Consider the following 57,121-nt stretch of genomic DNA (forward strand, 5'->3'; position numbering starts at 1 on the left):
CATATCCCTTCCAATTCCATATTCAATTTTCAAAGACCATCTTCCCCGCCGCTCCAGAACCCCTCGAAGTGGGCCCCGCCGCGTCGGTGAACGGGCTTATACGGGGACCTCGGAGGGGGGTCAACAGGAAAATTGCATTTTTGTGAAAAAATCAGATCCCGTGGAACTTTCTGAACCACAGACAGAATTCCTTCATCCCGTCTTCAAAAGACACGGCCGGCTTCCAACCGCAGAATTCCCTGACATTTTCCAAAGAAGCCCAGGTCGATTCCATATCCGCCACCGGTCTGGGGCGCCGCTCCACGAAAGCTTTCTTCCCCAGATTCTGCTCAAGCAGCTCAATCATGCGGGTCACTCTTTCCGGCTTATCCCCTCCCAGATTAAGCACCCGCGACATCCCGGCTTCCGGCGGCCTGCCCAGAACCTGCTGCACGCCCCTGACGATGTCATCGATATAGGTGAAATCGCGGGAAAGATGCTTTCCTTCATAAAGGGTCACCGGGCGCCCTTCCGAAATTGCTTTCGCAAACCCGTAATACGCCATGTCGGGCCTTCCCCAGGGACCATACACGGTAAAAAACCGGAGCCCCGTCTGCGGAATACTGTGCAGATACGCGTAGGACTCAGACATCAGTTCGGCAGCACGCTTGGTTACGGCATATACGGAACTGGGCAGCTCAACCCGGTCCGTCTCCCTGAAAGGAACGCTCTGATTGCGGCCATAAACGGAAGAGGAGGACGCATACACAACATGCGTCAGCTTTTTCAGATGACGGCACGCTTCCAGAAGAGCGACCTGCCCCATGACGTTGGATGTTACATAGGAATAGGGATCGACCATCGAGTACCGAACCCCGGCCTGGGCCGCAAGATGGATTACACCTTCCAGATCGGGGTGCCGCGCGACCAGGTCCTGCATGGCTGCAGGACTGGCCACATCCACTTTCAGAAAGCTGAACCCCGGATAAGGCTCAAGCTGCTCCAGTCGGGCGGCTTTGAGAGCAGGATCATAATAGGCATTGAGAGTATCGACGCCTACGACCTCCATGCCCTGCTTCAGAAGGGCCTGTGCAACATGAAACCCTATAAACCCGGCAACCCCGGTAACCAGAACCTTCACAGGACCATCAGTGCTTCAGCGCGGAACTGGTAACAGCATCGCCCACCCGGATCCCCAGCTTCGCCGTAACGCCCCCTGCCAGTTCAAGTGTATTGGCAACCACACCATCACTCCGCAGGATCGCCTCGCTCAGAGGGACGGCGTTTTCCGCAATGGCATGGATATGGTTCGTGGAATCAATGAACACGATGTCCAGCGGCACAAGCGTATTACGCATCCACATGTCCGAGACCTGAGGCGTTGCCCACATGAACAGCATCCCCTCGTTCTCAGGCAGATGCTTGCGGAACATCTCGCCCACTTCCTGCTGGCGATAGGTCTTGGCCAGTTCCACCGTAAACTCATGCTTCTGACCATCGCGCGTCGTAATGGTCAGAGGCGCGGTTGGCAGACGGGCCTGCGCCTGCGTAATCGGCTCCTCCGCCTTCGCAACGCCAGCACTCATTCCAAGCGCCGCCACCAGCGCACAGCATAAAACTCGCATGATATGACTTTCAGGTTCAGGAAATCAGGAACGGATTGGTCCGGCGCTCTTCTCCGATGGTCGTCGGCATCCCGTGCCCGCACAGAACCACCATATCATCAGGCAGCGTCAGAAGATGTCTGCGAATACCGTCGACAAGCGCCTGTGAATCGCCATACGCAAAATCCGTCCGGCCAACCGTCCCACGGAACAGCGTATCGCCAGCCAGAACGCGGCGGTTGTCATGATCCACAAAAACGACATGCCCCGGCGTATGGCCAGGAACATGCGCGACATGAAGATCCTGCCCCAGCAGATGCAGGACTTCTCCGCCTTCCACAAAGCGATCCGGCGCAACATTCTCCATGCCCGGAATTCCGAAAGCAGCCGCCTGCCTGGTGATGCTCTGCAGCAGGAACTCATCCCGCCGGTCCGGCCCTATAACGGGAACAGGCTGCCCCTGCTGCTTTTCAAGAGCTCTTTTCAGGGCAGCAGCGCCGCCGGCATGATCCAGATGACCATGCGTCAGAAGAATGGCCTCAACGGTCATCCCGTCCAGATGCTGAAGAATGTCTCCGACATCTCCGCCGGGATCCACCACAACGGCACGACCCTCATCATTCGAGAGAATGGTGCAGTTCTGCCGCAAAGGCGTTACCGGCACCCGCTTCGCATACAAAGGAGTCACAGCTCCCCCTTCCAGACGGTCCGTTCTGATGTGGCGATACAGCGTCAGCCCCTGCGCGACAAGTGAGACACAGCATCCGCCCAACACCAGCCACCACGGATCATTGACCCCTTTTCACAGGAAGGTCACTCTCCACCTTTCCCCATCATACGAGGTGTCATCATGAGCCGCATCATCCGCACAGAACCCAACGCCATTCTTTCCAAGGCCGTCGAATATCACGGCTTCATTTTCACGCAGGGTGTCGTTGCGGCAGATCTGTCCAAGGGAATCGAAGAGCAGACCAAGAGCGTTCTCGACCAGCTCGACGAAATTCTTGAAGTGCACGGCACCGACAAGACCCGCATCCTTCAGGCCCAGATCTGGGTGAAGGACATCGCAGACCGTACCGCCCTCAACACGGTCTGGTCCGCTTGGCTTCCGGAAAACATGGCCCCTGCCCGCGCCTGCGTTCAGGCCGTCATGGCGGACCCGAAGATCCTCGTGGAAATCATGCTCACGACAACGAAATGATCTGAATCAGACGATTATGGCGAGAATGCAGCAGAGTGTGGTGTCAAAAAGATTTTCTTTGGAAATGAAAATTTAACCCATAGGTCTGCATTCTGCTCTTGTCAGGGTTGCAGGAAGGTTGTTACCTGCCTGTAACCCGAACAACACACAACCAATCAGGATCCTAAAGATCGTGAAGCATAAAAGTTGCCGGAAAACCTTTTTCTCTGCTCTGGCGCTCTCCGCGATCGCATTCTTTTCGGGACAGGCTCAGGCCCGTCACAGTTCGGGTCACCACGGACGGACCGTCTTTCATAGCCACCGTTCCAGCAGCCATCGCCATTCTTATGCTCACGTCATTCAGTGCGTCGCCTACGCCAAGACGGCTTCAGAAGTCGTTCTGCACGGCAATGCGCGTGACTGGTGGTACAATGCCGCCGGCGTTTATGCCCGCGGGTCCGCACCGCAGGCCGGTTCGGTCCTGAATTTCCGGGCCATCCGCCGCATGCCACTCGGCCATGTCGCTGTGGTCCGGTCGGTGGAAGACAGCCGCACAATCTATATCGACCAGTCCCACTGGGCGTCCAACGGCATCGCACATAACGTGCGCGTCGTTGACGTTTCGCCCAACAATGACTGGAGCGCGGTCCGCGTCGCTCTCAATGATCGCAGCGGCCGCCTTGGCAGCATCTACCCGACCTATGGCTTCATCTATCCGCATTCCGACAGCGGCGATCGTAGCCCGGCCCCGCAGGTTGTGCTGGCCCGCGCTTCGAACACGACTGGCTTCCGTCACCGCGCAGTCCTGAACGGCTCTGACGCCCTGAGCCATCCGATGAGCAGCACCGAAGTCGCCGAAGCTCCGGACGATGCCTTCACTTCGGACGCTCCCGACCGTTCGATTCGCTGATATAGCCTAACAACCGGGCTTCAGCCTGGTCGCGATTCCCGATGATAGGGATGACCGGTATTGATGGCCTGAGCCCGGAACACCTGCTCGGCGATCAGAACCCGGACCAGCATGTGCGGCCAGGTCAGTTTCCCCAGAGAAATCACGGAATCGGCCCGCTGGATCACGCTTGAATCCAGCCCTTCCGCACCACCGATCAGAAAATGAATGGGGCGCCCCGATTCCTGCCAGCGGGACAACATCTCCGCCAGCCGCAGGCTGTCCGGTGTCTTGCCACCCTCATCCAGCGCCACGATCAGGGCATTGTCAGGACAGGCCCCCAGAAGAGCCGCAGCATCCTTGCGCTTCTGCTCCTGGACGCTGCCTTTTGACGGCGCGAGTTCCGTCACCGTCAAAGCGGGCCTGATCCGGCCCGCATAACGCTCGAACAGTTCGCGCTCCGGCCCGGCTTTGAGCCGGCCGATTGCGACCAGTTTCATTCAGTCCTGCTCTTCGTCCTGCCCGACAGCAACTTCGTCTTCGCTGCCATCCAGATCAGTGCCCCACATGCGCTCAAGCCCGTAAAGCTCACGGCTTTCCGGCTTGAAGAGATGCACGACAACATCGCCAGCATCGATCAGGACCCAGTCGCTGCCATTCGCGCCTTCGATCAGGATACGCTTGATGCCAATCTCATTGAGCTTCTTCTCGATGTGATGCGCCATCGCGGAAATCTGGCGGTCGGCAAGACCGGTCGCAATGACCATACGATCAGCAAAATTCGCGCGGCCGACCAGGTCCAGCACAACGATGTCTTCACCCTTGTCTTCGTCCAGACTCGTGGTGATGACCGTCAGCATGCTGGTCAGGAGATCCGGCTGCACGGCTTCGCGCTTGACGGCCGTTTTCTTCGGTCCGGCAACTGCGGCCTTCTTGCGAGCCGTTCCCGGCACCTTGGCAGCCTCGGCCAGTGCCGCATCGGGGGAGCTGGTTTTCCGGCGCACAGGCTTTTTGGCCTGCGATTCGGGAGAGGTCGTCTTGGTGATGGTTTTTACTCCTGATCGGAATCCGGACGAAACTGGCCGGACTCACGCAACGCTGTAGCCGATATATCGTTCTGCGGCGCAGAAAGGAACGTCCATGCGTTGCCTTTTCGCTCCGCAAGCGTGGGAGATTCACGGGAAGGCCGTCTCTGATGCCGCAAAACAGAAGCCGCGGCCCCCCGCAGGGCTGGCGAAACACTGCCCGGACGCGGGAGAACGGCGATGGGAACCATCGCAGCCAACCGCCGCCAGCGCTTCCAGTGCGAAAGCTGCGCCAGCCCGTCCGCACCCATCAGCCACACGAAACTCACATGCGGGAAACGCTGCTTCAGCAATCCGACCGTTTTTACGGTGAAGCGCTGCCCAAGCCGCGATTCGATATCCGTTGCAACGATTCGCCGTCCGTCTGCAATCCGCTCCGCAGAAGCAAGACGCACCCTGAACGGCGCCATGCCTTTACTCGGCTTGAGCGGATTCCCTGGTGAGACCATGAGCCACACCTGATCCAGACGCAAAGCCCGCAAGGCCCGCCGCGCCAGCATGAGATGACCCGCATGCGCCGGATTGAAAGACCCGCCCAGCAGGCCGATCCGCATATTCCGGCCGTCACCAGACGTCGGGATACTGATCAGCCCCGCACCTGCCCGGTGCCGATCACTTCGTACCGGTAGCATGTCAGCTGCTCGAGCCCCACCGGCCCCCGGGCATGCATCCGCCCCGTCGCAATGCCGATTTCCGCACCGAATCCGAACTCCCCACCGTCACAGAACTGCGTGGACGCATTCCACATCACAACCGCACTGTCGGTCCCGTTGAGGAACTCCGCCGCGGCCTCAGGATCTTCGGCGATAATGGCCTCGGTATGCGAACTTCCATGCCGCGCGATGTGATCGAGAGCATCTTCAACCCCGTCCACCACGGCAACCGAAAGCACGGCGTCCAGCCATTCCGTGCTGAAATCATCAGCCGAGGCTGCTTCAAGCGTCGGCACAATCGCACGCGCCCGGTCATCTGCCCGGAACGTACATCCCTTCGCGGCCAGATCCTGAACCAGCAGCGGCAACAGCGTCGGCGCAATCGCCGCATCGATCAGCAGCGTCTCCGTCGCACCACAGATCCCCGTCCGCCGCATCTTCGCATCCAGCAGAACTTTCCGGGCCATGGCCGGATCAGCACTCGCATGAATGTAGGTGTGATTCAGACCGTCCGCATGCGCCAGAACCGGCACGCGGGCCTCGCGCTGCACGCGCTCCACAAGGGACTTGCCGCCACGCGGAATGATGAGGTCAATCTTTCCCGAAGCCTGCAGCATCGCCCCGACCAAAGCCCGATCCGCGGATGGCAGGATCTGCACACAGGCCTCGTCCAGCCCGGCTACCCGCAGACCGTCTTCCATCGCCGCCTGAATGGCGCGCGCGGAATGCAGGCTTTCCCCGCCACCGCGCAAAATCACCGCATTGCCGGACTTGATGCACAGTGCGGCGGCATCGGCCCCAACATTGGGACGGCTTTCATAGATCATGCCGATCACGCCAAGCGGTGTCGCGACCCGGCGGAAATGCAGCCCGTTCGGCCGGTCCCATTCCGCCAGAACGCGCCCGACCGGATCCGGCAGACCCGCCACGTCTTCCAGACCGCGCGCCATCGCCTCAACCCGCTCCGGCGTCAGCGTCAGACGGTCCCGGAACGCTGCATTCCGGTCTTCGGAAAGCGCTGCCAGATCCTGCCCATTGGCGGCCACGATCTTGTCAGAGCGGACCCGCAGTGCTTTCGCAGCCTCGAACAGGGCCTGATTGCGGGTTCCCGCACTCGCCCGCGCCAGACTCCGGCTGGCCCGGCGAGCACGCTCCGCCAGACCGTCCAGAATGTGCCCTGCCTCAGACATTGAACCGGAACAGCAGGACGTCACCATCCTGCACCACATATTCCTTGCCTTCGATCCGCAGCTTTCCGGCTTCCTTGGCCCCGGCCTCGCCGTTGCAGGCCACATAATCATCAAAGGCCACGGTTTCGCAGGCAATGAACCCGCGCTCGAAATCGTTATGAATGACGGCAGCGGCCTGCGGTGCCTTCGTCCCGGCCGTAATCGTCCAGGCGCGGGATTCCTTCGGTCCGACCGTGAAATACGTCCGCAGGCCCAGCAGCTTGTAGCCAGCCGCAATCACACGATCCAGTCCGCTATCCGTCAGACCCAGCCCTTCAAGAAACTCCGTCCGGTCTTCCTGCGGCAACTGACTGACTTCAGCCTCAATGGCAGCCGACACCACGACCACACCCGCACCCTCGGCTTCGGCGCGCTTGCGCACAGCTTCCGAAAACGCATTTCCGGTCGCGGCCGAGGCTTCCTCAACATTACAGACATACAGAACGGGCTTCGTCGTCAGAAGCTGAAGGCGCGAGGCTTCCGCTTCCTGCCCCTTCGGAACAGCCGTCCGCGCCGGCTTGCCGTCACGCAGCGCTGCCAGCAGCGGCTCCAGAAGTTCAAGCTGCGCCTGTGCTTCGCGGTCGTTGCCCCGGGCACGCTTCTGAAGGCCGATCTGGCGCTTCTCAAGGCTTTCCAGATCCGCCAACATCAGTTCCGTCTCGATGATGTCCGCATCCCGGACCGGATCGACCCCACCTTCGACATGAGTGATGTCGTCATCTTCGAAGCAGCGCAGGACGTGCACGATGGCATCGACTTCACGGATATTGGCCAGGAACTGGTTGCCCAGGCCTTCGCCCTTGGACGCGCCACGGACCAGACCGGCGATGTCCACGAACTCAAGGCTGGTCGGCACCTTGCGGATGGACTTGCCGATCCGCGCCAGTTCATCCAGTCGTGGATCCGGCACAGCCACACGGCCCGTATTCGGCTCGATGGTGCAGAACGGGTAATTCGCAGCCTGTGCAGCAGCCGTTTCCGTCAGGGCATTGAACAGCGTGGACTTGCCGACATTGGGCAGACCAACGATGCCGCAATTGAAACCCATTCGTGCTCTCCATCATCATTGAAGACCGTCCAGACGCGAACGATCCGTTCCAGAAAATTCCGTTGCCCTGTGTTCGCAGAAACCGAAGAGGCTCACAACCACTTCCCGCCGCGAAATAGGCTTTTCAGCCCACGATTCCCGCCAGATCCTGCAAAGCCCGGACATGCGCCTTCAAAGCCGCACGCCCCTGTGCCGTCAGAACCAGCCAGGTCCGCTGCCGCCCTCCCAGAGGCGCCTTGCGCAACCGCACATAACCCGCCTCCTGCATCTGGGCGAGATGCTTGGACAGGACCGAGTCACTCACCCCCAGCAGATCCCGCGCCCGACCGAACTCCATGTCATTCACTTCCGACAGGGCCGCAGCAAGCTGCAGACGCGCGGGGGGATGAATGACAGGATCGAATTGGGGAACCGCAGTCACAACGCAGCTGTCATATCAGCCCGCCAGGCCCTCTGCCAGAGCAGCCCTGCCCCATAGCCGATCGCAAAACTGCCCAGCGTCGCAAGCCAGGGCAGCCACGCCAGATGCCACACCCGCACACCAGCCCCCGACAGCGCCATCATCGCATAGACCGCCAGCATCATGCCGATCGCGATCTTCCGCGTCCGGCCCCGACGATAACCATTGACGAAATATCCCATCCGCCGCCGCGCAAGCACATAGAAAATGCCCATCAGAACAATGCACAGCCCCTCCAGCAGGAAGATGAATGGCGGATCCAGGCTCATGGCGAAGGTCAGCAGCGCCAGAAGCCCGCCCATGACGGGCGCATTCCACCAGGGGCAGACAAGCTCGTCCCCCAGCTTTTCCCTGAACGCCCCCAGAGCCTCCAGTTGCACACGCGCATCGTCCCGGCTGGTCACGTCCACAGTCCTGACTCCATCCTGCTGCACGGCATTGACTTTCCAATGTGGAAAATGATGATCTGACTTTCCATTATGGAAAGACAACAAGATCATGACAATCCTGCACGGCACTCCGAGGTCCGAAATTCTGGCCATCCTCTGGCTCACGGCCCTGCTGGGCGCCTGCATTCACCACAGCTACGCAGGAACACGGGACTGGCAGCACTTCCGGACGGCCACCCGGACCGGTGAACGACGTCGCCTTTATCTGAAATGGCTCATCCAGAGCATCCTGCTCTTCGATCTGGGCGGGGTCATCACCCTCTGGCTTCTGCCCCGGCCTCTGGGCTGGACCAGCCTGACGCAACTGCGCCTGTCGCATCCCACTCCGACTGCCAGCACGGCCTCCCCTGAAACGTCGCCGGCCTTTTTCATCGGATTTGGCTGTGGGCTTCTGATCCTCGCGGGAGTCTTCCTCCTGCTCCGAAAGCTCAAACGGCCCTTATCCCTCAAACCTTTAGGCGACTTTGCGGCCATGATCCCCCGGACATGGCCCGAAGCCGGACTGGCGTTTCTGCTGTGCCTGAATGCCGGTCTGGGCGAGGAACTGTTCTTCCGGCTGGCCCTTCCCCTGCTTACAGGCCAACTCACCGGCAGTCTGATCGCCGGCGCCGCGCTCTCAACGCTGCTATTCGGGGGAATGCACTGGTATCAGGGGCTCAAAGGCGTTCTGGCCACGACAGCTCTCGGCCTGATCTTTATGATCCGTGCCCTCAATGGAACACCGCTGATCTGGCTGATGGGATTTCACGCCCTGATGGATGTCGTCGCCCTGTTCATCCGCCCCGCCCTGAGCGGCCATTTCAGCCGCAAGACCGTCAGGCAGCCAGCAGTGCGACCTTCGTCATGAAGGCTTCGTGTTCTTTCTTCGCCAGCAGAGGCGCCGCGTCGGCGATGGCCTCAAGCCAACGCTCCAGCTCCGGCTCTTCCGCCTTGGCGAAATTGCCCAGAACATGCCCGGTCACACGGTCCTTGTGTCCCGGATGACCGATCCCCATCCGCACACGCCAGTAATCCGGCCCCGGCAGACATTTATCCATGGAGCGCAGACCGTTATGCCCGGCGGCACCACCGCCACGCTTGATACGCAGCTTGCCGAAAGCAAGATCGAGTTCGTCGTGGAATACGGTGATATCGTCCTGCGCAATCTTGAAGAACTGCGCGGCCTGCTGAACGCTGTCGCCTGACCGGTTCATATACGTCATCGGCTTGAGGAGCAGGATCTTCTGCCCCCCGATGACGCCTTCAGAGGTCTCCCCCCGGAAACGCTTGCGCCACGGCGAGAAACCGTGGCGCCTGGCGATCTCGTCGACCGCCATGAAGCCGATATTGTGTCGATGACGGCTCATCCCCGGCTCGGGGTTGCCGAGACCGGTCCAGAGCCTCATCGATTACTTCTTCTTTGCGCCGGGCTTTGCAGCGGCTTCAGCTTCGGCAGCAGCCTTGGCAGCAGCTTCGGCTTCCATTTCGGCATCGATCGTCGGTGCAGCGATGGAGGCGATGACCATGTCCGTCGCCTGACCACTGGCCAGAACGGCGCCTTCGGTGCCCTTGAGGTCCGTCCAGCGCACGTTTTCGTGGATGTCCAGGCCGCTCAGGTCTGCCGTGAAGTGCTCCGGAATGTTGGCCGGATCAGCCTGCACGTCCACATAATGACGAACGACGTTCAGAACGCCACCGCGCTTGATGCCCGGGGACTTCTCTTCGCCGACGAACACGATGGAGATTTCGACATGGACCTTGGTGCCAGCGGCAACGCGCTGGAAGTCCACGTGGATCGGGGCATCGGTGACCGGGTGCAGCTGCACGTCACGGATCAGGGCTGCAACCGGCTCTGCGCCTTCGGCAGCCAGGTTGTACACGCGAGAGGACCAGCCACCGCGATGCAGTTCCTTCATGATCACGCGCGGATCAAGTGCGATGATGGAGGGTTCCTGCTTGCCACCGTAGATCACGGCCGGCACCAGGCCCTCACGTCTCGTTGCGCGCGCTGCCCCCTTACCAGCCTTCGCACGCGTCGAGACAGCAAGTGTCGTCAAATTAGCCACTGTTACGCTCCTGCGTATTGAATTTCATTCAACACAGACCTCCAGGGGTGCCTGTGCGAGGCGCGGAGTAGCGGAAAACCGCCACCGGCACAACCATTTTCGGACTCCGCCCCTCTGGACCAGCCCGTCTGCAGGCCGCTACGCTTGCGTTTCATTTCCACAGTTTCCAGCAGATCCCCCACCCGATGAGCATTGCCGCCCGCATCGAACGCCTGCCCTTTACCCGCTTTCACTGGAAACTCCTGTTCCTCGGCGGCCTCGGCTACACATTCGACGGCCTCGATTCCGCAATCGTGGCCTTCGCGCTCCCGATGCTGAAAAGCCAGTGGCACCTGAGCGGCCCGGAACTCGGCCTGCTCGGCAGCGCCACCTATCTCGGCTACGGGCTCGGCGCCCTGCTCTCCGGCTGGTGGGGAGACCGCTCCGGCCGCCGCCGCGTCATGATGAGCGCACTGGCCATCTACGCCATCGGCTCCCTGCTCTCTGCCGGATCCTCCTCGTTTGCGGGCTTTTTCCTGTGCCGCCTCCTTTCCGGAATCGGCGCCGGTGCGGAAGCCACCATCATCGCACCCTATCTCAGCGAATTCGTGGCCGCCCGCTATCGCGGCGCATTCACGGCTGCCCTCACGGGATTCTATTCCTTCGGCTATGTCACCGCCGCCATCATGGGGTTCATGCTCGTGCCCGCCATGGCGGATGGCTGGCGCTGGGCGCTGGCCATGACGGGTTTTCCGGTCCTGATGCTTCTGTGGTGGCGCCGTGCGCTGCCCGAATCCCCCCGCTGGCTCGACGAGCGCGGCCAGACGGCCGAAGCCTGCCGCATCGTCGGCGACATCGAGGAAAGCGCAGGCCTTGCCGTCGGCCTCACCACCACGACCGACCGTGGCGCCCCAAGCATCCGTCCGGTCCGGGATCTCTTCGCCCCCAACCTGCGCCGCTCCACCTTCATGAGCTGGGCCATGTGGCTGGCCATCACGTTCAGCTTCTACGCGTTCTTCACTTGGATCCCGACCCTGATGATCGAACGCGGCATGACCGTCACCCGCAGTTTCGGCTACGCCATTTCGATCTATTTCGCCCAGCTTCCCGGTTATGCCTCCGCCGCCTTCCTCACCGATCGTCTGGGACGGCGCGGAACGGTGGCGCTGTTCATGGTCGCCGGAGCCATCAGCGCCATCGGCATGGCGACGAGCCAGACACCGACCGAAGTTCTGATCTTCGGCATCCTGCTGTCCTTCTTCATGAACGGCACCTTCGGCGGCATCTACGCCTACACGCCGGAACTTTTCCCCACATCCCTGCGCGCCCGCGGCATGGGTCTGGCCTCTGCCATCGCGCGTCTGGGCGCCATCGCATCGCCCGTCCTGATCGGCTGGCTGTATCCGCTTGCCGGTTTCCCCGGCGTCTTCGGCCTCACGACCCTGATCCTGCTGTCAGGCGCCACCGTCACGCTCGTCTTCGGACCCAGAACGGAAAAACGCCCGCTCGATGACGAGCAGGCGTTCGCACGGCCCTGAACCCTCAGGGGCGAGTCTTCAGATCATCGGTACCCCACCATTGACCGCCAGAAGCGCGCCCGTGGTGTAGCTGTTCAGCGGATCGGCGAAATAGACATAAGCGCCTGCCAGTTCGGCCGGCTGCCCCGGACGGCCCAGCGGCACATCCGAGCCCAGATGTTCCTGCTCTTCCTCGGGCATGCCGGTGGCGATGAACGGCGTCCAGATCGGGCCGGGCATCACGGCATTAACGCGAATTCCCCGCCCGGCGAGCTGCTGGGCCATGCTGGACGTGAAGTTCGCAATCGCCGCCTTCGTCATGGAATACGGCACCAGCAGTTCCGGCGCCGTCTTCAGATTGACCGAAGACGTGTTGATGATGGACGCCCCGGCCTGAAGATGCGGCAGGGCCGCTTTTGTCAGATGGAACAGCGCATCCGTATTCGTGGAGAAATGGCGCTTCCATTCCTCGTCAGAAATCTCTTCCAGCTTGGCCCGCGCCTTCTGGAAGGCCGCATTGTTCACCAGAATATCAAGGCGACCGAACGTCTCGACGGTCCTGCTGATCATCTCAAGACAATGCGCCCCATCACGGATGTCTCCGGGCAACAGCAGACAGTTCCGCCCTTCGGCCTTGATCTGTTCCCCGATATCGCGCGCATCATCCGCCTCCGTTTCCAGATACGAAATCGCGACATCCGCGCCTTCACGTGCAAATGCCAGCGCGACCGCCCGCCCGATCCCCGAATCACCCCCCGTGATGAGGGCTGCAAGCCCCGCGAGCTTGCCGGAACCCTTGTAGGTTTCTTCGCCGTAATCGGGCCGGGGAATCATCTTTTCTGAAAGACCCGGAAATTTCTGCGTCTGGCCCCGGAACGGCGGACGCGGATAGCGGGTGCGAGGATCAGCAGGCATGGAAACACTCCTGTGTCGTCATGGACAGAGTTCCTGCGCTTAACGGCCCGTCTTCCGGACAGGTTCAGAAAATTTCCCGGATTTATTTCAGGAACACTTGCCCCCGGCAGCGCCTTCTAAGGGGCACGGCCTTTCCGATGGGAAAGGCAGCTTCCTCATCCAGACTTCCCGAAGCCCCGTATTTTTCCGGGCCTACAGGCAGAGGTGCATTCATGAGCACGGACAAACGCAAAACCGTCACCATCGGCGACCAGACCTTCGAACGCGGCCCGCAGGGGGCCACCCATCAGGTGGCGTCAGGCGAGACCCCAACCCTCACGACCCAGCAGGGCGTCCCCGTCTCCGACGATCAGAACACCGAGAAAGCCGGTGCCCGCGGGCCTGCCCTTCTGGAAGACTTCCATTTCCGCGAGAAGATCTTCCACTTCGATCACGAGCGCATCCCCGAGCGCGTCGTCCACGCCCGCGGCTACGGTGCGCATGGCTTTTTCGAACTGACAGACTCCCTGGCCGATTACACGACGGCCAGTGTGCTGGGCAAAATCGGCAAGCGCGTTCCCGCCTTCGTCCGCTTCTCGACCGTCGCCGGTGGCCGCGGCTCTTTCGACGTGGCCCGCGACGTGCGCGGTTTTGCGGTGAAGCTCTATACCGAAGAAGGCAACTGGGACCTCGTGGGCAACAACATGCCTGTCTTCTTCATCCAGGACGCCATCAAGTTCCCGGACATGGTCCACGCCGTAAAGGAAGAGCCCGACAGCGGCTTCCCGCAGGCCCAGTCCGCCCATGACAATTTCTGGGACTTCGCATCCCTGTCGCCCGAGACCGTCCACATGCTCATGTGGATCATGTCCGACCGCGCCATTCCGCGCTCCTTCCGCTTCATGGAAGGCTTCGGCGTTCACACGTTCCGCCTCGTCAACGCCGAGGGTAAATCCACCTATGTGAAGTTCCACTGGAAGCCGAAACAGGGTTTGCAGTCCGTCGTGTGGAACGAAGCCGTCAAGATCAACGGCGCCGATCCGGACTTCCACCGTCGCGACCTGTGGGAATCCATCAATTCCGGCGACTTCCCGGAATGGGAACTCGGCGTGCAGCTCTTCGATGACGACTTCGCCGATAAATTCGACTTCGACATTCTGGACGCCACCAAGCTGATCCCCGAAGAACTCATCCCGGTCCGTCGCATCGGCCGTCTGGTGCTGAACCGCACGGTGGACAACTTCTTCGCCGAAACCGAGCAGGTCGCCTTCTGCACCCAGAATGTCGTCCCCGGCATCGCCTTCACCAACGATCCGCTTCTGCAGGGCCGGAACTTCTCGTATCTGGACACCCAGACCAAGCGCCTCGGCGGCCCGAACTTCACGCATATCCCCATAAACGCGCCGAAATGCCCGTTTCACAACTTCCAGCAGGACGGCCACATGGCCATGCACAACCCGAAAGGGCGTGCAAACTATGAGCCTAATTCCTGGGGTATGGGACCGCGTGAAAACCCGCAGACCGGCTACAAGCCCTATGCAGAGGAAGTGAACGGCCGAAAGACCCGTGAGCGCGGCGAGCTGTTTGCCGATCACTACAGTCAGGCCCGCCAGTTCTACACAAGCCAGACCCCGACCGAGCAGACGCATATCAAGAATGCCTTCGTCTTCGAACTCAGCAAGTGCCTCACACCGGCTATCCGTGCCCGCGTTGTTGCCCATCTGCTGAACGTCGATGAAAAGCTCGCCAAGGGCGTGGCTGAAGGTCTGCGTCTGGAAAAAATGCCGGCTCCTGCTCCGGCTGCCCGCACGCCGCTGACGGATCTGCCGGCTTCGGACCCGCTCAGCATCTTCAAGAACGGCCCCAAGACGTTCAAGGGACGCAAGCTGGGCGTGCTCGTCACTGATGGCACGGATGCGGACCTGCTCACCGCCCTGATGAAAGCTGCAGAAGCAGAAGGCACGATCGTCGAACTGGTCGCCCCGGCGGTTGGTGGCGTGAAAACGACAGACGGCAAGCTCATCCCGGCCGGCCAGAAGATCGTTGGCGCTCCCTCGGTCCTGTATGACGCGGTTGTGCTGCTCCCGTCCGCAGCAGGGGCAAAGCTCCTGACCGGCGAAGCCACCGCACGGGACTTCGTGGCCGACGCCTTCGCCCATGCGAAGTTCATCGGTTACGGCCCGGACGCCAAACCGCTTCTCGCCAAGGGTGGCATCACGCCGGAAGACATGGATGACGGCATCATCCCGCTTGAGGCCCCCAGCGACCTCAAGACCTTCATCACCCTGTGCCGCAAACTGCGCTTCTGGGACCGGGAAGCCAGAACCCACGCTGTCTGAGACAGAACAGGGGCCGGAGACATTCTCCGGCCCTTTTTTTATACCTGCCCCTCCCCATGCCATATTCCGAACGGAATCATGCCTGACTTCCATTACAGAAGCGTTCCGCTTTTGCAGGATGGGATTTCAGGGTGCAGACAACATCAGGCGCACAGCGCAATCCGGGGATCGACCTGCTTAGAGGGCTGTCGATCATCCTCGTCGTCATCCATCACCTCGCCCTGCGCATCCCCCTGATGCAGACCGGCCTTTCCGCCGTTTTGCCCGCCATGCTGCTGAAAGCCCTGAACTGGGATGGCGGCAAGGGCGTAAAGATCTTCTTCGTCATTTCAGGCTTCCTGATCACCGACCACACACTACGCCGATGGGGCAGTCTGGGCGGCATCAACGCCATTGCCTTTTCAGCGCGCCGGGCCTGCCGCATCCTGCCATGCCTGCTGGTCCTGCTCGGGATTTTGGCCGCTCTCAACCTCGCAGGCGTTCCCGATTTCCTTTTCCATCACGAAAACCAGACCCTGCCCGGCGCCATCTTCGCAGCGCTGTTCATGCATCTGAACCTCTACGAAGCCCGGACGAGTTATCTTCCCCCCAACTGGGATGTGCTGTGGTCCCTCTCGGTCGAGGAACTGTTTTATGCGGCCTTCCCGATCCTCTGCCTGCTGGGTGGACGCGTTCCCAAACTGCCCGGCCTCGTTTTCGCGCTGCTCACCCTGTCCAGCCCTTTCGCGGAATGGCAGATCCGGAACGCATTGGACATCTGGCAGGATGAAGCCTACGGACCAGGCATTTCCGCAATTGCCATGGGCGTCTGCGCAGCCCTTCTGGCGCACCGGATGACCCCGTCCCTTTTTGAAAGACTCACGCCCTGGCTCGGCTGGACCGGAAGTCTCGGCGTCGGTCTCTATCTGATCGACGGCCATGTCGTATGGCTGACCCTCGGCTACGCCACATCACTGTTCTTCACAGCCTCATGCGCTGTCCTGCTTCTCGCTTTCTACAACGGATGGGGCAAGGCCGCCGGAAGCCGGTTTCTGGCATGGCCCCGCCAGTGGGGCCGGCTGAGTTATGAAATCTATCTCAGCCACATGTTCGTCGTCATGCCGATGGTCCATCTGTTCAGAGCCACCGGAGAAAACTGGACGCTCGGCTGGATCTGGTTCATCCCGACCCTCGGCCTGTCCTTCTGCCTCGGTGCCCTCGTGGACCGCTTTCTCTCACGCCCCGCCGATCGCTGGCTGCTCGAAAAATCCGGCCTGCGCCGTCCTCAGCCCAGCGGGGAGGCCAGCGGGCGGATCGCCGAGATCTGATGCCCGATATGCCCACCACCCGCGAGTGTCCGCCGACGATGGCTGAAAAACCGCTGGTCCGTCAGCGTATCCACACCAAGGATCTGCACGGTCCGGACGCCGGCCTGTTCCAGACGGAAGCCGCAATAGCCCGGCAGATCGAAGAGGAAATGCCCCTCGCGCGGCGCTGAACGAAAGAAATTCTCACCCGCTGCATCCTTGGCGAGAACCGCATCCCGCATATCCGGACCGACTTCATAGCTCTCCGGCGCAATGCACGGCCCGACAACGGCGCTGATCCCCGTCGCACCCAGCGCCACCATCTGCGCGACCACGGATTCCAGAATCCCGCCCACAGCCCCGCGCCAGCCCGCATGCGCCGCGCCAACAATCCGCCCGTCATCGGAAGACAGCAGCACAGGCCCGCAATCCGCCGTAATGACCCCCACGCCGATCTCCGGACGGTCCGTTACCAGCGCATCCCCTGCCTGCCCGGTCCCGGCCACCCAGAGCGGCGTTTCAGCCGTCACAGGCACGGTAATGTCACTATGCGTCTGTTTCAGACCCAGCAGATGATCCGGCGCCACCCCGATCGCCCGCGCCACCCGCGCCCGGTTCTCCACCACATTCGCCGGATCATCCTGCGAGGACAGCGAGCAGTTCAGGCTGTCATACGGTGCTGGCGAGACGCCCCCAAGCCGCGTGAAAAACCCGTGCGGAACCTTGAGAACCGATCCCGTCAGCACGGCCTCAAACATGCGCCGATACCTGAGCCGGACGCCGCATCGCGTAAACCATGAGCCCCATCCCCGCGAGCGCCATCGGGATACACAGCAACTGCCCCATCGTCGTCCCCCCGGACAGGAACCCGATATTCGCATCCGGCTGCCGGAAGAACTCGCAGAAACTCCGGGCACAGGCATAACCGAACAGGAACAGACCCGACAGGAACCCGAACCGCTCGCGAACCTGCGGACGACTGGCGGCAAACAGCATCACGCACAGAAGCAGGACACCCTCGGTCAGGGCCTCGTAAAGCTCGGACGGATGCCGCGGAATCGGCCCACCCGTCGGAAAAATCATCGCCCAGGGCAGATCCGGAGACGCCGGACGCCCCCAGAGTTCGCCGTTCACGAAATTCGCACAGCGGCCCAAACCAAGCCCGATCGGCACAACCGGCACGATCCGGTCCGCGAACGCCAGGAAGCTGAGCCGGGTCTTCCAGCTGAAATAGGCCAGCGCCAGAATGACGCCCAGCGCCCCGCCATGGAACGACATCCCGCCGTCCCAGGTCTTGAAGATCTCGAGCGGGTGCGACAGGTAATCCATCGGCCGGTAGAACAGCACATAGCCCAGCCGTCCCCCCAGAAGCACGCCAAGGATGGCGTAGAACAGGAAGTCATCCACCTGCTCGTTCGTCGCCACTTCCGGCGCCAGACGGTTCAGCCGCCGCGCAATCGGCAGCGCGATGATGAACGACACCATATAGGCAAGCGCATACCAGCGCACTGCCAGCGGACCGATATGGAAGGCAACCGGATCGAAATTCGGAAAGATCAGGGGATGGCTCAAGGAATCGGTTCTCAGAGATTGGGGTGAGGCTGGGAGAGATACTCGCGCACATACTGCCCGATACCGTCTTCAAGAGAGGTAAACGGCGCATCATATCCCGCAGCGCGCAGGCGGCTCATATCCGCACAGGTGAAGGACTGGTACTGCCCGCGCAGTTTGTCGGGCATGTCCACGAACTCCACATCCCGCGCCCGCTTTGCCGCATCGCAGACCGCATGTGCCAGATCGAGATAGCTCCGCGCCACGCCGGTTCCGCAGTTGAACAGCCCGCTGACACCCGGATGATCGAACAGCCACAGCATGACGTTCACCACATCCCCGACCCAGATGAAGTCCCGCTTCTGCTGCCCATCGGCAAGCCCCGGCACATCCGAGCGGAACAGCTTTGCCGCATGCCCCTGCACGACCTCGTCATACTTGACCTTCACCACAGAGATCATCGATCCCTTGTGATACTCGTTCGGCCCGTAGACATTGAAGAACTTGAGCCCGGCCCATTGCGGCGGCACCGGCGCACCGGCTTCGATTTCCCGCTTCACCCACAGGTCGAATGCCTGCTTGGACCAGCCATACAGGTTCAGCGGTCGCAGCCCGTCGATATTCTCCAGCCCGTCACGGAACATCTCCGGCCGGTCCGCAGCGCCATAGGTCGCGGCCGAGGAGGCGTAAATCATCCGCACACCCCGCGCCGCACACCAGCGCCATAGCGTCTGCGACAGGTCCACATTGCTCGACCAGACCAGATCGCCATCCCGCGCCGTGGTGGCGCTGATCGCCCCCATGTGGAACACAGCTTCGACATCCGGCTCCGACGCGAGGAAACCCTCAAGCGCGTCAGGCGTGATGATGCGATCCGGCGCATGGGACGCCAGATTCCGCCACTTCACCCCGTCCCTGAGCCGGTCAACCACAACCGTCCGCAAGCCCCGGCGACGCAGGGCTGCATGAAGGCACGAACCAATGAATCCGGCCCCGCCGGTGACGATAATCATCCTTCCTGTATAGTCTGTCCCCGATAACGATCCAAGCGACGCGCCCGACATGACACGCCGCAGAACAGCAGGAACTTCATCATGGCTGACAGACCCCGCTTTTTCGACGACCTCGCAGGCCTTGCCGGCAACGCCTTTTCCGCCGTGACCGGCGCCCGCGAAGAACTTCACGCCATCGTCCGCACCCGCGTGGACGAAATCCTCAACAGCCTCGACCTCGTGCGCCGTGACGAATTCGACGCAGTTCAGGAAATGGCAACCCGTGCCCGCATGGCACAGGACGCTACCGAGCAGCGTCTGGCCGAAATCGAATCGCGCCTCTCCGCTGTCGAGGAACTCGCAACCGAAGAGAAGGGCGGTCCGCAGGGCTGATCTGCAACAGTCATCAGGGCCGGTGTGACTTTTGCAACGCGTAATGCTTGCACACCGCGCAAAGGGTCCATAACGTGATTGATGTCGGGAGGGGATTTTCCTCTTCCGGCCGCAGACATCTGGAGCGCCGCACCGGCGCCAGGCCGGTGCCAGGCTCCACGGCCTTGGGAGACCCGCCATGCCTGCCCTGAGCACCTCACTCACCACGGAAACAGAATCCCATCCGCTCGACCTGATGGAACAGGTCATGGGCCTCTATGAATGGGAGTTCGAACGCCTCGGCCCGTCCGAAATGGCCGCCCAGGCCCCCGGACAGTGGTGCGACTATTCGCTGTATTTCACATGGTCCGACGAACTCTCGGCCCTGCATCTGAACTGCATCCTGGACCTGCGCTCGCCCGCCAAGCGCCGTCCGGCCGTCCATGAACTCGTTTCCCTGGCCAATAACCGCCTCTGGATCGGCCATTTCGCCGTCGATCCCGATACCGGAACCCCCTCTTACCGACATACGCTGCTGCTGCGTGGCGTGCAGACCCTTCCCGGTGAAAGCATGGAAGACCTGGTGGACATCGCCATGTCCGAATGCGAGCGGTTCTACCCCGCCTTCCAGTTCGCACTCTGGGGCGGAAAATCACCGCAGGACGCCATAGACGCCGCAATGCTCGACTGCGCAGGAGACGCCTGACCGTGCCATCCGTCCCTTCGGTTCTTCTCGCAGGGTGCGGAAAGATGGGAGGCGCGCTGCTCGACGGCTGGCTCGCCTCCCCCACACCGCCCCGGCTCGTCATTCTTGACCGGCACCGAACCGGCTCGGACGACGCCATCACCGTCGTCCGTACCGCCGCCGAAATCCCCGCCGGTTTCAAGCCCGACATCATCGTTCTCGCCGTCAAGCCAGCCGCTGCCGAAATCATGATCGATGCGATCGGCAAGGCGCTTGGCCCCCGCATGAGCAACGCCGCCATTCTCTCCGTCATGGCCGGCCGCACCTGCGCCGCCCTTTCGGACGCGGCCCGGCTGGCTGGTGCGGACATTCCCGTCCTGCGCGCCATGCCCAATACACCGTCCGCCGTGGGCGCCGGGATCAGCGGTCTCTACGCCGCACCCTCCGCCACGCCGGAGCAGAAATCCATCTGTCACGATCTGCTGTTTGCCGTCGGAGACGTCGTTCCGGTGGAGAAGGAAGCCGATCTGTCCGTCGTCACGGCCATCTCCGGCTCCGGCCCCGCCTATGTTTTCCTGCTGGCGGAGCTTCTGGAAAAAGCGGGTCAGCAGCATGGCCTGTCCCCGACCATCGCCCGCCGTCTGGCGCGTGGAACGATCTACGGCGCCGGGCGCATGCTCGATGATCTGCCCGACAGCGCCGAGGACCTGCGCAAGGCCGTCACCAGCCCCAATGGCACCACAGCAGCAGCCCTGGCCGTCCTCATGAAATCCGACGCCTGGCCAGAGACTGTTCCAAAAGCTATTGACGCTGCTACAAAACGGGCCGACGAACTCGCAGGCTGACGGTTTCTTTATGGGAGAGAGCTTGTCGGCAGACCGCAATGCTCCCACCATGAAACCAGAAGCTTTCGACAGGAGACCCGTATGGACGGACGGCAGGACCCCTTTGAATCCGACGACATGGCGCTGAGCGGTCCGCCGGACATGGCGCAGGAAGCCTTCGACGCCGCCCTTCTTCAGTCCGCCCTGTCGCTCGCCGGAAACGAGGGATGGCACCGCTTTTCCCTCGTGGAAGCCGCCCGCGAAGCCGGTCTTCCCGTCGAAACCGTCCGCAGACGCTATCCCGTCAAGGTCCTTCTGCTGCTCCAGCTCGGGCGCCTTGCCGATGCCAGCGCCCTGCGTGACGACGGTGACGGCGGAACGCTGCGCGAATATCTCTTCGACCTGATCATGCGCCGCTTCGATATCTTCCAGGAATATCGCGAAGGCGTGCGCGCCGTCCTGCAGGCCGTGCCCTACGACCCGGCTCTGGCGGCTTTTCTGGCCGGCACAACCCTTGATTCCATGAAATGGCTGGCCGAAGCCGCAGGGATCGACTGCACTGGCTTCGGCGGCGTGATGCGCATCAATGCCCTGGCTGCAGTCTGGGCGCACGCCATGCGGGCCTGGGAAAAGGACGAAAGCCCCGACCTCGCAGCCACTATGGCAGCCCTCGATACCGCCCTGGACCGCGCCGAGCGCTACGGAATTCTCAAGCCGTCCGCCCGACGCAAAATGGACGAGGCCCTGAACAATACCGGCCTGCCCGACCACGATCTTGAACTGGAATCCTGACTTCGCACTTTACGAAGGCAGCCGGTTCAGATTAGAAGGCCGGGAGCATGCGCTCTGAAGGGCGCATCATTTGGGGTGTAGCCAAGCGGTAAGGCAGCGGATTTTGATTCCGCCATGCGGAGGTTCGAATCCTCCCACCCCAGCCAGCCTCCAAAAACCGGAAAATGCTTCCCGCAACGGGTATGCCGCGCTTCAGGACAACGCCTGTCAACTGATTTGGCTAATCTCGATCAAGGATGTAATCTGGAAGGACATACTTCCGACATCAATCAGGGTCTTCGTCGTGAAAAAAGAAAAATCTGCAATAGTGCTTTTCGTTAAAGACGAAGCCCATGACATCATGGCATGGCTATCATGGCATATTTCCCTCGGGTTCAATAAGATATTTGTATATGACGACCACTCGACCGACGGGACCTATGAAATAGCCAAATCCTGCGAAGGCATTTACAACGTGGAGGTTTGCAGGACTTCCATGCTCGAAGGCAATTTTTACTACAGACAACGCGACAGCTATTTTGACGCCATCAAGAAATCCATCGATCACTATGAGTGGATCGCCATGCTGGATGGCGACGAATATGTCAGCATCGACGGCACCCAGGACATAAACGGATTTCTGGACAAGTTCAGTAAAGACGACACGGGGATTGCCCTAAGCTGGTGCATATACGGAAGTTCCAGCAGGGTCCTGAAAGACAAGGTTCCGACTTACCAGGTCTTCAACCACAGATCGACGCCCGATCTTAATGACAATACACTCGTAAAAAGCTTTGTAAGACCAGAAGCGGTAAGCTTCGCATACGAAAACCCCCATAAGTTCAACCTGTCCTATGGGACTTACGCAGATGCTGCTGGCCAACCCGTAGAATGGCGTCCCGGGGCCACGAAAAATATCCTGTGGGAAGGCGCCAGGATCAATCATTATATCTGCCGCTCCATGGAGCATTTCATCGACCGCATCAAAAGACGCCTGGGATCCGATCTGTCAAACAGTACGGTCTACTGGTCTCATTTTGATCGTAATGATGTCTATGATCCCCAGGATCAGGCTCGCATCAATGCGGCAAATACCATCTACAACAATATCAAAAAATCCGTTTTCCAGTACTCACTGAAGAATTTCCTCAAGAAAGGAAATGCTCTGGAAAACACGGAAAACAGCTTGGCGCCCAACAGAAAAGTGGATGTCTTCCACCTCAAGAGCGCTCACGGCGAATATCTTTCCCTGAATAACATCGATGGACATCTCTTTCAGGGGGAAGGATTTGAGAGAATTCTGGCCGCCATTCCTTACGACAGCAATAAAATCTGGGTCTTCCGGAATCCTTTTGTATATTCCTCAAACGTCCGGTTTCACATCAGTCACTCGGCCCAAAGCAATTATTGCTACGAATTTGAATTCGAGCCGCATGAATCGGATGGTTCCATCTCCATAAAATCCCCAAAAACCCAAAAATACCTGACCTGCATTCCGGTAAATCATGGCGGAAACGTAGAATTTTCACGGGAACAGGCGTCGAACTGGGAAAAATTTCACTTCGGAGACAAGGTAACTGAGCTGACATTCTTTGGCGAAAACGAAGGACCAGCCTCGGACCTGATATATTATATGCTCAATTCTTCAGGATCTTTTTCATACGAAGAGTTCTTACTGAAATCATCCACGCTCGATAGTAACGACAGGATGAGTCTGAAGTCTCTTCTCGGCCCACAGATCATGTCCATTATCTGACGGCCACGCTGAGGCAGCCATACGATCTCTCAGACGAGCTGCTTCAGTCCCGGACTGGCCTTGAACCTGACGGTCCGCCCCGCTGAAACCTCGACAGGCTCTCCGGTCCGCGGATTGACGGCCTGCCTTGCCTTGGTCTCACAGACCGTGAATGTCCCGAAAGACGGCAGCGTAAAGCCACCTTCTTCGCGCAGCTCCTCAATAATGGCGTCAATCATGTCATTGACGGCCCGCTGGGCAACAACCCCTGTGCAGTTCATGGAATCCTGCAGAACTGCGGCAAGAAAAGCTTTGCTCATGAATAAAACTCCGGATTTACTCAGTGCAGATCGCATCTTGCCGGTACAGAAATGCCGCTAATGCGAACTGAAGGGCGGATTGTCTATCGCCTCAGAATGCCATAGTGTTTCCTATAGAACCGTCCCAGAAACAACCATATATCATGAATTTAACGTTTCTTTCTTCAACAGGACGGTCCATGTCAGCCCCTGTCTGCCTGTTCGCATATTACAGCACAGACGCGGGGCTTCCCCCTCACACACGCCATCTGCTCAGCCAGATCGCGTCCTGCGGCTTTACGATCCACCTCGCCGCCTCCGGCCTGTCAGAGACAGAAGCCCGATCGCTGCAAGATGACCTCGCGGGCGGCACACCTCGGGTCTCAGCAACCGTCCATGCCCGCCCCAATATCGGGCTGGACTTCGGAGCCTGGCAATTCCTGCTCTCCCGTGACTGCGACGGGGACGCAGACGAAATCCTGTTCGCCAATGACAGCGTCTTCGGCCCGCTCCTCCCGCTCAATCCCATCGTGGAGCGCATGCGGGCACAGAACCTTCAGATCTGGGGCATGGTCCGCTCGGAGGCCGTGGTACCCCATCTACAATCCTGGTTCCTGTGCATGACCCGCGAAGCCCTGGATCATCCCGCAATCCAGCGGATCTTCAACCAACCCTTCAGCGACATGAGCAAAGACGAGATCGTCCTGCACGGAGAGCTTGGCCTTGGCCTCGCCATCAAGGCGGCCGGACTGTCTTGCGGAGCCGCCTGGAGCAACCCCCGCGGCCTCGCCCGTCTTCTGGCACTCAACCCCATGCACACGGACTGGCGCGCCGTCCTGCGATCGGGCCACGCCCCCTTCATCAAGACCGAACTCCTGCGCGACAACCCGAGCGGAATCGCATCCACCCATCTGTGGCGGCAGGAAATCCCCGATCCCGCCTTCTTCAGCCCCGACTGGATCGCCCGTTATCTTGCGGCAACACCGCCCCGCAACCGTTCCAAACGCGCAGGCTTCCGGGCCAGACTGATCCAGGCCCTGGCCAGCGAAGACCGGCGACACGCCCTTATAGCCCTGCTCCTCGGCCGCTAGACTGCCCTGCGGCCTGCTTCAGGAAGCCGTAAAGTTCTTCCGCCTGCATGTCGTATGTCGCAAGCCGTTCCTTGCACGGGTTAACGTACCCCTCAAAGCGTTCCGGTGCGTCCAGCAGCGCGGAGACGGCCTGGACAAGTGTCTGTGGTTTACCGTCCAGCGGCAGCCACGTCCCGTTTACCCCGTCCACCACGTCTTCTGATTGTCCCCCCGGAGACGTCGTGATGACCCAGACATCCCGCGCCAGTGCTTCCCGCACCGTCAGGCCGTAGCTTTCTTTCCATTGCGACGGAAACAGCAGAACATCAATCTGGTCATAGAAATCATCAAGGCCAGCCTGGGTATAGGCCGGCACAACCCGTAGCGTCCCACGAACGGTCCAGTCTTCCGGAAAGATCGACTGAAACCCGAGGTTGAGCTTGTTATCGACAACGACAAGTTCCCAGTCATTCCGCGACAGGGACTGCATGGCTTCTTTCAGCAGGCCATATCCCTTGACGGCTTCCGTCCCGCCGACAAAACCGAATCGCAGCGGCATCCCCGGGATCCGCGGCCTGCGCGCACGCTTCGGCCAGCAGAAACCGTTGCGATTGACCACGATCCGTTCAGGCGCAATCCCGTTCGCAAGATAGAGTTCGCGATGCGCCTGCGACGGACTGATCAGAAGGGCCGCACCCGCCAGGGCCTGCCGCATCACGACAGCCCGATCCGCAAGATACCGCACACCCGGGACACAGGCCTGACAGACCGCAGGATCGATGGTCGTCTGGAAACAGTACCGTCCGTCCGCCTTGACCATGAACTGCCGCTCGCAAAGCCACCAGGCATCGTGCAGCGTGAGAACGTAAGGAATTCCCCTTTCCTGACAGATCCGCAGGATCCCCGTTCCCAGTCCCTGCGCAGCATGAACATGCACGACATCCGGCTGACAGGCTTCAAGCACATCCGCAAACCGGGAAGCCATTGCCGGATTATCCAAGTGCCCCACCCCGTCCAGACCGTCAGGCAACACGGCGGCAAAGACCATCATGCCATCCACGTCGTAACGAACATCCCCATCAGGGATATCCACGGCAGGCGGTCTGGACGTCATGACACTGACCTGAGCCCCTTTCCGGACCAGCCGACGCCCCATCTCCTCGGCCACAATCGTGGCACCGCCAAAAGAGCGTGGCGCGAAATAGACATTCGCCATCAGGACCCTGAGGCCCTCCGATTCCTGTCGAGGCGGAAGACCAAACAACGTCCGGGCCTGTGTCTGCGCCATCGCCTCAGGGGCATACCGCGCCATCACATCTTCATAAGCCGCTTCCGCCAGACGTTTCCGGTAATCCCCATCCCGCGCCAGGGCCAGAAACCCGTTTCGCCATGCGACGGTATCTGCGGCAAGGAGGCCGTTCTTTCCATCGCGCAGAACTGTCAGGAATGCTGCACATGGAGAACAGATGGCCGCGACACGGACAATGGCTGCCTCAAGAAACTTGATGTTGCTTTTACAGTCGTTGAACAGCGTCTTTTCCAGCGGAGCAATCGCGATATCCGTCTGTGACAGGGCCTTCAGATACTCCGGATAGGTCAGCTCCGTCAGGCGCTCAACCCGATCCCCGAACCGACTGAACGCCGAAGACAGCTGCAACTGCCCGATGACCCTCAGGCAGAGCCGGGGCTCCTCATCCATCGCTGCCAGCAGTCCCGCCTCGGCCTGCCTGAAATCGGCATCATGAGTATTAGTGCCCGACCCATACGAAACCCAGATCCGGTCTGATGGCACAGGAGCAGGAAGGGCCTCTGCAATTCCAAGCGTCTGTGCGTCCAGGGCATTTTCCAGAACAGCGACATCCGTCAGCCCCGCCTCTCGCATGGCGCCCGCAAGAGCCGCCGTCGAGGCAATGCCTCGACCACAGGCCAGCATACACCGGCGGAACAATGCCACCCCCGAGAGCAGAAGGTCACGCTCCGCCGCAGGAAGCGTGTCGATATTCCCGTTCTGCCTATACTCCCCTTCATCGAAGATGAGATCATCCACTTCCCAGCGTGGAGCCAGTCCCAGCCGATGCGCTTCCTGCACCAGTGTCATGACGTCGTCGAACCCAGGAACCCGATAGAAAATAACATGCGTACAAAGCTGAAGGGCAGACTGGGCTTCGGCAATATCCCGCCAGTCCACGACCTGAACCGACCAGCCCAGCGTCTTCAGGAAATCCCGCTTCTGCCAGACGCGATACTTGGCACACTGCCTCAGGCTGAGTTCCGCAATGATGAGAACCTGCGGCTTCAGTCTCGCAGTTCCGCATTCGGGAGTAGCTCTGTAAGGATGAAGCGCCCCTGTATCACCGGAGGCTTGAGGCAAAACCTTCCGCCGGTCACCATGGAGCCGCTTCAGGCGACGAACACGGTGGGTAACGGTTTTCCTGATCCCCGAAAGCCCTTCCCGCCCCCAAAGACGCCGAAACCGCTCCGGAAGTTCACTGACGGGGCGACCGGAAAGCAGCCTGCCGAATGTCAGAGCCCGGACAGCACGCAGGGGAAGCGTCACACGCCAGGATAGGGACGTCTGAATCAGGAACAACTGACGCAGCAGCTTCTGGTTCTCTTTCTGCAGTTGCTCGGCTCTCAAACCGTTCAGGTGCGCCGCACTGCGATAACTTTCAGTCAGGGTTTCACGCGGGTCGTCCCGCATTCTGTCAGGCTTTCACAAAATAGGTAAAACGAACTTCAGAAACACGAAAGGCCGGACCCTTCCGGATCCGGCCTTCCTGAACAATACCAGCCCGTCAGAGGACAGACGCGGTCATTAGCTCAGGGTGAAGTCAGAGGCGTTCAGATCGGTAACGCCAACGAACGTGATCTTGGAGTTGTCGGACAGCTCGATCGTGGTGTTACCACCAGCAATCGTAGCGTTCGCCAGAACACTTGCCAGACCATCGTTATTCTGAAGGCCATACCCATACAGAGCCATCAGGTTACCGGCCGCACTGCCGAAGTCGGTGATGGTGTAGTCACCGCCGGCAGAACCCTCGGTCAGAGCGAACAGGTTTGCTGCGCCCGAACCACCTGTAAGGGTAGCCGCGCCCGAACCGCCAACCAGCGTATCGGCAGCGGAACCACCGATGATGGTCTCGTCGCCCGTGCCTGCGAAAGCATGCAGCGTACCGTTGGAAGACGCAGCCGAAACGGTTTCGCTGCCATCGCCACCAACGAACAGATTGGTGGAGCTTGCGGAACCACCGACCAGTATCAGATCAAGACCCGAAGCACCGAACAGCGTGGACGTGCCAGCGGAAACGGTGGTTTCCCCCGTGCCGTTCAGGAACGTCAGGGCTCCCGAAGCAGTGATCGAATTGGCCGTACCACGGATCTGCCAGATATCGGCAGAAGCCGAAATGGTGTCGTTCAGACCGCCCGAAACCGTGCTGACAGCACCTGTCGAGAAGTAGGTGCTGGAGCTACCGCCCGTGATGAAGCTGTTATTGCCACCCGAAACGGTGTTGTGCGACGTCGTGTCGTAAACCGTTGCGTTGGCACCCAGCGTAACCACGGAGCTGCCGCCGAGCAGCGTGACCGTATCGGTACCAGTCGTGCCGTCGATGGTGTCCTGACCCTCGGAACGAACAACGTTCGTGCCACTACCCAGGGTAATCAGGTTCTGGCCCAGGCCACCGCTGATGGTATCGTTACCATTGGTACCCGTGATGGTGTCGTCGCCATCACCCGTGGCAATGGTCCAGTTCCCCGTGGAATTGGCGCCATTGAAGGTGTTGTTGCCAACGCCACCAATGAACAGACCATCCTGATCGCCCACCGTCAGGGTTACGCCAGCCCAATCACCGGTAAGGATGCTGATGCTCTGGGCCGTACTGCCGGACACATCCAGGCTGACAGCCGAATTCAGGGTGTCTTCGCCCGTGGTAGAATAGCTGCCAACAGCGATATACTGCGTGGTACCGCCAGAAATGGTATAATCACCACCCTGGCTGATCAGGCCCTGACCCGTGGTGCTACCCGTAGCGCCATTACTGCCCGGAACCAGATCATAAGAATCAAGCCCGCCACTGGCGTGGAGGGTGGAAACAGCAGTCTGATACTGCTGCGCCAGTAGTTGGGTCTGCCCACCACTGACCGTGACCACAAAGGTCTGGCCGGAGGCGCCAACTACTGTAGTAATGTCAGCCATTACCATGCACTCCTAAAAAAAGGTTGCCTCGCACCGGCGGCCCTCGGACCACCCAAATGATCGAGCGACGAGTCTTGCATATATCAGAGCCAGATTGTCAAAAGCAATCCACTTCGAACACGATACAAAGAATCAAGATCCATCATTTTGGGGATTCGAACAGCCATGCCGACAAAGAATTTTCCGTTTTCATTATGCGGAAACGGAAAAGAGCGGGTAATCCAGCCCTTCAGTCAAATCCTTTTATATCAAAAAAGTTCCGTTAATGTTAATTTCACAAGAAATAAATATTGCCACTACTGCGTCAAGCCAGACCTGACCGAGCTGCGCCTTTTCTGAAACAAGCCGCCCTTCACAGACACTTAGATCCCGACACTTAGATCCCAACAGGCCCATTCGTGAATTTTCCCATCCCCCCTTCACCGTCTCTTCCAAGAGCGGACCACAATCTGGCGTGTCTGGCGCTCCTGCTGGCATCAGGAAAGTCGGCGACAGACGGCTCTCCAAATCTCCAGGATCACATTTTCTTGATTGTCTGGCTGACGACAGTCCTGACCGAGGAAAAAGACCTTTCCACTGCCCGGATCAAATGTTCACCCCGCGTGCATGCCCAGATTCGCCATGCTCTTCGTGCAATGCTGGAAACGCACCTTCCGGACAGGGATATCCGGGTCGTCTCCCAGGTGTCCCGGAACGACGGGAACAGTCTTCCCCTGCTATGCCACATCACGGAAGACGCACCCCAGAGCCCTTCTTCATTGCCCGTTCTCCTGCTCGGGGCAGATCACCCTGCCGGGTCGGTTGTCTTGACCCCCGGAAGCGCCCTGACGAACGCAGGCGATTCACCCTTTCTGGGTATCCTGATGTCTGAAACGCCGGAAAGCCTCGGACTCCGACGCAACATCCGACTGCTTCTCGATGACAGTCGGAAAACCCGTCTTCTGATGTCCCGGACTCAGGCGATACAGCAGGCATCGCTTGAAAAAACACAGACCATCCAGGAGCTCCGGATCTCTCTCCGGATGCTCTCGACCAGAATCATGCGGTTGCCGCCCGAGACACCAGCACCCGAACAGACCGAGCAGCCAACCCCAGCACCGCCGCCGGTCGTGTCTCTTCCGCCTGAAGAACCAATTCCTGAGCCGATTCCGACACCCCCGTTCTGGCTCCGGGCCGGTCAACGCCTCAAGCGCATTCTGCGCCCTCACCCCCCCCAACCCGTCATCCCGGTTCAAGAGGAACCCGACACGGATGAGAGCAGCCCCGCACCCGTTTCGGCCCCGGCTCCGGAACCAGGACCAGAGTCAGATCCCGCACCTTTCTCCGTACGTCGCGTGCTGTTCGTTGCAGGAGAACCCGACACGCCTGGCGTTCTGTACCGCTGTTACCGAAATGCTGCCGCCACCCGGGATGCCGGCTTTGAAGCCCGGGTCCAGCCCTGCGCCTCGATCGGCTACGACGATATTCTCTGGGCAGATGTCATGGTGTTCTGGCGTGTCGAGTACAGTGGCCATGTCAGTACGATCTTCGATCTCGCCGCAGCGGAAAACGTCATTACCGTCTTCGATGCGGACGATATTGTCTTCGTGCCCCATTATGCCCGCGTGGACATGATCGACGGTATCCGCTCGATCGGCGCCACGGAAGAACGGATCGAACGCTGCTTTTCGGAAATGCGCCGCACCTTCCTGCGCTGTGATCAGGGATCAACGACCACCGCCGAGCTGGTCTTTGCCATGCACAGCCTGCGCCCCGTCGTTCACCTGCTTCCAAACGTTTATGACATGCTTTCCCTGCGACGTGCCCGCATGGCGCTGCGCATGCGCGGCGAACCCGGCCGCGTCAACGCCGGCGACGGCCTGGTCCGCATCGGTTACGCCACGGGCTCCCGGACCCACCAGCAGGACTTTGGCCCCATCTGCCCCACCATCGCAGAAGTCCTGCGTCAGCGCCCTGAAGCACGCCTTGTCCTGTTCCGTGAACCCGTCACGCATCGTCCCATCCTGCTGATGGAAGAATTTCCCAGCCTGATCCCAGTGCAGGACCAGATCGAATGGCGCGATATGGTCCCTCTTGAGGAACTTCAGGACGAGTTCGCACGGTTCGACATCTCCATCGCGCCTCTGGTGACGGGAAACGTCTTCTGTGAAGCCAAAAGCGAGATCAAGTTTTTCGAAGCCGCCCTCTCCGGCGCAGCGACCGTCGCCTCACCGACCGGCCCGTTCCAGCGCGTCATCCGCCACGGCGAAACCGGCTTTCTGGCCGGCAGCCCAACGGACTGGTACGACGCCCTGATCGCACTGATCGACAATCCGGAACGCCGCGTCCGTATGGCACGGGACGCCTATCATTCCGTCCTGTGGCCCTTCGGTCCGCAGGCGCAGACCCGGCGCATGAAACTCGTCCTGACGTCCATGTCCGGAGACGAGGCCGCTGCCCTTGCCGGGGAAACGCGTCTTGCCAGAGACCGTCTCGCTCCGGCCCCCGTGCCCGTCATCCCGCCCAGCCGCACCCTTTTCCATCACGATGCGCTGGGAGAAGCCCCCGTCACTGTCGTCATCACGTCCTATAATTACGAAGCACATCTTCTGGACGCGCTGGAATCCGTTGCGGCGCAGACTCTTCCCGTACTGGATCTGATCGTCGTGGATGACGGCTCGTCCGACGGATCGGTCGCCCTGGCCCGCATCTGGATGGAGCGACACTGCGACCGCTTCAACCGCCTGATCCTGCGCCAGTCCATCGCAAATGCGGGACTGGGAGGCGCACGGAACATCGGAATGGACGCGGCCGAGACCGTTCACGTTATGCAGCTGGATGCCGACAATACCCTGCGCCCTGAAGCCTGCGAAACGCTTCTGAATTCCATGGGTGACAGCACGGCCTATGCCTATCCTCTCATCGCCTGTTTCAATGAACACGGGCCTGTGCTGGCGGACATAAGCACAGACACCCATCAACAGCCGGGCGCACCAGAGCTTCTGGGAGACCTTCCCTTCAATCCACTCTCACTCGTCTCGGGGAACCGTATCGATGCCATGGCCATGGTCACCAAATGGGCGTGGGCTGCGGTCGGAGGTTACTATGTTTCACGTGAAGCAATGGGCTGGGAGGACTTCGACCTGTGGTGTTCGCTGGCGGAACGCGGCCTGCCCGGCCATCACGTCCCGCAGATCCTGGCCGATTACCGCCAGCATGAGACATCCATGACGAACACCTCGACCGAAAAGGAGGCCCACAAGGCCCGTGTCGTGGCGTTCGTTCAGGCCAGACACCCCTGGATCCGCCTCAGCGCCGAACGCGCAAAGCCCCGGAAAAACTGAAACCCTTTTCCAGACCGGCCAAGAAAAAAAACCCGCTCCCGGACAGATCCGGAAGCGGGTTTTTCATAACCTGACAGATCGAACCGGGCTCCGCGCGGAAGCCCGATACGGCTCAATCAGAACGGCGCATCAATATCAACAACGTCGATCAGCTTGTGATTGACGAATTCCTTGATGCCCAGACCGATCAGTTCACGGCCATAACCCGAACGGGCTACACCACCGAACGGCAGGTCAGCCTTCACCATCGTCGGATGGTTGATATAGACCATGCCCGTATAGATCTGCTCGGCAACTTTCACGCCGCGCTGGGTATCCTTCGTGAAGACCGAACCACCCAGACCGAACGGCGAGTCATTGGCGATACGGATGGCATGCGCATCGTCCTTGGCCCGATAGAGCTGCGTCACCGGACCGAAGAACTCCCACAGACGGGCTTCATTGTTCTCGTGCAGGTTGGTCATCAGCAGCGGCTGGAAGAACGCACCCTTCTCCGGCACCGACGGACCGATGGCCTCGACAACGGCACCATGCTTCTTGGCTTCCTCGACCTGCGCCTTCAGATCATCCGCAGCCTTTTGCGAGGACAGCGGTGCCAGCGTGGTCTTCGGGTCCATCGGATCACCCGGGATCAGCTTGGCGACTTCGGCCTTGTACAGCTCCAGGAAGCGGTCATAGACAGCATCCGCCACGATCAGACGCTTAGCGGACACACAGACCTGACCGGCATTCCAGTGACGGCCGAAAGCAGCCCACTTTGCGGTCTTTTCCAGATCCGCATCGTCCAGAACGAGGAACGCATCGGAACCGCCCAGCTCCATCGTGGACTTCTTCAGCGCCTGTGCCGCAATCCCGGCCACAACAGCGCCAGCACCTTCCGAACCCGTCAGGGCCACGCCACAGACGCGCGGGTCCTTGAGGATCGTCTCGGTGTGATGACGGGCAGCATACAGGTTGCGGAATCCACCCTTCGGCAGACCGGCTTCCTTCATCAGGTCATCGAACGCGGCAGCACACTGCGGCACGTTGGAGGCGTGCTTGAGAATGACCGTGTTACCGGCGGAAAGCTGCGGCGCGATGATGCGAGCGATCTGGTAGAACGGGAAGTTCCACGGCTCGATCGCGAACACGATGCCCTGCGGCTGATGGATCAGGACGGCCTCGCCTTCCTTCGGATCCGCAACCGGCAGCTTCTCGGCTTTCAGCAGCTCTTCGGCGTTCTTGGCATAATATTCGAAGATCTCGGCGGACAGGATCGTCTCTGCCTTGGCTTCGGCATAGATCTTGCCCATCTCGAGTGTCAGAAGCTTGGAATACTTGTCGATATCACGGCGAAGGATGTTCGCCGCTGCCGTCATGATCTTTGCGCGCTCGGCGAACGGCGTGTGGCGCCAGCTCTTGAACGCATCATAGGCTTCGGTCAGCGCGGTCTGGACTTCCTGGTCGGTTGCTTCCGGGAAGGTCTTGAGCGTCTCACCGGTATAAGGGTTGATCGTAGCGTAAGCCATGACGAGTCATGTTCCTATGTGGTGACGGGTTTCCAACATATTGGCACGGATGCGGGCAGACAAAACCCCCCACACTCCTGCACACCAAAACTTCACGGATGTGTGTTCGTTTCAGGCACATTATCACAAAGTTCCGCAAGCCATGCCGTTGCCGTGCCATCAGACGGTGCCCGCCAGTCTCCCCGCGGCGAGAGAGAGCCACCGGAAACCAGCTTCGGACCATTGGGCATGGCGGAGCGTTTGAACTGGCTCGTCCCGAAAAACCGCCGCAAAAACACTTCCAGCCAGTGCCGGATCTCACCCAGATCGTAGGCAATCTTCCGGTCCTGCGGATAATGCTCAGACCATGTTCCGCGGGACGCGTCGCTCCAGGCCACCTCCGCCAGGAACGCGATCCGCGACGGTCTGAAGCCGTGACGCAGAATGTGATAAAGTGTGAAATCCTGAAGCGGGTAGGGTCCGATCGTCTGTTCCGTGCTCTGAACGCCCTGCCCGGTATCGGGCACCAGCTCCGGCGTGATCTCCGCACTGACGATCCGCTCCAGAACCGGCCCCACGCCCTCGCCCAGTTTTCCATCCCGCGCCAGCCAGCGGATGACATGTTGGATCAGCGTCTTCGGCATCCCGGCATTGACGTTGTAATGGGACATCTGGTCCCCCACACCATAGGTGCACCAGCCCAGTGCCAGTTCAGACAGATCCCCCGTCCCGATCACGATTCCATTGCGGTAATTGGCGATCCGGAACAGGAAATCCGTCCTTAGCCCCGCCTGCACGTTCTCGAACGTAATGTCATGCACGGGCTGCCCCTCGGCGAAAGGATGGCCAATCCCTGCCAGCATCGTCTGAGCCGTGGGCCGGATATCCAGTTCGTTCACCTCAACACCCAGCGCCTCCATGAGCGCATGGGCCAGCGAGCGGCTCTCCGTTCCCGTCGCAAAACCGGGCATCGTGTAGGCCAGAACATGCGTTCGGGGCCAGCCGAGCTCATCGGCCGCCCGCACCGCCACCAGCAGCGCAAGCGTGCTGTCCAGCCCGCCTGAAACCCCGATCACGGCCCGCTGCGCGCCGCTCGCCTGCAAACGGCGGCGCAGGGCGCTGACCTGAATGGTCCAGCCTTCATAGCAGTCCCGCGCCAGCGTCCGCGCATCGGACGGTACGAACGGAAACCGCGCGACATCCCGTTTCAGCCCCAGATCCGTCATCGGCGGCGCAAGCGTGAATCCGACGGTCCGGAACGTCTGCCCCGCATGCCCGAACTGCCCCGTCCGCATCCGCTCCTGCCGCAGCAGATCCAGATCCACATCCGCCACAACCAGCCGCTCGCCCTGCGGAAACCGATCCGACTGCGCCAGAAGCCGCCCGGCTTCATGGATCGACACCTGCCCGTCCCAGGCCAGATCGGTCGTGGACTCCCCTTCGCCCGCCGCCGCATAGGCATAGGCCGTCAGCGTCCGCATGGACTGCGCCTGACACAGAAGCGACCGGTCATCCGTCCGCCCGATCGTCACCGGGGACGCCGACGGATTGAGAATGACCGTCGCCCCCGCTTCCGCCAGCTTCCCGCTCGGCGGAGACGCCACCCACAGATCCTCGCAGATCTCCACGCCCAGCGTCAGCCCGCGCATATCCTCGGCCTGGAACAGCAGATCCGCTCCGAACGGCACCTCTTCACCAAACAGCCGGATCGTCCCGGACGTCTGAAGCCCGGACGTGAAATACCGTGGCTCGTAGAACTCCCGGTAACGCGGGAGATGCGATTTCGGCACCACACCCAGCACCCGCCCGCGATGCACAATCGCAGCGCAGTTATAGAGCAGATCGCCCCGCATCAGCGGCAACCCCACGACCGCGACGGACAGAAGATCCCGCGTCCCTGCGACAACCTGCCGGAGCGCCTCGAGCGCCCCATCAAGCACCACGTCCTGAAACCGCAGATCATCCAGCGTGTAGCCTGTCAGCCCCAGCTCCGGAAACACCACCGCCGCCACGCCCTGCCGGTCACAGTCGCGCAGAACCCCCAGAACCCGCTCACCATTCTTCAGCGGATCGGCAAGCGTCACCGGCAGCGTGCAGGCAGCGATCCGGGCGAATTCCTGATGATACAGGGAGCGGAACAGGGTCATGGCAGTCCTCCGGCAGGCACGGCTCCCGAATTCAGGGACCCGACCCATGGAAATATCGGAAACCGGGACTGTGCAAACAGCCCGAAAATAAAACGGATGTTGCGAAAATGAACCTGTTCACTCCGCCGCCGTTCAGCCTTCTCACACCCCGCCTCTCCCTCAGAGGGCGCTACTGACAAAGGAGACAGTCCCATGGACCTGCTACGCTGGACCATTGCCTTCCTTATCCTCGCCTTATGTGCTGCGGTGCTGGGCTTTGGCGGAATTTCGGCAGATTTTGCCTATATCGGCAAGATCCTTTTCTTCATCTTCCTGGTGCTGCTGATCATCAGCCTCATCTTCGGACGCGGACGCGGCACGCGCCTCTGATCCGGCCCCTCAGCGTCGGGAGCGGCCCATGCGGAAGCTCCCGACCAGAGCCACCACGAACACCACAACCGCATACAAACCACCCAGCTCCGTCATGGATATAGGCAGACCGAACAGGTAATCCGGCGAATCACACGGCTTGTTCGGCCGTGCGGGCATCGCCGACATCCAGTCCTTGAAGTTGCCCCCGTGAAAGACCGGGGCCCTGCACTCCGGCGCCGGGCTGGGCCAGAACTTGTGCTCCACGCCTGCATGCAGAACCGCCAGCCCGATACTGGTCATCAGGCACAGAAGCCCGAAGAAAACCCCGTACCGGGCATAGCGCTTCGGCAGCACGATCGTGACGATTCCAAGCCCGATCAGCACCCACCACGGACGCCGCTCCCACAGGCACAGCTCGCAGGGTGCAAGCTTCAGCCAGTGCTCGGCAAACCAGACGACCCCGAGCGCCACCAGCCCCGCCAGAACATACAGACCACCCAGAGCAGACGTTGAAACGGGGCGGTATGTTCTGTTCAGTGGCACGGACGGATCGCCTCCAGGCTATCAAGAAACTGCTTGGACCAGCTCCCCGCCGTATTGCGGGAAACCTCGTCATACATCGCGGACCATGCCGCATGACGGGCGTGTACGTCCATGGTCAGGCCGATATGAAGCGCATCGGCCATTCCTTCCGCATCCAGTGGATTGATCAGAAGCGCCTCGGGCATTTCCGGAGCCGCCCCCGCAAACCGCGACAGCACCAGCACGCCGGGATCGTCCTCGTCCTGCGCCGCGATGAACTCCTTGGCCACAAGGTTCATGCCATCCCGCAGCGGCGTGACAAACCCCACATCCGCCATCCGGTAAAGCCCGGCGAGGATATGCCGCCCGATCGGCCAGGTCGTGTAGCGGATCGGCACCCAGTCCGGCGTGCCATAGGCGCCGTTGATCGTCCCGACCAGGCCGTCCAACTCTTCCTTGAGCAGACGATAGCTTTCCACGCCCCCCCGTGACACCGGAGTAACCTGAAGAAACGTCACCTGCCCGCGATGCTCGGGATAGTTCTTCAGCAGAGCCTCGAAGCCCTTCATCCGCTCCGGCAGACCCTTGGAATAATCCAGCCGGTCCACCCCCATGATCAGGTGCGTCCCCTCCAGCGTATCCATGATCTTCACCACTTCGTCGGAAGAAGCGCTTTCGATCGCCTGCTGACGGAAGCTGACAGGATCGATCCCGATCGGCACGGCCTCGACCGCCGCCTTCAGGCCATAGGCCTCGAAACACCCCTTGAGATTGGTCGCGTCCTCAGGCGTCTGCACCCCGATCAGATCGCACGCCGCCAGTCCGGTCAGCAGCATGTCGAGCTTGGGCAGCAGACGCGCTACGCTCCAGGGCGGGAACGGAATATGCAGGAAGAATCCGATCCGCCCCGTCACACCCCGGTCCCGCAGCATCTTGCCCAGTGGAAACAGGTGATAGTCATGGATCCAGACCGTATCATCCGGCTCCAGTAACCCGACCAGCCGGTCCGCGAAGACTTCGTTCGCCTCGTAATAGGCGTCGCAGTCCTCACGGGTGTAGCGGATCAGGTTGGTCCGGTAATGACACAGCGGCCACAGGACGCCGTTGGAAAAATTCAGGTAGAACCGGTCATACTGCCTTTGGGTCAGATCGAACGTCACATAATTGACGTTTCCCACCTGCTCGCTCTGGACCGGCCGGTCGGCCGCATCGGCATGCTGATGGCCCGACCACCCGAACCAGAGGGTCTCCTGCGTCTGTACCGCATCATACAGACCAACCGTCAGCCCCCCGGCAGGCTGCGTACGCTCCCCCGGGGCAGGCGTCCGGTTGGAAACAATGATCAGGCGCCCCATCCGTGTCCCTCCGACAGATCATGCAGCCAGCGCCGGAACGTGGCCGCATCTGGAAAATCATCGGGAATGAGCCAGCCTGCGCCCCCCATCTGGCGCGCAGCCCTCACCCCGTCGCGGTCCGTGACGTCATCACCGGCAAAAACCGGAAGCCGCCCGGCAAAAGGCGGCTCCGCCATCAGTTCCCGCAGCGCCTTGCCCTTGTCGATCCCCAGTGGCCGGAGTTCGATGGCCATCTGGGCATCCTGAAGGTGAAACCCCCGGTTTTCCACCGGCCAGGCCGACGCCAGCTTCCGAAAAGCGGATTCCGCCTCGGGCGCACGACGATAATGCAGCACCATTCCAGCTTTTTTGTGTTCAACACTGGCGCCCGGATGATCTGCCGCAGCCTTTTCAACAGCCTGCACCCATTCTCTAGGCACAACGGGCAGTTCGCGCTCCCTTAACGCCTGACCGGGCGCGTGACGCATCATCACGCCGTGCTCGCCGGCCACGGCATGGGGAATATCCGGCAGGAAATGATCGATCTGTGCGATGGGCCTGCCGGTAATGATCGCAAGCGCGCCATCGAGCATGTCCCGAAGACGCAGCAGATCCGCCGCGAGCCCTTCCGGCACCCGGACACTTTCCGGAGTAGGCGCGATATCGACGAGCGTTCCATCGAAATCAAGCAGCAGGGCTGCCCGGGACGGGGGAAAGGGAACCTGAATCATGAAGCTGTCATTTCTTCCTGTTTCTGGGTCATTCCGCCCCATCCCACCTTATTCGAGGCCTGGATCGGCCTCTGGAGCGGGAAGGGGCTGCCCCGAAGGCTGCGCAGGCACAGCCGGAGCAAGGGACGGCGCCGCACCACTGGGAGGCGCGAGCGGAATGGGATTATGACTGTCGGGAGCAAGCGGTACAGGACCGCCTGAGGCAGAACCGGGCTGGGATGCCGGAGCATCGCCCCCCTCTTCCACCGGAACCTCCGCACTGGCGAGCACGGGTGCCTTCACCACAGGCAGAGGCCCCGCCTGCGGTGCCGTCGGCGCCCCCGCACAGGAGACAACGCGCACATCGTACAAAGGGCTGCCATAAGTTGCGACAGAAGGTTCCTGAGCCAGCATCCAGCCATCGAAAGGCGGCCGCTGCGGATCACTTGCGTCCTTCAGATGCAGCAGGGCTCCGGCATCCGCCGCCAGCGTCTGCGGCCGGCTGACACAGGCTTCAACACCCACGGAAAGACTGTGATAGGTCGCGCTCCCGCCCACGGGAATCGTCAGAAGTTCCAGATGAGCGTCCAGCCGGTCCAGCACACGCACCACGGCCTGCGACTGTCCCTGCCAGGTTGCCGCCGGATACATCGCCGGGGGCGCCACACCTGTCGCGGCCCGCGCACCCGAAATCCCGGCCAGCAGAATCATTCCGGCAGCCCCGCACGGCAGCAGAACCCGGTCCGACCAGAGCTTCATCATGACTCTTTCTCCTGAGCCCCACCCTGGAGCGGGCTCTTCAGATCGGACAGCATCGCCTGAAACGTCTGCAGCATTGCCTGAGGCGCAACCCCCATCAGAACCCCGTCATCAAATGCATCCTGAAGGGCCTGACGCAGCTCGGCATCGTTTTCCCGGAGGATCTGGACCTTCTCCACACAGGACACGGGATTGCCCTCGTGGTCGACCCACAGAAACGCATTTTCCTGCGCATCCGTCATGCCTCAGGGCTCATCCGCCAGACTGCCCGCCGCCGGCTTTCCCGCAGCGGCCTTCTGGCTCTTCTGCAGCGAATCCGTCACGGAGAAAATGAACTTGCTCAGAAGCTGTTCCAGACTGATGGAGCCCTGCGTCTCGGTCATGACACCGCCCGGCTTCACCACCGAATCCGCTCCACCCGGCGACAGCGCGATATACTTCCCGCCCAGCAGACTGTCAGACGTCACGATCGCAGCAGAATCCGTCGGCAACTTCACATCGGGCGCGAGCGTAAACGTCACCTGGGCCTGAAAGCTCTTGGGATCGACCACGGCGCCGGTCACATGCCCCACCGTAATGCCCGCAAGCCGCACATCGGAACCGACCGTCAGGCCGTCGATCTGGCTGAAGGACGCATGGACAGGGTAGCCCCCGTCATCGCTCTGATGGTGCCCGACCATTGCCGCGACCAGAAGACCCGCAAGGCAGGCAAGGACAGCGAACCCGGCCAGAAGCTCCAGCCGGTCATGACGGACCGTGACAGCGCTCATGACGATACCCTCGTGAAAATCATCCTTCCAGCACTACCCGACTCCGCTTCGCGCGTCCAATCCTCCCGCAGAAATCGTCCCGATCGGGCAGATGAAAAATGTTATCCCCCATATCCCCATGTTCCCACCCATTAGCGGCCTTCCGGAGGCCCTTTTTCGGCTTACGGGCGCATGGGCGCAGGGCGTAGATTCGCAGCATGACAGCTCGCCTTCACTGGACCGGCGTTCGCATGAGGACGCTTCAGGTCATGACCGACCCCGACGACAGCGCCCTGCGCTCCGTCACCCTTCCTGCCGCCTGGGATGACGAGGCCGCGCAGGCCCTCGCCCAGATCACCCTGAACGGTGGGCCGGTCAGACTTGCCGCGGAGGCAGCCCGCTGGGTTGACACGATCGATGCGTGCCCGCCCCTTCCCGGCACCCCGGCCAACACGCCGTCGCCGGGCCGGAGCCTGTCCTATCTTCTGCTGATGCAGCAGATGGCGCCCAATACCGCACTGTGGCAGTGCCAGCCCGACCAGACGCCCGGCTTCACCATCCGCCTGTCCAGCTTCGTGCAGGAGACCGGATTCGCCGCCGAGCATTTCGTCGCCTGCCTCCGTCTGGCCTGCGACGCCCTGCGCCGCCTTCATGCCGCGACCCGGATCGAACGCACAGGTGAGCTGCCCCTGTTCGATCTGCCCGCCCAGCCTGAAGACGAAGCCGCAGGCCTCATTCTCCTGACCGATCTCGATGCCTGCCTGGCAGCCCTCGGTCTCGACTATGACAGTGACGACGCCCGCAACGCGGCCTGCGCCATGGCCGCACTTGCCACCACCGTGGCCCGCGCCGGAACGAAGCTGCCCCCGCCTTCCATTCCGGAATCACCCCTGCCGGGACTGCGCACCCTCGCTTCCTCGGTCTGCGCTACCGAAGAGGGGCGGCATTTCTGCCCGATCGAAACCGGATTTTCCTCCCCGGCCCCGACCGAAGGACTGCTGGACGTCGAAACCTGCGGCCTCGCCCCTGCCTTCTCGCCCTTGCGCGAAGACGGACATCTGCGTGCGTCCACGCTGGCCCGACTGGCCTGCCGTGGCCTGACGCCCGAATCCGCCCTGGCACTTGCACTGGCGGGCGAGACCCCGCTCCCGCCCGTTCGTCCGCAGGCCCAGACTGCCATGCACGCCGCCGTGAAGAATGTCGTGGACTTCCTGCCGGCGGTGCCGGAACCCGATCTGGCCGACCTTCAGGCCAAGCTGGCCCGTGGCGTGCGCCGCCCGCTCCCCATGCGCCAGACCGGATTCACCCAGCGCGCGGCCGTGGGCGGTCACAGTCTTTTCATGCGGACCAGCGAGTTCGAGGACGGCACGCTCGGCGAGATCAGTCTTACGCCGCCCCGTGAGAGCCCCATGGCCCGCGGACTGATGGACTGCCTCGGCCACGCCGTCAGCATCGGCTTGCAATATGGTGCGCCGCTGGAGGCCTTTGTGGAGCGATTCGCCTATACGCGCTTCGGCCCCGCAGGCACTGTCGAGGGCGATCCGTCCACGGCTTACGCGACCTCCATGCTCGATTATGCCTTCCGCACTCTGTCGGAAGCCTATCTGGGCGAGCACATGCCGGATGCCCCCCGCGTCGAACCCAGTTCGGAAGATCCAGCCCCCATGCTGCCCTTCGGACGCGGCTCTGGCGAGAGTCCGGAATGGAAAGACCGCGGGCGCCGCCTGAAACTGGTCAGCTAGGGCGAAAACGGGTTTCGATGGCTCCGGCGAGCAGAATACATTGACAGTCAACGGACTCGCCGGTAGCTAGCGCCTGCGCTGAGAAGGAATCCGGTTGAATGACCGGGTAAGAAGGATGCGTACAGGGTAAGGGATCAGACCTCATGGGACACGCCCCTGCCGGTGACGACGGAAACTTCGACGAACGCCTGAAGCGTGCCCGTCAGAAGCTCGATCCCCGCTCAGGGGAATTCGCCGTAACCGACGAGGGCAACGATGACAGTTCCATGTCATCCCTTGGACTGGCGATCCGCGTGGGAACCGATCTTGTGGCGGGGCTCGCGGTCGGTGTAGCCATAGGCTACGCGCTGGGTCACTGGTTCGGGTACAGGGCTCTGTTCCTGTCCGTTTTCGCCCTGGCAGGATGTGGTGCCGGCATGTTGAATGTCTGGCGGGTTTTGAAGGATTCGGACATGGTGTCCGGACCGAAAGATGACGGGAGAAGCCAGCGTGGCAGCCGGATCGACGATTGACGCGCTCGGACAGTTCGAGCTCCATCCGGTTCTTGGACATCTGGGAGAAGCCCTGCGGTTCTCGCAGTCGCCACTGTTCATGCTGATCGCCGCTGCCGTCGTTCTGGTCTTCCTGTATGTCGGGATGCGCCCCGCCGCCGTCGTGCCGGGCCGCCTTCAGGCCGCCGCCGAGATCAGCTACGATTTCGTCCACGATCTCGCCGTCAGCACGATCGGTGAAAACGGCGCAACGTTCTTCCCGTTCGTCTTCGCGATCTTCTTCTTCATCCTGGCCGGCAACTATCTCGGCCTGCTGCCCTTCTCTTTCACGTACACCAGCCACATCGCCGTGACCTTCGGCCTGGCCATCATGGTGTTCGTCATCTCGATCCTTGCTTCCATCCGCTTTCAGGGTGTGGGCTTCCTCAAGCACTTCCTGCCCGCTGGAACGCCTGTCTGGCTTGCTCCGCTGCTGGTGCCGATCGAGATCATCTCTTTCCTTTCGCGTCCGGTCAGCCTGTCGATCCGACTTTTCGCCAACATGGTGGCGGGTCACGTGCTTCTGGAAGTGTTTGCCGGCTTCACGATCATGCTCGCCGGTCTGGGCGCATTCGGCCATGTCCTGGCCATCGCCCCGATCGCGATCAACGTCGCGCTGACGGCCCTCGAACTGCTGGTGGGTGTGCTGCAGGCCTATGTGTTCGCCATCCTCACCTGCATCTATCTGCGTGAGGCCGTCGCTCACTGAGCCACACCAGCTTCGCACTAACCCTTTAATCGACCCAACAAGGAACCTGACAATGGACGTTCAAGCCGCTCACGAATTCGGCATCAGCATCGCCCAGGCCGCCCGTGACCTCGGTGCCGGTATTGCCGTTTTCGCCCTCGCCGGTGTCGGCATGGGTCTCGGCAACATCTTCTCGACGCTGATCAGCTCGGTTGCACGCAACCCGGCCTCGCGTCCGCATGTCTTCGGCATCGGCATGCTGGGCTTCGCGCTGACGGAAGCCGTCGCGCTGTTCGCCCTGCTGATCGCCTTCCTGATCCTGTTCGCCTGAGGTCGAACATGTACCGTACGCCACGCCTCTTCCTGTTCGCCGCTCCGCTTGCGGCCGTGCCGGGCCGTGCCGTGGCTGCGGGCATGCCACAGCTGAACTTCCACGATCCGCTGCTGATCGGACAGGTCGTCTGGGGAGCCGTCATTTTCGGCGGCTTCTATCTCGCCCTGAGCCGCTTCGCCCTGCCGCGTGTCGAACGGGTGCTGACCAACCGTCGGACCCGGATCCAGAACGATCTGGATGTTGCCCGCAAGGCCAAGGCTGAAGCCGACCGTGCCAGCGCGGAACTCCTCAGCGCCCGTCATGAAGCAGCCGAGCAGGCCCGCGCCCATGTGGAGCGGATCCAGAGCGAAGCCCGCGCCAACGCGGAAGCTCACGCTGCGGAAACGGCCAAGCGCCTCGAAGCCGAGATCGCCAGCGCCGAGACCCGAATCACCCAGTCCCGTGAACAGGCCCTGTCCAGCCTGTCCGAGATCGCCACCAGCACCACCCAGGATCTGGTTTCGCGTCTGATCGGCACGCAGGACGAACAGACTGTCGCCAGCGCCGTCAAACGCGTTAGCGCCTAAGGAGACGAAGATGTTCCACGATCCCCGGTTCTGGACCGCCCTCGCCTTCGTCCTGTTCTTCGTCATTTTCGGGCGCAAGCTCTGGGTCGCTATCACCGGCCACCTGGATGCGCGCGCCGACAGCGTCCGCCACGATCTCGACGAGGCAGCCCGTCTGCGTCGCGAAGCCGAGCAGATGCTGGAAGATGCTACTCGCGAGCGTGAAAAGACCCTGGCCGAAACACAGGCCATGCTTGCACGCTCCGAAGCCGAGGCCGCCGGTCTGGCAGAACGCGCCCGTCAGGACGCCGAAGCCGCCGCAGCCCGTTACGAAAAGATGGCGCAGGATCGCATTCACGCAGCCGAACGTTCGGCCATCCGTGAGATCCAGGATCGCGCTGCCCAGATCGCCGTTGCCGCAGCCCGCGACGTCGTGTCGACCCGTCTGACGGAGAGCCCCGACATCGCCGCAACGCTGATCGACAAGGGCATCGACAGCCTGCCGGAAGCCCTTCGGCGCTCCGCTGCCTGATCCGATGCCCCCCTCCACGGTGCAAGGTTCCTTTCATGACGACGGAAAGCCCACAAGGCTCTCCGTCGTCATGGCCGTTCTGAACGAGGCGGAAAACATTCTGCCGGTCTGTCAGGAACTGGCGGACACTTTTGGCGCCGATCCTTCCATAGAGATCCTTGCGATCGATGACGGCAGCACCGACGCCACCGTCAAAAAGCTTCTGGAAGCCCGGCAGACGCTCCTGCCTCGCCTGCGCATCATCAGCCATCCAAAGCGTCTCGGAAAATCCGCAGCACTCCGCACCGGCATTACAGCCGCGAAGGGCCAGTGGATCGCCACCATTGATGGCGATGGTCAGGACGACCCGTCCGCCATCCTGAAAATGCTGGATCAGGCGACATCAGCTCCGGGCACAGCCCCCCTCGTTGTCGGCGTTCGGCGCAAGCGCAATGACCGCCTGTCCCGCCGGATCGCCACACGCCTTGCCAACGGCCTGCGTCGCCGCCTTCTGAACGACGGCTGCCCCGATACCGGCGCACCGCTCAAGCTGTTCTCCCGCGATCTCTTCCTGAAGATCCCGCAATTTGAAGGCGTCCACCGCTTTCTGCCTGCCCTGCTGGGACATTACGGCGCGCCGCTGATCTGCATCGAAGTCCAGCACCGGGCCCGACTGCACGGCAGCTCGAAATATACGAATTTCAACCGGGCCCTCGTGGGAATCCGTGACCTTCTGGGCGTCATGTGGCTTCAGAACCGCACGCACCTGCCCGATCATCTGACCGAACACTGAAGCCGTCACCGGATCCGGGCCTTCCGGGATCCTGCCGCATGCCCGGCCTGACAGAACGGCGCGGAGAGTCCCCATGACCCTGAACCTCCGGCATTATGCTCTTCTCGGGCTGCTGGCCTTTCTGCTCGCGCTCCCCGGCCGCATGACGCTCCCGCCCCTCGATCGGGACGAGCCTCGCTATATGGAAGCATCCGAACAGATGCTTCTCTCCCACAACTTCATCGACGTCCGTTTTCAGGACAAACCACGTTATCTCCAGCCGGCCGGAATCTACTGGCTGGAAGCAGCCTCGACTGCCGCGGCCGAAAAGATCTTCGGTCCCTCGGTTCTGCGCAAGACATGGCCCTACCGGATTCCGAGCCTCCTCGCCGCAACCATCATCGTCCCCCTGACTGCCTGGATCGGCGCAACTCTCTTCGGTGGCGCAACGGGCCTGATGGCGGCAGGGCTGCTGATGGTTTCAACCCTGTTCGTCGCCGAAAGCCACATGGCGACCATCGACACGGTCCTGCTGCTGGACATCCTGTGCATCGAAGCCGCCCTTCTCTGTGCTCTCACCGATCGGCAGAAGAACCGCCCCACTCATCTGCGGGTCGCAGTCGCCTACTGGCTCGCTCTCGGCGTCGGGCTCATGCTCAAAGGGCCGGTCGTCCTCATTCCAGGCTTCGGCACACCCCTGGCCCTGTGGTTTCTGGAAAAAGACCGCTCATGGTGGTCCCGCCTGCGCCCGCGCTGGGGCTGGCTGCTCATGATTGCCGTGGTCGTTCCATGGTGCGTCGCCATCGAAATCATCAGCGGCGGGGACTTCTTCGCCCGCGCGGTTGGGCGCAACTTCCTGGGCAAGGTCGCCCATGGTCAGGAAGCTCACGGCCTTCCTCCCGGCTTCCATCTGCTGGTTTTCGGACTGGCCTTCTGGCCTGGCTCTCTGTTCGCCGCCATGGCCATTCCGGCAGTCTGGAAAAACCGCAAACTCCCGCAGGTCCGCTTCCTCCTCAGCTGGATCGTCCCGCACTGGCTGGTGTTCGAACTGATCGCCACCAAACTCCCGCATTACGTCCTGCCAACCTATCCGGCGATTGCCATCCTTACTGCCGCAAGCCTCATGGCATGGCGCCCTCCCACACTCTCACGATGGGCAAAGGCTCTTCTCGGAGTCTATGGCGTTCTGTGGGCGGTCATCGGCATCGGCTTCTGCCTTGCCGGCAGCACCGCCCTCTACAGGCTTGAGCACACATTCTCACTCTCCGCCCTGATCGCGCTGGGAGGATCCCTGCCCCTGATGCTCGGCGCCATTATGATGCTCCTGAAGCAGCAGCGGCGACAGGCAGCCTTCTGCGCCATGGGCGCAGCCGTCATTGCTCATGCCGGCCTGTTCCTGAGCGTGATTCCCAATCTCCAGACCATCCGTCTCAGCCCCCGGATTGCGGATCTCTTCGAAGACGTCCGCCCTTGCAATGACAGTGTTTTGGTATCGTCATCCTATTCCGAGCCAAGCCTTGTCTTTCTCGTCGGCCCCAATACGCAACTCATCGGCCCCGCCGCCGCTGCGGCATATCTGCACAATCATCCTCAATGCAGTCTGGCACTAATTGATTTCAAAGACGAAACTGTTTTCATGGAGTCTGTGAAGAAATATGGAATGAATGTACTCAAATACAACTCAATAAAAGGAATCAATTACTCAAATGGACACCACCTAAATCTAGAGTTATTTGCTCCTATTTAAGTTAATTAACTCATAATTAAATTAGAATATTTCTTTATATAAATATTAAACCATCATAATCTTGTTTATTTTATCATACAATTTAATATTTTGTATTTTCACATGAGTTGAAACAAGCCCTATCGGACAGATATTTCACAATAATACACCAACAATATTGGAAAAGCATCCTGGTTTTAAGTAAATGTCTGCAATTCCTTTTTCTGCACCTAGATTGGCGGGTGCGCCCTGAAGCCGCCAGGTTTCCTTGATGTTGCGGAGCACCTTACTCGCCTGCGTGGGAGTGGAGATCACCTCGAAACCTTTTCACAGAGTATGGATGTCGAAGTGCTCCGACCCGATCTGGAAAAGGCGTTGTCCTATGCAGACGGAAACAAAGGGGGGCGCCCCCCTTTGACCCCGGTACGGAATATCTGTCAGCGACCGCCTGTCCTTCATGCGCTTTCTCGGTCCTGGGGCATTGGACCGCGTGTCTGAATCAAAACGATCTGACTGTTGCGCGTCTGTCTGGCACAGACTGGCGCCATTGGCGTACCGTTCAACCAGTTCGATGCCATAGTGCGGGTCGCCTGAACACCTGCCAATATCAGGTATCAAGATATTCAGGGTCTACCAAATTAAAAAACGTTTGCTGGTCAACAGTAAAATAACGTGGATAAGAGGGATCACGTTCAAATAACGGATCAGAACTCCAGCGTTCGAGCATAGTCTGAGTTTCTAGAAAAAAGCGCGTTTCATGTTCCGGTTTGTCATCCGTCCCACGTGACAGACTTTCGTGATGATAGGCAATCGTCTCGGCACTAAAAATAATCCGGTACCCAGCCCGACGAATTTTCAAACATAGATCAACATCATTGAAAGCGACTTTCAGCGCTTCTTCATCAAATCCACCGACCTCTTCAAAAACAGTACGCCTAACCAGCATCAGGGCTGCCGTTACAGCGGTTACTTCATGCGAAAGCATGGTGCGACCGATATAGCCATATTCTGATAACGGATCACCCCGATGTACGTGAGCTGCCACACCAGCCGGACCAACAACCACACCGGCATGCTGAATCGTATCATTAGGATAAAGCAGCTTGGCACCAACCGCTCCGACATCCTTGAATGCCTGAGCTTCTCCAACCATACGGTGTAACCACTTCGGGTCTTCCACAAACACGTCGTTGTTCATGAACACGACAAAATCAGATGTGGTCTGAGCTACAGCAATATTGTTAAGCCGAGAAAAATTGAACGGCTCTTCTACTGTTATAACAGAAACGTTTTCATGCTTCTGAATTTTTTTGATGAAATCCAGTGTCTCATCACGAACTGACCAATTATCGATCAAAATAATATTATAGTTCTTATATTCCGTATGCTTGAGGATATTTTCGACGCAGGTCAGCGTCGTATCCAACTGATCTTTAAAAGGAATGATGATGGTCACAGAGGACTGCGTACGAGAAGTCCATTCCACGCCATAAAGCGTCAGCCCGCGGATGGACGAAACCTTGGAGGCTATTTTCCGCCGCTTGAGATGGTCGGCCACACATTTTACGCCTGCATTGATAGCGTAAGTTTTCTGGCTCACATCCACGGCTGTGGAATTGGGGGTTTTACGCCAGTGGTAAAGAATTTCCGGCACATGGAAAATTTCCGATGGCTTCAGAACTTCCGTTGCTTTCAGTACGAAATCATGATCTTGCGCCCCGTTGTAATCGGAGTTGAGATGACCAATCTGGCGCATTGTCGCAGCATCTACCATCGTTAAATGGCATATATAGTTGCAACCAAGAAGGTAACGATAGTTGAAATCAGGTTTGAGATTAGGCTCCAAGTAGTACCCGGCCTGATCAATTTTATCCTCATCTGAATAAAGTAGCTTGGCTCCGGTTTCATGGGCCGCGATAACCATTACTTCAATAGCAACGTTTACCAATAGATCATCATGATCAAAAAATGCAATATACTGTCCTTTAGCAGCATCCATCGCTACATTTGTGGCACCCGCAATACCAATATTCTTTTTCAGAGTAACACATTTGATCCGCGGGTCACTTTTAACAAAATTATTGATGATTTCCGTTGTTTCGCGACTCTTACCTGCATCGTCAACGAGGATCAGTTCCCAATTTTTATAGGTCTGATCAATAACCGACTGCACAGCGGCCTTGAAGTCGCTTTCAAGGGGACGATAAACGGGACAAAGAATTGAAACAAGCGGCGTAAATACGCCGTTTTTTTCAGCACGTACCCGTTGTTCGGCCACTCGTTTGCTCAGAAGGGTATAATATTTGCGTGCCCATCGATCGTAATCTCCTAACGTATAGGGACGCTTGGGAACGAGATCACGAAGCTCTTGACGCAGCTTCGCCATACGTCTGTAAATTTCATCGAGTTCATTGGTAACGTCGATGATCCGACTTTCAAACGCATCATCAGCAAATGATGTTACGATAGGACAGCCATCAAGTTCTATATCATCCGGCTGTGCCAAGACCTTGATTGTATGCTGACCACTGCCTCTCAACGCCTGCGGAATAGGAAATTCAAACCCGCAATTAGGATCACACCCTAAAACAGCAGCAACATCTCCGCGATAACGGTTTGCCCGTGTCTGCCCGATACGAATACCATCGACAAGAATTGATAGCACCACACCACCAGCCTCTTCGCTATCTGGCAGCTTGCGAAGCACCCACCCACGTAGCGCGCCCTGCTTCACACCATCGACATGACTTTTATAAGAAGGTTTGAGATGGCCGGAAAATGTGATTGAAGTCATGCCGTCGGACAAAAGTGGCAGAGCGGACCGGTCATCCAGCCGCAATGAAAGCGTATGTTTTTCACCATTAAAATAGCTTGGTGGTATTTCGAATCTGAAACCCAAGTCAGCAGTTGGCAGTGAAAGCTTTGCCTGAACGTCTTCACGAGGCAAATCGGCAGTAGCCATTCCGACTTCCTGCCCATCAATAATAATGTGAATCCTTACAGGAGAAAATTTTTTCAGATTGCATGTCGCCCATCCTCGAACGACACCATCTTCCAGCCCGTCAAAATGTCCCTGGAACTGAACTAAGGATGTTCGAGTTGCTACTGATTTAGACATTTTAACGCATCCACCTCATAAAAAATCAGTCAAGGACATCTCTGCCTAGGAACAAAATATCTTGCGATCATTTCCGTTGAATAGAAAGACCCAGAAAGTTCAGAATATTACATTAAAAACATATGGGTAAAGAATTGCCTCGGCAATCCCTGATACGCGTTAACATTCCCAAGAAAATGCAATCCAAACTCATTTGGATATACAGAAAATATCTTCGCCAGACCCAATAAATGACAAGAAACAATATTAAGACGTTTTATATTATAGATCACACCAAACAATGAAAACTACATTCTTTTGAGCGAAAAATTGTAATTCACAAGTGTCCCGATTGAAAGAAGATGACGAATAAGGCACCCTCTATCCGTGAGAACAGATAGATCAGAGGAAAACTCCAAAAATATAATATTCAATTTACAAATTCAGAAATGAATTTCCCACACCTAGTTTCCACACGAGATCAGAGATAGTTTTTTATTTCTTCGTCACTACAGGGGGGATTCTAGTTTCATCAATACTTACGACAAAACACTCACCGTGGTGGAGCTGAGGGGAATCGAACCCCTGACCTCCTCATTGCGAACGAGGCGCTCTCCCATCTGAGCTACAGCCCCACGGCAGAACAATAGTTCTCTTCTTCTCGCAGGCTGTCAAGCAGCCCTGCACGCAAGACGTTGTTCTATGCTATCGCTATGGCTACAAACGTTCCTCAACCAGCCTTTCGGCTGCCCTTCCCGACATTCGACGAGGTTTTATATGGTTGCCCTGCATTCCATTATCCTGATGCTGATCCAGGCTTTTGTGTGGATTCTGCTGGCGTACTGCATCCTGTCGATGCTGCTGGGTTTCGGGATCCTGGATATCCGCAACCGGTTTTTCTATTCCATTTTCAACACGCTGGCCCGGATCGTCGAACCTGTTATGGCTCCGATCCGCAGCATCCTTCCCAACACGGGCGGCATGGATTTTGCGCCGATGGTCGTCCTGCTGCTGATCCAGTTTCTGGTCTACCCGGCCGTCAACCGGATCTTCTTCATGCTCGCGACGCATAACAGCTTCTGACAACAGCCTATCTCAGGGCGCGCCACACCTCTTCCAGCGCTTCAACCAGCGTATCCCGCGTCTCCTGATGCAGCGTCCCATCCGGGCGCTGCATCCAGACCGACCATCCCGTCGTTCCCGGCTGACGCTCCATTTTTACAGCCCAGTCCGTTGGCAGACGGGAAAAAACCCGCTCCATCCGGGCTTCAGCCGTCAGGGGTTTGGCGTAATTATGACCCATCACGAATAGCTTTCGTCTCTCGAACGGCCCGGCGTTCCTAGATCAGGCCGTACCACCTACCGTCAGACCCGAAATCTTCAGGGTCGGCTGCCCGACACCCACCGGCACGCCCTGACCGGCCTTGCCGCAGGTTCCGATACCAGGATCCAGCGCCACATCGGACCCGATCATGGAAATCTGGTTCATAGCGTCCGCCCCATTGCCGATCAGCGTGGCGCCCTTCACCGGACGGATGATTTTCCCGTCCTCGACCAGATAGGCTTCCGAAGCCGCAAACACGAACTTGCCCGACGTGATATCCACCTGGCCTCCCCCGAAGTTCACGGCATAAAGCCCCCGCTTCATCGAGCGGATCATCTCATCGGTGGTCGCACTTCCTTCCAGCATGAGCGTATTGGTCATGCGCGGCATCGGAGCATGCGCATAGGATTCCCGACGGCCGTTCCCGGTGGATTTCGTGCCCATCAGACGGGCATTCAGCCGGTCCTGAAGGTATCCGGTCAGGATCCCGTCCTCGATCAGAACGGTCCGGGACGTCGGCGTTCCTTCATCATCAACACTCAGCGAGCCACGACGCTCCGGAAGCGTTCCATCATCGACCACCGTCACACCTGGAGACGCCACACGCTTGCCAATCATCCCCGAGAAGGATGAGGTCCCCTTGCGGTTGAAATCGCCCTCCAGCCCGTGCCCGACAGCCTCATGCAGCAGAATGCCCGGCCATCCCGGACCAAGCACCACATCCATTTCTCCTGCCGGTGCGGGCGTGGCTTCCAGCGTGATCAGAGCCTGTTTCAGAGCCTTGTCGACAGCATCGCGCCACGTTTCCGGCGCCAGCAGCCGGTCCAGTTCATAGCGCCCCCCCAGCCCACAGCTTCCGCTCTCACGCTGACCGTCCTTTTCCACAACGACAGACACGTTCATGCGCACCAGCGGACGCAGGTCCGCCACATCGCCGCCGGAGTCCGCGCGCCGCATGATCTGCACGGCCTGCCATTCGGAACTCAGTACGGCACTGACCTGCACCACCCGGGAATCCAGCCCCCGCGCATAGGCATCGATCTCGCTCAGAACTGCTGCACGCGCTGCAAAATCCGTTCCTTCAAGCGGACGGGAGTCGCCATAAAGCCGCTGGTTCGTCGCCTGCGGTCCCGGCGCCATGATGCCGCTGCGTCCCTGCCGCACGGCACCCACCGTACTGACAGCCCGCTCCAGAGCATCCCGGCTGATATCGTCCGCATGCGCAAAAGCCGTCTCCGTTCCCAGAACAGCCCGCAGCCCGAACCCCGAGGACGTGTTGAAGCTCGCCGAACGGATCGTCCCGTCATCCAGGCTGATGCTTTCATTCTCCCGGTATTCAAGGAACAGCTCGCCGTCATCCACGCCATCAAGCCCCCGATTGACGAGCGCCCGGGCATCGTCACGGGTCAGCTTTGAATCAGGTCGCCCGAAAAACAGGGCATCGGTCGTCGCAAGAGCGCCCAGAGCATCAGCAGCAACAGACATGAGAAATCTCCAGACAGAACAGACCGGCTTTTCCGGCAGACAGATTGAACACAGAGCGGATCACAACAGAGGGCTTTTAAGAAAGGGCCTTTTCCAGCCGTTTCAAGGCCTCCCGCAGGATCTCCGGCTTTTTGCAGAACGCGAACCGGATCAAATTCTGCGGTGCGGCATCTCCCTGCGGGTCATAGAAAGCCGAAACCGGGATTGTGGCCACACCCGCATGTTCCACCAGCCAGCGCGCAAATTCAACATCGCCCCGCCCGGCCGCATGCCGCGAAATATCCGCCACGATGAAATAACTGCCATCCGCCGGCAGCGTATCAAACCCCAGCCGGTGCAGACCATCCCGCAGCAGATCCCGCTGTGTTTCCATCTGCGCCGACAGTCCTTCGTAATAGCTGTCATCCTTGTTCAGCCCGTAAGCCACGGCCCGCTGAAGGTTCGGGGCCGTTGCGAACACCAGAACCTGATGCGCCTTCGCCACCACGGACGCCAGCGCCGCCGGTGCCGTCACATAGCCGACTTTCCATCCCGTCAGGGAAAAGCTCTTGCCCGCACTTCCGATCCGCATGCACCGCTCGCGCATCCCCGGCAGCGTCATCAGCGGGATGTGTTTCACGTGAAACGTCAGATGCTCGTAAACCTCATCGCAGATCGCATAGACATCATGCTCCCGCACCAGATCCGCAATCAGCTCAAGCTCCTCGCGGACAAACACCTTCCCGGACGGGTTCATCGGTGAATTGAGCATGATCGCCTTGGTCTTCGGACCAAACGCAGCCCGAAGCTCCGCCTCCGGCACGGACCAGTGCGGCGGCGCAAGCCGCACACAGCGCGGCACCGCCCCCAGAAGCTTCAGAGCCGGCAGATAGGTGTCATAAAGCGGCTCGATCACCACCACTTCATCCCCCGGCTCCACGACCGCCATCAGACACGCCGCCAGAGCCTCCGTCGCGCCAGACGTCACGACAACTTCCGTCGCAGGATCGACCTCAAGCCCATAGAAACGCTGGTTGGACGCCGCCACGGCCTCACGCAGTTCCGGCAGGCCCGTCAGCGGCGCATACTGGTTGCGCCCGTCGCGCAGCGCATCCGCCGCGACCTGAATGATATCCTGCGGCCCTTCCGTATCCGGAAACCCCTGCCCGAGATTGATCGCCCCATGCTTCACGGCAAGCTGTGACATAATCGTGAAGATGGTTGTCGGAAGGCTCGCAAGATACTGATTGGGCGTTTTCATCAACGGATTCCAGAACTGACGGAAAACAGAAAGCCCTGCACCATCGCAGGCTGAAGGAGCGCTGAAAAGCCTTTCGCACTCCCCTTCCGTTCCATAATGGAAATCCCGTCTTCCGCCCCTCAGTCCATCCCCTGCGTTTTGCGGCGCATGTCCAGCAACAGGAGCTGCCCCAGCCCCCGCAGAAGAAGCATTGCCAGCACGACAAGAACGATTCCGACACCGCAGCAGAGGATCGCATATCCCCAGGAAAGCGGGATGCCATTTCTGGGCACACCATCCGTCGTGACAGTGATCGAGAACGGGTTGTCGTCCACCACGAAAAGATCCTGCGGAACAAAGAGCCGCAGCACAGGCATCGCCGCGAGCAGAAGCCCCGTCAGCCCAAGCGCAATCACGACAAATCCGCCGAAAAACGCCAGCAGACTCCCCGCAGCCAGCCGCAGAAGAACCCAGAACAGACCAAAGGGATTCGACTGCTGCACACCAACGGACAGCTCATGCCGGATCGTAAAGCGTGCGGCGAGCCTGTCCGGCTTTCCCAGTCTTTCCAGGAGCGCCAGCGCCGCCCCTTCCCCCAGCCGGGCCTGCGCTGCGACCTGAGCCCGCACTTCAGCGACGATCACATCGCGCTCGCTTTCAGGCAGGCTGAGCAGGCCGCCCCGGAATTCGTGCAGGTACCGTTCGAGCGGCAGGGAAAGCAGATCGCTGTCTTTCAGGCCGTCCGGAGATGAGGAAGCAGGCATCATGAGGATATTTCCCAAAAAGAGTCTCGCTGCCCTCTTTGCATGCAAGTTCCGGACCAGATGTGGAAAACTCCGGTTCGCTTCCGAAAGATTCAATCATAAATCCGCCAAATGGCGTAATTTCCCATACTCGACAGACGGGCATTTGTCGCTTAATCGTTTTGCAGCCGTTTACACGATGCAAGGCGACAGATCGATGGCCAAGAAAGCCCCCACTTCCTCTACCGTGAAACCGAAGGCCGCTCCCGCGCGCCGTACCTCGAAGGCTGCAGCCCCCAAGGCTGCTCCCGCAGCAGCTGGCAAGCCGCCCGCCCCGAACCCGCAGGCCGTTGCCCGCGTCTTCGAGATGATCCAGGAGCACGCGGCGGAATTCGTCGATCTGCGCTTTACGGACCCCAAGGGCAAGTGGCACCACACGACCCAAACGGTCTCGACCATCGAAGACGATACCTTCGTTGAAGGCTTCATGTTCGACGGTTCTTCCATCCAGGGCTGGAAGGCCATCAACGAGTCCGACATGGTCCTGCTTCCGGATCCGGAAACGGCCGTCATGGACCCGTTCTCCGCCAAGCCGCAGCTGATCCTGTTCTGCGACATCATCGATCCGAAGACGGGCAACTTCTACAACCGCGACCCGCGCTCGACCGCCAAGCTCGCAGAAGCCTACCTCAAGGATGCCGGCTTCGGTGACACGGCGTTCTTCGGTCCGGAAGCCGAATTCTTCATCTTCGACAACGTGCAGTTCGGCACAGGCCCGAACTTCGGCATGTACCAGCTCGACAGCATCGAAGGCCCCGGCGCGTCCCTGAAGGCCTATCCGGAAGGCAACATGGGCCATCGCCCTGTCGTCAAGGGTGGCTACTTCCCGGTCCCGCCGGTAGACAGCGAAAACGACCTGCGCGCCGAAATGCTCTCCACGATGGGCGAAATGGGCCTGCCGATCGAGAAGCATCACCACGAAGTCGCACAGTCGCAGCACGAGCTTGGCACGAAGTTCGACACGCTCGTGAAGTCCGCCGACTTCATGCAGATCTACAAGTACTGCGTGCACAACGTCGCTCATTCCTACGGCAAGACGGCCACGTTCATGCCCAAGCCGATCTCGGGCGATAACGGTTCGGGCATGCATGTCCACCAGTCCATCTGGAAGGACGGTAAGCCGACTTTCGCAGGCGACAAGTATGCCGACCTGTCCGATGAGGCGCTGTACTATATCGGTGGCATCATCAAGCACGCGAAGGCCCTGAACGCCTTCACGAACCCGTCCACCAACTCCTACAAGCGCCTGATCCCGGGCTTCGAAGCCCCCGTGCTTCTGGCTTACTCCGCTGCGAACCGTTCGGCATCCTGCCGTATCCCGCATGCGACGAACCCGAAGGCCAAGCGCGTTGAAGTCCGCTTCCCGGACCCGACCGCCAACCCGTACCTCGCCTTCGCCGCCATGCTGATGGCCGGCCTCGACGGCATCCGCAACAAGATCCATCCGGGCGACGCCATGGACAAGGATCTGTACGAACTGCCGAAGGAAGAGCTGGCCCAGATCCCGACGGTCTGCGGTTCGCTCCGTGAGGCTCTCGAGGCCCTCAAGGAAGACCACGCATTCCTTCTCGAAGGCGGCGTCTTCACCAAGGACCAGATCGAAAGCTACATCGACATCAAGTGGCCGGAAGTCTACAAGTTCGAACACACGCCGCATCCGGCAGAGTTCGAGATGTACTACTCGGTCTGATCCGGGTCAGAACATCCCTTCTACGGAAAGCCCGGCCTTCGTGCCGGGCTTTTCTGTTTTCACCCCACCGCTTCAAGACGGCCCGATGATCCCTCCCGCCCTTCAGGCCTTCTCCACATCTGCCCTGCCGATCCTCGACATCG

General features: G+C 60.0%; 58 protein-coding genes and 2 tRNA genes (1 of these 60 cut by a window edge). 26 read left to right on the top strand and 34 right to left on the bottom strand.

Annotated elements, in window-relative coordinates; all coding sequences use genetic code 11:
• Nucleotides 1–151 precede the first annotated feature (151 nt).
• Genes HKD31_RS13450 through HKD31_RS13460 form a run of 3 tightly spaced genes read right to left on the bottom strand, consistent with a single transcriptional unit; the run spans nt 152 to nt 2,271 of the window.
• Complete coding sequence (locus HKD31_RS13450) at nt 152–1,120, bottom strand: SDR family NAD(P)-dependent oxidoreductase (protein ID WP_062494594.1); 969 nt, start codon at nt 1,118–1,120, stop codon at nt 152–154.
• 7 nt (nt 1,121–1,127) lie between these two features.
• On the bottom strand, nt 1,128–1,604 hold the full coding sequence (locus HKD31_RS13455; protein WP_011252713.1) for a DUF192 domain-containing protein: 477 nt from the start codon (nt 1,602–1,604) through the stop codon (nt 1,128–1,130).
• A gap of 16 nt (nt 1,605–1,620) precedes the next feature.
• Complete coding sequence (locus HKD31_RS13460; RefSeq protein WP_194265519.1) at nt 1,621–2,271, bottom strand: MBL fold metallo-hydrolase; 651 nt, start codon at nt 2,269–2,271, stop codon at nt 1,621–1,623.
• A 162-nt stretch (nt 2,272–2,433) separates the two neighbouring features.
• Here HKD31_RS13460 and HKD31_RS13465 point away from each other — a divergent pair, with 162 nt between their 5' ends.
• On the top strand, nt 2,434–2,784 hold the full coding sequence (locus tag HKD31_RS13465) for a RidA family protein (RefSeq protein ID WP_011252711.1): 351 nt from the start codon (nt 2,434–2,436) through the stop codon (nt 2,782–2,784).
• Nucleotides 2,785–2,956: 172 nt separating this feature from the next.
• On the top strand, nt 2,957–3,673 hold the full coding sequence (locus HKD31_RS13470) for a CHAP domain-containing protein (protein WP_194265520.1): 717 nt from the start codon (nt 2,957–2,959) through the stop codon (nt 3,671–3,673).
• Nucleotides 3,674–3,693: 20 nt separating this feature from the next.
• Here the strand turns inward: HKD31_RS13470 and HKD31_RS13475 are convergent, their stop codons facing one another.
• The 7 genes from HKD31_RS13475 to HKD31_RS13505 all read right to left on the bottom strand — a co-directional run bounded on the left by HKD31_RS13475 (nt 3,694) and on the right by HKD31_RS13505 (nt 8,561).
• Nucleotides 3,694–4,152: a 23S rRNA (pseudouridine(1915)-N(3))-methyltransferase RlmH gene (locus tag HKD31_RS13475; RefSeq protein WP_194265521.1), complete on the bottom strand. Its 459-nt coding sequence runs from the start codon at nt 4,150–4,152 to the stop codon at nt 3,694–3,696.
• Nucleotides 4,153–4,605, bottom strand: a complete 453-nt coding sequence (rsfS, locus tag HKD31_RS13480) for a ribosome silencing factor (protein WP_024717179.1) — start codon at nt 4,603–4,605, stop codon at nt 4,153–4,155.
• A gap of 98 nt (nt 4,606–4,703) precedes the next feature.
• Nucleotides 4,704–5,291 carry a nicotinate-nucleotide adenylyltransferase gene (locus HKD31_RS13485; protein WP_194265547.1) on the bottom strand — a complete coding sequence of 196 codons (588 nt, stop codon included), beginning with the start codon at nt 5,289–5,291 and terminating at the stop codon, nt 4,704–4,706.
• Between the two features lie 32 nt (nt 5,292–5,323).
• Nucleotides 5,324–6,580, bottom strand: a complete 1,257-nt coding sequence (locus HKD31_RS13490) for a glutamate-5-semialdehyde dehydrogenase (protein ID WP_370543931.1) — start codon at nt 6,578–6,580, stop codon at nt 5,324–5,326.
• The gene (ychF, locus tag HKD31_RS13495; RefSeq protein WP_062494586.1) at nt 6,573–7,667 is read right to left on the bottom strand and encodes a redox-regulated ATPase YchF; all 1,095 of its coding nucleotides are present in this window, start codon (nt 7,665–7,667) and stop codon (nt 6,573–6,575) included. Before ychF ends, HKD31_RS13490 begins: the two co-directional genes overlap by 8 nt.
• Nucleotides 7,668–7,791: 124 nt before the next feature.
• Nucleotides 7,792–8,088, bottom strand: a complete 297-nt coding sequence (locus HKD31_RS13500; protein ID WP_062494584.1) for a transcriptional regulator — start codon at nt 8,086–8,088, stop codon at nt 7,792–7,794.
• Nucleotides 8,085–8,561: a hypothetical protein gene (locus HKD31_RS13505; protein ID WP_338085583.1), complete on the bottom strand. Its 477-nt coding sequence runs from the start codon at nt 8,559–8,561 to the stop codon at nt 8,085–8,087. Before HKD31_RS13505 ends, HKD31_RS13500 begins: the two co-directional genes overlap by 4 nt.
• A 64-nt stretch (nt 8,562–8,625) precedes the next feature.
• Between HKD31_RS13505 and HKD31_RS16115 the strand changes: the two genes are divergently transcribed.
• Complete coding sequence (locus HKD31_RS16115; protein WP_228120777.1) at nt 8,626–9,423, top strand: CPBP family intramembrane glutamic endopeptidase; 798 nt, start codon at nt 8,626–8,628, stop codon at nt 9,421–9,423.
• On the opposite strand, the gene pth is transcribed toward HKD31_RS16115, so the two are convergent.
• Nucleotides 9,392–9,961, bottom strand: a complete 570-nt coding sequence (gene pth, locus HKD31_RS13515) for an aminoacyl-tRNA hydrolase (protein WP_011252701.1) — start codon at nt 9,959–9,961, stop codon at nt 9,392–9,394. The two genes, HKD31_RS16115 and pth, sit on opposite strands and share 32 nt — an antisense overlap.
• Nucleotides 9,962–9,964: 3 nt before the next feature.
• The gene (locus HKD31_RS13520; RefSeq protein ID WP_194265524.1) at nt 9,965–10,621 is read right to left on the bottom strand and encodes a 50S ribosomal protein L25/general stress protein Ctc; all 657 of its coding nucleotides are present in this window, start codon (nt 10,619–10,621) and stop codon (nt 9,965–9,967) included.
• Nucleotides 10,622–10,806: 185 nt separating this feature from the next.
• Here HKD31_RS13520 and HKD31_RS13525 point away from each other — a divergent pair, with 185 nt between their 5' ends.
• Complete coding sequence (locus HKD31_RS13525) at nt 10,807–12,138, top strand: MFS transporter (RefSeq protein ID WP_194265525.1); 1,332 nt, start codon at nt 10,807–10,809, stop codon at nt 12,136–12,138.
• Between the two features lie 18 nt (nt 12,139–12,156).
• On the opposite strand, the gene HKD31_RS13530 is transcribed toward HKD31_RS13525, so the two are convergent.
• Complete coding sequence (locus HKD31_RS13530; protein ID WP_194265526.1) at nt 12,157–13,032, bottom strand: SDR family oxidoreductase; 876 nt, start codon at nt 13,030–13,032, stop codon at nt 12,157–12,159.
• Between the two features lie 212 nt (nt 13,033–13,244).
• On the opposite strand from HKD31_RS13530, the gene HKD31_RS13535 reads away from it, so the two are divergent.
• Together HKD31_RS13535 and HKD31_RS13540 are read left to right on the top strand one after the other, a co-directional pair.
• The gene (locus HKD31_RS13535; protein WP_194265527.1) at nt 13,245–15,350 is read left to right on the top strand and encodes a catalase; all 2,106 of its coding nucleotides are present in this window, start codon (nt 13,245–13,247) and stop codon (nt 15,348–15,350) included.
• Between the two features lie 131 nt (nt 15,351–15,481).
• Complete coding sequence (locus tag HKD31_RS13540; protein WP_194265528.1) at nt 15,482–16,657, top strand: acyltransferase family protein; 1,176 nt, start codon at nt 15,482–15,484, stop codon at nt 16,655–16,657.
• Here the strand turns inward: HKD31_RS13540 and pgeF are convergent.
• From pgeF to rfaD, 3 genes are read right to left on the bottom strand one after another with little or no spacing between them, the layout of a single operon-like run.
• Nucleotides 16,615–17,394 (bottom strand): peptidoglycan editing factor PgeF, encoded by a 780-nt coding sequence (gene pgeF / locus HKD31_RS13545; protein ID WP_194265529.1) that lies wholly within the window; start codon nt 17,392–17,394, stop codon nt 16,615–16,617. The two genes, HKD31_RS13540 and pgeF, sit on opposite strands and share 43 nt — an antisense overlap.
• Complete coding sequence (lgt, locus tag HKD31_RS13550) at nt 17,387–18,208, bottom strand: prolipoprotein diacylglyceryl transferase (protein WP_194265530.1); 822 nt, start codon at nt 18,206–18,208, stop codon at nt 17,387–17,389. The genes pgeF and lgt overlap by 8 nt, the downstream gene beginning before the upstream one ends.
• 11 nt (nt 18,209–18,219) lie before the next feature.
• Nucleotides 18,220–19,200: an ADP-glyceromanno-heptose 6-epimerase gene (gene rfaD, locus HKD31_RS13555; protein ID WP_194265531.1), complete on the bottom strand. Its 981-nt coding sequence runs from the start codon at nt 19,198–19,200 to the stop codon at nt 18,220–18,222.
• An 81-nt stretch (nt 19,201–19,281) separates the two neighbouring features.
• Here rfaD and HKD31_RS13560 point away from each other — a divergent pair, with 81 nt between their 5' ends.
• The 6 genes from HKD31_RS13560 (at nt 19,282) to HKD31_RS13585 (ending at nt 23,587) form a co-directional block, all read left to right on the top strand.
• A complete protein-coding gene (locus HKD31_RS13560) occupies nt 19,282–19,572 on the top strand; it encodes an accessory factor UbiK family protein (RefSeq protein ID WP_011252692.1) in 291 nt (96 codons plus the stop codon).
• A 178-nt stretch (nt 19,573–19,750) separates the two neighbouring features.
• Nucleotides 19,751–20,257: a type III secretion system chaperone family protein gene (locus HKD31_RS13565; RefSeq protein WP_011252691.1), complete on the top strand. Its 507-nt coding sequence runs from the start codon at nt 19,751–19,753 to the stop codon at nt 20,255–20,257.
• Between the two features lie 2 nt (nt 20,258–20,259).
• On the top strand, nt 20,260–21,081 hold the full coding sequence (proC, locus tag HKD31_RS13570; protein WP_024717177.1) for a pyrroline-5-carboxylate reductase: 822 nt from the start codon (nt 20,260–20,262) through the stop codon (nt 21,079–21,081).
• 81 nt (nt 21,082–21,162) lie between these two features.
• Nucleotides 21,163–21,852, top strand: a complete 690-nt coding sequence (locus HKD31_RS13575; protein WP_194265532.1) for a TetR family transcriptional regulator — start codon at nt 21,163–21,165, stop codon at nt 21,850–21,852.
• Between the two features lie 71 nt (nt 21,853–21,923).
• Nucleotides 21,924–21,998: transfer RNA gene (locus HKD31_RS13580), tRNA-Gln, on the top strand.
• Nucleotides 21,999–22,135: 137 nt separating this feature from the next.
• Nucleotides 22,136–23,587 carry a glycosyltransferase family 2 protein gene (locus HKD31_RS13585; protein WP_155723115.1) on the top strand — a complete coding sequence of 484 codons (1,452 nt, stop codon included), beginning with the start codon at nt 22,136–22,138 and terminating at the stop codon, nt 23,585–23,587.
• A gap of 29 nt (nt 23,588–23,616) precedes the next feature.
• Here the strand turns inward: HKD31_RS13585 and HKD31_RS13590 are convergent, their stop codons facing one another.
• Entirely contained in the window at nt 23,617–23,886 is a 270-nt protein-coding gene (locus tag HKD31_RS13590; protein WP_011252687.1) for an HU family DNA-binding protein, read from the bottom strand.
• 179 nt (nt 23,887–24,065) lie between these two features.
• Between HKD31_RS13590 and HKD31_RS13595 the strand changes: the two genes are divergently transcribed.
• Entirely contained in the window at nt 24,066–24,956 is an 891-nt protein-coding gene (locus tag HKD31_RS13595) for a rhamnan synthesis F family protein (protein WP_194265533.1), read from the top strand.
• Here HKD31_RS13595 and HKD31_RS13600 read toward each other — a convergent pair.
• The gene (locus HKD31_RS13600; RefSeq protein ID WP_194265534.1) at nt 24,931–27,636 is read right to left on the bottom strand and encodes a glycosyltransferase; all 2,706 of its coding nucleotides are present in this window, start codon (nt 27,634–27,636) and stop codon (nt 24,931–24,933) included. The genes HKD31_RS13595 and HKD31_RS13600 overlap by 26 nt on opposite strands.
• A gap of 114 nt (nt 27,637–27,750) precedes the next feature.
• Entirely contained in the window at nt 27,751–29,130 is a 1,380-nt protein-coding gene (locus tag HKD31_RS13605; RefSeq protein ID WP_194265535.1) for a beta strand repeat-containing protein, read from the bottom strand.
• Between the two features lie 527 nt (nt 29,131–29,657).
• Between HKD31_RS13605 and HKD31_RS13610 the strand changes: the two genes are divergently transcribed.
• The gene (locus HKD31_RS13610) at nt 29,658–32,453 is read left to right on the top strand and encodes a glycosyltransferase (RefSeq protein ID WP_228120780.1); all 2,796 of its coding nucleotides are present in this window, start codon (nt 29,658–29,660) and stop codon (nt 32,451–32,453) included.
• A gap of 116 nt (nt 32,454–32,569) precedes the next feature.
• Here HKD31_RS13610 and HKD31_RS13615 read toward each other — a convergent pair whose 3' ends face one another.
• The gene (locus tag HKD31_RS13615; protein ID WP_062494555.1) at nt 32,570–33,961 is read right to left on the bottom strand and encodes an NAD-dependent succinate-semialdehyde dehydrogenase; all 1,392 of its coding nucleotides are present in this window, start codon (nt 33,959–33,961) and stop codon (nt 32,570–32,572) included.
• 92 nt (nt 33,962–34,053) lie between these two features.
• Nucleotides 34,054–36,087 carry an NAD(+) synthase gene (locus HKD31_RS13620; RefSeq protein ID WP_194265536.1) on the bottom strand — a complete coding sequence of 678 codons (2,034 nt, stop codon included), beginning with the start codon at nt 36,085–36,087 and terminating at the stop codon, nt 34,054–34,056.
• A gap of 192 nt (nt 36,088–36,279) precedes the next feature.
• On the opposite strand from HKD31_RS13620, the gene HKD31_RS13625 reads away from it, so the two are divergent.
• Nucleotides 36,280–36,456 (top strand): DUF1328 domain-containing protein, encoded by a 177-nt coding sequence (locus tag HKD31_RS13625; protein ID WP_081107199.1) that lies wholly within the window; start codon nt 36,280–36,282, stop codon nt 36,454–36,456.
• Between the two features lie 9 nt (nt 36,457–36,465).
• On the opposite strand, the gene HKD31_RS13630 is transcribed toward HKD31_RS13625, so the two are convergent.
• Genes HKD31_RS13630 through mlaD form a run of 6 tightly spaced genes read right to left on the bottom strand, consistent with a single transcriptional unit; the run spans nt 36,466 to nt 40,533 of the window.
• Nucleotides 36,466–36,981 carry a disulfide bond formation protein B gene (locus HKD31_RS13630; protein WP_062494551.1) on the bottom strand — a complete coding sequence of 172 codons (516 nt, stop codon included), beginning with the start codon at nt 36,979–36,981 and terminating at the stop codon, nt 36,466–36,468.
• Entirely contained in the window at nt 36,972–38,315 is a 1,344-nt protein-coding gene (locus HKD31_RS13635; RefSeq protein WP_062494549.1) for an alpha,alpha-trehalose-phosphate synthase (UDP-forming), read from the bottom strand. The genes HKD31_RS13630 and HKD31_RS13635 overlap by 10 nt, the downstream gene beginning before the upstream one ends.
• Nucleotides 38,303–39,025: a trehalose-phosphatase gene (gene otsB, locus HKD31_RS13640; protein WP_194265537.1), complete on the bottom strand. Its 723-nt coding sequence runs from the start codon at nt 39,023–39,025 to the stop codon at nt 38,303–38,305. The genes HKD31_RS13635 and otsB overlap by 13 nt, the downstream gene beginning before the upstream one ends.
• 48 nt (nt 39,026–39,073) lie before the next feature.
• Complete coding sequence (locus HKD31_RS13645; protein ID WP_194265538.1) at nt 39,074–39,766, bottom strand: DUF2155 domain-containing protein; 693 nt, start codon at nt 39,764–39,766, stop codon at nt 39,074–39,076.
• The gene (locus HKD31_RS13650) at nt 39,763–40,005 is read right to left on the bottom strand and encodes a hypothetical protein (RefSeq protein WP_194265539.1); all 243 of its coding nucleotides are present in this window, start codon (nt 40,003–40,005) and stop codon (nt 39,763–39,765) included. The genes HKD31_RS13645 and HKD31_RS13650 overlap by 4 nt, the downstream gene beginning before the upstream one ends.
• Nucleotides 40,006–40,008: 3 nt before the next feature.
• Complete coding sequence (gene mlaD, locus HKD31_RS13655) at nt 40,009–40,533, bottom strand: outer membrane lipid asymmetry maintenance protein MlaD (protein ID WP_011252675.1); 525 nt, start codon at nt 40,531–40,533, stop codon at nt 40,009–40,011.
• Nucleotides 40,534–40,730: 197 nt separating this feature from the next.
• Between mlaD and HKD31_RS13660 the strand changes: the two genes are divergently transcribed.
• From HKD31_RS13660 to HKD31_RS13695, 8 genes are all read left to right on the top strand, one after another.
• On the top strand, nt 40,731–42,254 hold the full coding sequence (locus tag HKD31_RS13660) for a TSCPD domain-containing protein (protein WP_194265540.1): 1,524 nt from the start codon (nt 40,731–40,733) through the stop codon (nt 42,252–42,254).
• A 143-nt stretch (nt 42,255–42,397) separates the two neighbouring features.
• Entirely contained in the window at nt 42,398–42,766 is a 369-nt protein-coding gene (locus HKD31_RS13665; protein WP_062494540.1) for an AtpZ/AtpI family protein, read from the top strand.
• Nucleotides 42,744–43,493 (top strand): F0F1 ATP synthase subunit A, encoded by a 750-nt coding sequence (locus tag HKD31_RS13670; RefSeq protein ID WP_062494596.1) that lies wholly within the window; start codon nt 42,744–42,746, stop codon nt 43,491–43,493. The genes HKD31_RS13665 and HKD31_RS13670 overlap by 23 nt, the downstream gene beginning before the upstream one ends.
• Before the next feature lie 82 nt (nt 43,494–43,575).
• On the top strand, nt 43,576–43,803 hold the full coding sequence (locus HKD31_RS13675; protein ID WP_024717170.1) for an ATP synthase subunit C family protein: 228 nt from the start codon (nt 43,576–43,578) through the stop codon (nt 43,801–43,803).
• Nucleotides 43,804–43,811: 8 nt separating this feature from the next.
• Nucleotides 43,812–44,372: a F0F1 ATP synthase subunit B family protein gene (locus HKD31_RS13680; RefSeq protein ID WP_011252671.1), complete on the top strand. Its 561-nt coding sequence runs from the start codon at nt 43,812–43,814 to the stop codon at nt 44,370–44,372.
• Nucleotides 44,373–44,382: 10 nt separating this feature from the next.
• A complete protein-coding gene (locus HKD31_RS13685) occupies nt 44,383–44,883 on the top strand; it encodes a F0F1 ATP synthase subunit B family protein (RefSeq protein ID WP_062494537.1) in 501 nt (166 codons plus the stop codon).
• A 4-nt stretch (nt 44,884–44,887) separates the two neighbouring features.
• Nucleotides 44,888–45,655 carry a glycosyltransferase family 2 protein gene (locus HKD31_RS13690; protein WP_194265541.1) on the top strand — a complete coding sequence of 256 codons (768 nt, stop codon included), beginning with the start codon at nt 44,888–44,890 and terminating at the stop codon, nt 45,653–45,655.
• A gap of 73 nt (nt 45,656–45,728) precedes the next feature.
• The gene (locus tag HKD31_RS13695; protein ID WP_194265542.1) at nt 45,729–47,381 is read left to right on the top strand and encodes an ArnT family glycosyltransferase; all 1,653 of its coding nucleotides are present in this window, start codon (nt 45,729–45,731) and stop codon (nt 47,379–47,381) included.
• A 135-nt stretch (nt 47,382–47,516) separates the two neighbouring features.
• Here the strand turns inward: HKD31_RS13695 and HKD31_RS16285 are convergent, their stop codons facing one another.
• From HKD31_RS16285 to HKD31_RS13705, 3 genes are all read right to left on the bottom strand, one after another.
• The gene (locus HKD31_RS16285) at nt 47,517–47,645 is read right to left on the bottom strand and encodes a hypothetical protein (RefSeq protein WP_255520131.1); all 129 of its coding nucleotides are present in this window, start codon (nt 47,643–47,645) and stop codon (nt 47,517–47,519) included.
• A 322-nt stretch (nt 47,646–47,967) separates the two neighbouring features.
• Nucleotides 47,968–50,478: a glycosyltransferase family 2 protein gene (locus HKD31_RS13700; protein WP_194265543.1), complete on the bottom strand. Its 2,511-nt coding sequence runs from the start codon at nt 50,476–50,478 to the stop codon at nt 47,968–47,970.
• A gap of 538 nt (nt 50,479–51,016) precedes the next feature.
• Nucleotides 51,017–51,092 (bottom strand) — tRNA-Ala (locus HKD31_RS13705).
• Between the two features lie 142 nt (nt 51,093–51,234).
• Here HKD31_RS13705 and HKD31_RS13710 point away from each other — a divergent pair.
• Nucleotides 51,235–51,540 (top strand): YggT family protein, encoded by a 306-nt coding sequence (locus tag HKD31_RS13710; RefSeq protein WP_062494118.1) that lies wholly within the window; start codon nt 51,235–51,237, stop codon nt 51,538–51,540.
• Nucleotides 51,541–51,547: 7 nt separating this feature from the next.
• Here the strand turns inward: HKD31_RS13710 and HKD31_RS13715 are convergent, their stop codons facing one another.
• The 4 genes from HKD31_RS13715 to HKD31_RS13730 form a co-directional block, all read right to left on the bottom strand.
• Nucleotides 51,548–51,760, bottom strand: a complete 213-nt coding sequence (locus tag HKD31_RS13715; protein ID WP_062494131.1) for a hypothetical protein — start codon at nt 51,758–51,760, stop codon at nt 51,548–51,550.
• 42 nt (nt 51,761–51,802) lie between these two features.
• The gene (tldD, locus tag HKD31_RS13720) at nt 51,803–53,266 is read right to left on the bottom strand and encodes a metalloprotease TldD (protein WP_194265544.1); all 1,464 of its coding nucleotides are present in this window, start codon (nt 53,264–53,266) and stop codon (nt 51,803–51,805) included.
• A gap of 76 nt (nt 53,267–53,342) precedes the next feature.
• Nucleotides 53,343–54,506 (bottom strand): aminotransferase, encoded by a 1,164-nt coding sequence (locus HKD31_RS13725; protein WP_194265545.1) that lies wholly within the window; start codon nt 54,504–54,506, stop codon nt 53,343–53,345.
• A 119-nt stretch (nt 54,507–54,625) separates the two neighbouring features.
• Nucleotides 54,626–55,252 carry an HAAS signaling domain-containing protein gene (locus HKD31_RS13730; protein WP_194265546.1) on the bottom strand — a complete coding sequence of 209 codons (627 nt, stop codon included), beginning with the start codon at nt 55,250–55,252 and terminating at the stop codon, nt 54,626–54,628.
• 343 nt (nt 55,253–55,595) lie between these two features.
• Here HKD31_RS13730 and glnA point away from each other — a divergent pair, with 343 nt between their 5' ends.
• A complete protein-coding gene (gene glnA / locus HKD31_RS13735; RefSeq protein WP_011252662.1) occupies nt 55,596–56,978 on the top strand; it encodes a type I glutamate--ammonia ligase in 1,383 nt (460 codons plus the stop codon).
• Between the two features lie 85 nt (nt 56,979–57,063).
• Nucleotides 57,064–57,121: the 5' end (the start) of a trimeric intracellular cation channel family protein gene (locus HKD31_RS13740; protein WP_062494108.1), read on the top strand. 572 nt of this gene lie beyond the right edge of the window; the window shows 58 of its 630 coding nt (coding positions 1–58); it begins with the start codon at nt 57,064–57,066; its stop codon lies off the right edge, out of view.

This window comes from Gluconobacter potus (assembly GCF_015244705.1).
Taxonomy (GTDB): Bacteria; Pseudomonadota; Alphaproteobacteria; order Acetobacterales; family Acetobacteraceae; genus Gluconobacter; species Gluconobacter potus.

Coding starts and splice junctions, on each gene's coding strand:
- HKD31_RS13605 (WP_194265535.1), bottom strand. CDS start 29,130: ATGGCTGACATTACTACAGTAGTTGGCGCCTCCGGCCAGACCTTTGTG.
- HKD31_RS13710 (WP_062494118.1), top strand. CDS start 51,235: ATGGTTGCCCTGCATTCCATTATCCTGATGCTGATCCAGGCTTTTGTG.
- glnA (WP_011252662.1), top strand. CDS start 55,596: ATGATCCAGGAGCACGCGGCGGAATTCGTCGATCTGCGCTTTACGGAC.
- HKD31_RS13615 (WP_062494555.1), bottom strand. CDS start 33,961: ATGGCTTACGCTACGATCAACCCTTATACCGGTGAGACGCTCAAGACC.
- HKD31_RS13590 (WP_011252687.1), bottom strand. CDS start 23,886: ATGAGCAAAGCTTTTCTTGCCGCAGTTCTGCAGGATTCCATGAACTGC.
- HKD31_RS13595 (WP_194265533.1), top strand. CDS start 24,066: ATGTCAGCCCCTGTCTGCCTGTTCGCATATTACAGCACAGACGCGGGG.
- otsB (WP_194265537.1), bottom strand. CDS start 39,025: ATGATTCAGGTTCCCTTTCCCCCGTCCCGGGCAGCCCTGCTGCTTGAT.
- HKD31_RS13690 (WP_194265541.1), top strand. CDS start 44,888: ATGCCCCCCTCCACGGTGCAAGGTTCCTTTCATGACGACGGAAAGCCC.
- HKD31_RS13455 (WP_011252713.1), bottom strand. CDS start 1,604: ATGCGAGTTTTATGCTGTGCGCTGGTGGCGGCGCTTGGAATGAGTGCT.
- HKD31_RS13700 (WP_194265543.1), bottom strand. CDS start 50,478: ATGTCTAAATCAGTAGCAACTCGAACATCCTTAGTTCAGTTCCAGGGA.
- rfaD (WP_194265531.1), bottom strand. CDS start 19,200: ATGATTATCGTCACCGGCGGGGCCGGATTCATTGGTTCGTGCCTTCAT.
- HKD31_RS13535 (WP_194265527.1), top strand. CDS start 13,245: ATGAGCACGGACAAACGCAAAACCGTCACCATCGGCGACCAGACCTTC.
- HKD31_RS13560 (WP_011252692.1), top strand. CDS start 19,282: ATGGCTGACAGACCCCGCTTTTTCGACGACCTCGCAGGCCTTGCCGGC.
- HKD31_RS13685 (WP_062494537.1), top strand. CDS start 44,383: ATGTTCCACGATCCCCGGTTCTGGACCGCCCTCGCCTTCGTCCTGTTC.
- HKD31_RS13680 (WP_011252671.1), top strand. CDS start 43,812: ATGTACCGTACGCCACGCCTCTTCCTGTTCGCCGCTCCGCTTGCGGCC.
- HKD31_RS13620 (WP_194265536.1), bottom strand. CDS start 36,087: ATGACCCTGTTCCGCTCCCTGTATCATCAGGAATTCGCCCGGATCGCT.
- HKD31_RS13475 (WP_194265521.1), bottom strand. CDS start 4,152: ATGAAACTGGTCGCAATCGGCCGGCTCAAAGCCGGGCCGGAGCGCGAA.
- pth (WP_011252701.1), bottom strand. CDS start 9,961: ATGAGGCTCTGGACCGGTCTCGGCAACCCCGAGCCGGGGATGAGCCGT.
- HKD31_RS13730 (WP_194265546.1), bottom strand. CDS start 55,252: ATGATGCCTGCTTCCTCATCTCCGGACGGCCTGAAAGACAGCGATCTG.
- HKD31_RS13575 (WP_194265532.1), top strand. CDS start 21,163: ATGGACGGACGGCAGGACCCCTTTGAATCCGACGACATGGCGCTGAGC.
- HKD31_RS13660 (WP_194265540.1), top strand. CDS start 40,731: ATGACAGCTCGCCTTCACTGGACCGGCGTTCGCATGAGGACGCTTCAG.
- HKD31_RS13490 (WP_370543931.1), bottom strand. CDS start 6,580: ATGTCTGAGGCAGGGCACATTCTGGACGGTCTGGCGGAGCGTGCTCGC.
- tldD (WP_194265544.1), bottom strand. CDS start 53,266: ATGTCTGTTGCTGCTGATGCTCTGGGCGCTCTTGCGACGACCGATGCC.
- HKD31_RS13565 (WP_011252691.1), top strand. CDS start 19,751: ATGCCTGCCCTGAGCACCTCACTCACCACGGAAACAGAATCCCATCCG.
- HKD31_RS13625 (WP_081107199.1), top strand. CDS start 36,280: ATGGACCTGCTACGCTGGACCATTGCCTTCCTTATCCTCGCCTTATGT.
- HKD31_RS13600 (WP_194265534.1), bottom strand. CDS start 27,636: ATGCGGGACGACCCGCGTGAAACCCTGACTGAAAGTTATCGCAGTGCG.
- HKD31_RS13530 (WP_194265526.1), bottom strand. CDS start 13,032: ATGCCTGCTGATCCTCGCACCCGCTATCCGCGTCCGCCGTTCCGGGGC.
- HKD31_RS13665 (WP_062494540.1), top strand. CDS start 42,398: ATGGGACACGCCCCTGCCGGTGACGACGGAAACTTCGACGAACGCCTG.
- HKD31_RS13695 (WP_194265542.1), top strand. CDS start 45,729: ATGACCCTGAACCTCCGGCATTATGCTCTTCTCGGGCTGCTGGCCTTT.
- HKD31_RS13715 (WP_062494131.1), bottom strand. CDS start 51,760: ATGGGTCATAATTACGCCAAACCCCTGACGGCTGAAGCCCGGATGGAG.
- HKD31_RS13725 (WP_194265545.1), bottom strand. CDS start 54,506: ATGAAAACGCCCAATCAGTATCTTGCGAGCCTTCCGACAACCATCTTC.
- HKD31_RS13485 (WP_194265547.1), bottom strand. CDS start 5,291: ATGCGGATCGGCCTGCTGGGCGGGTCTTTCAATCCGGCGCATGCGGGT.
- ychF (WP_062494586.1), bottom strand. CDS start 7,667: ATGGGTTTCAATTGCGGCATCGTTGGTCTGCCCAATGTCGGCAAGTCC.
- mlaD (WP_011252675.1), bottom strand. CDS start 40,533: ATGAGCGCTGTCACGGTCCGTCATGACCGGCTGGAGCTTCTGGCCGGG.
- HKD31_RS16115 (WP_228120777.1), top strand. CDS start 8,626: ATGACAATCCTGCACGGCACTCCGAGGTCCGAAATTCTGGCCATCCTC.
- HKD31_RS13465 (WP_011252711.1), top strand. CDS start 2,434: ATGAGCCGCATCATCCGCACAGAACCCAACGCCATTCTTTCCAAGGCC.
- HKD31_RS13650 (WP_194265539.1), bottom strand. CDS start 40,005: ATGACGGATGCGCAGGAAAATGCGTTTCTGTGGGTCGACCACGAGGGC.
- HKD31_RS13635 (WP_062494549.1), bottom strand. CDS start 38,315: ATGGGGCGCCTGATCATTGTTTCCAACCGGACGCCTGCCCCGGGGGAG.
- pgeF (WP_194265529.1), bottom strand. CDS start 17,394: ATGTTTGAGGCCGTGCTGACGGGATCGGTTCTCAAGGTTCCGCACGGG.
- HKD31_RS13645 (WP_194265538.1), bottom strand. CDS start 39,766: ATGATGAAGCTCTGGTCGGACCGGGTTCTGCTGCCGTGCGGGGCTGCC.
- HKD31_RS13525 (WP_194265525.1), top strand. CDS start 10,807: ATGAGCATTGCCGCCCGCATCGAACGCCTGCCCTTTACCCGCTTTCAC.